This is a genomic window from Proteus hauseri ATCC 700826 (assembly GCF_001654965.1).
Classification (GTDB): domain Bacteria; phylum Pseudomonadota; class Gammaproteobacteria; order Enterobacterales; family Enterobacteriaceae; genus Proteus; species Proteus hauseri.
This window is the reverse complement of sequence record NZ_LXEV01000015.1, coordinates 1-54519: the sequence shown is the minus strand read 5'-3', so window position 1 is coordinate 54519 and position 54519 is coordinate 1. Positions and strand designations below refer to the sequence as shown.

The following is a 54519-nucleotide window of genomic DNA, read 5'->3' as shown; positions in this document are numbered from 1 at the left end:
TTTAATTTGCTCTATTATTTTTTCTAGCGGTTTTAATAGATCAGTTTCTTGTGAAAATAGCTCATCATTATTTATGATGTTGCTAACAAGCCACTCTGTACCTAATTTATAAAAAAGATATTCACCATTTTCTTTTATCTGATTATATCTAGATTTAGCAATAGTAAAAGATTCCTCAATATCATTATTATAAATATGTAATACTTTTTCTGATTTTTCTATCTTATCTCTAATAATGAAAATATTTTTGTATGAATAACTTTCATTGAGCTCAATAGAAATATTATCATTAATATAAATTTGTTTTTTTTCTTTAATATCATTAATTATTCCATTAATAATATTTTTATTATTTGCATTAAAAAGGTCATTAATACTATAAAATGAAAGATGCTCATTATTATGATAAAATCGATAGCTAATTATATTATTTTCATAATCAGTTTTAATTATAGAATCAATTCTATTGATCAATGCATCCTTGCTATAAAAAAACTCAGCCTCACCATTAAAATCAATAAATTTAAAAACACAATTAACATTATCTATTTGTAAAAAAAAACATTGATCATCTATATTAATATAATATATACCTGATTGATTATGCGAAGCCAATGAAGTAAGACGTTCCCCTTTAATTTGTATGGACTTTATATTTCTTAACCATGCTATTAAGAAATAAACGCTCTATATTTGAATTTATTTTTTTTCTAACAATATCTATATTTTTTGTAAATTCATTTTGATTATAAAGTGATAAGTTTTTCTCTATTTTAATTAAAAGCTCATTAGCAACATATTCATTCTTATCAATAAGTAATGAAATATAGTTTTCGGTAATCATTTGCTTTATTGATTCAAACGTACAAAATAACTCAGTACAATTCTCTTTTATATGTTGCTCTATCTTTAATGCGACGCTATTTATACTTTCTTTAAAATTTACTTTTTTGAATCCATTCATAATCATTCCCTTATATATAAAAACAATAATTTTTAATAAAAAAAGATTAAGATAAACATATAATTTAATTTTTATTTTTTTTAAAGCTTTATTTTTGTTTTTTTACAAATGAAAATAAAATTATATAAATTAATCTTTTATATAATAATCATGAATATTAAAATAATTAATTGCTTTATGTTTTTTCTAAAAAGATGAAATATAGCTTAAGGGATTAAACAACTAATAAATAAGATAATAATATTTACCTTGAATAACTTTTCAAATGTAAATAAAAACAACTTATCAAACAAATAAATTTTTCATTTTTTAAAAAATAGGATATTAAAATATATTATTTGTTTTTCAGATATTTAATATTTTTTGTATAAAAAAACTCAACTATATGTTGAGTTTTTTTATACAAAATAAATATATTAATTTTTATTTAGGTGCACGTTCTAATAAGAACTCACGTAATTGACCGAAATCAGCAGGTAAAAAATGCGATAATAATGGTTTGTCTGCGCGTTCTGCTAATTCTTTAGGCAACGGTAATTCACCGCCTAAGATACGTTCTACACTTTCTTTAAATTTAGCTGGATGCGCGGTTCCTAAGAACAGACCATATTCGCCATCTTGTAATTCATCACGTAATAAACGATATGCAACAGCGGCATGAGGCTCTGATATATAACCTTTTTGGGCTAATTCACGTACCGTTTCTTCAGTTGTAGCATCATTTACAGCACCATGGGCCAAATCAGCCAGATCCCAACCTTTACGGCGATATAGCTCTTCAATACGAGGCCAGTTATTAGGTTGGCTAACATCCATCGCATTTGAAAGTGTTGCAACTGTGCGATTAGGTTCCCATTTACCATTATCTAAATAGCGAGGAACAGTATCATTAATATTAGTTGCAGCAATAAAGCGTTTTACAGGTAACCCTAAAGATTTAGCAAGTAAACCAGCAGTTAGGTCACCAAAATTACCGCTAGGCACTGAAATCACTAATTGACCATGTTTTTCTGCAGGAATTTGAGCTACTGCTTCAAAGTAATAGCAAATCTGAGCAAGCAAGCGGCTGATATTAATTGAGTTCGCTGAATTCAAACACATAGTTTTCTTTAAAAATTCATCATCAAACGCTTGTTTTACTAGTGTTTGGCAAGCATCAAAGTCATCTTTTACTGCAACAGTGTGAATGTTTTCACCTAATGTACAAAATAGCTTTTCTTGTAATGGACTGATTTTTCCTTCTGGATAAAGAATAACCACTTGAACATTTTCAAGTTTATAGAAAGCATGAGCAACAGCGGCACCTGTATCACCCGATGTCGCAGTTAAAATAGTAACGGGCTGATTACCGGCAACCTCTGTTAGCATTTGAGCCATAAAACGTCCACCAAAGTCTTTAAAAGCAAGCGTCGGGCCGTGGAATAACTCTAAGCAACTAATATCGTCTTCAACTTGTGTTACGGGTGCAGGAAAAGCAAATGCAGTACTAACACGTTTTGCTAATACATCGGCAGGAATTTCGTCACCAATAAATGCCGATAAAATACGGCTACTGCGAGTTGCAAAATCAAGTGCGAGTAGCTCATTAATTTCAGCTTTAGAAAATGATGGCAAATCTTGTGGAAAAAACAGGCCTTGTTGCTTTCCTAAGCCTTGCTTCACCGCTTGTGCAAAACTAACTTGCTCTTGATTATCTTTTAAATTGTATAATTTCATGATTTACCCTATCTGTCTTGCGCCACGAGTATCTAAACGGCAAATGTGTACAAAGCCTTCATCGTTTTGTATATAGTGTTGTTTTAACCATTCTGCCATTTCTTGAGCAACTGGCAATGAATCACAGATGGTAAAAATTGTTGGCCCTGAACCTGAAATACCACAGGCTAGTGCTCCTTTCATTTGAGACGCTTCTCTCGCTTTTTCAAAACCAGGAAGTAGCTGAGTACGATAAGGTTCAGCAATCACATCTTTCATTAAATTTGCAGCTAAATCTGGCTGCTGTGTATGACAAGCATGGATAAAGCCAGATAAATAACGACCATGATTAATAATATCAGCCTTTGCATATCGCTTCGGTAAAATGGCTCTCGCTTGTGCTGTAGAAACTTTAATACCTGGGTATGCCATTACCCAATACCAATCATCAAAAGCAGGTACAGACTGACAAATAATACCGTTTTGTTCTAAGATCAGCTGCAACCCCCCCAAATAACAAGGTGCAACGTTATCATAGTGAACACTTCCTGAAATACGGCCTTCAAGCTCTCCCATCATCAGTAATAGTTGTCTTTCAGTAAACGGTTTTTTTGCAAACTCATTAAGCGCAACTAATGCCGCAACAACAGAACAAGCACTTGATCCTAATCCTGAGCCTATTGGCATGTTTTTTTCTAATGTCATGGCAACAGGAAGTTCATTTCCTAGCTTTTCACAAAATAGCTGCCAACATTGATACACAATATTTTGTTCAGGTTCTGGTGGTAATTTGCTGACAAAATGTCCTTTGCATTCAAGAATAAATTGAGGGGCGGCTTCAACTGTGACGCAATCGCCAAGTAGTTGCCCATCAATTGGAGAAACCGCTGCTCCTAATACATCAAATCCGACACTCACGTTACCTATTGATGCCGGTGCATAAACTTTAACCACGCTTAAACTCCCAGTTTCCATGACAATGTACGTAACACATCTGCAAATACCCCAGCAGCCGTAACATCATTACCAGCACCATATCCACGCAGTACTAACGGAATTGGCTGGTAGTAGCGAGTGTAAAAAGCCAAGGCATTTTCACCATTTTTCACTTTAAATAGTGGATCATTTGCATCAACCGCGGCTATTTTAACTTGGCATTTACCTTCGTTAATGACACCCACATAACGTAATACTTTGCCTTCTTTTTGTGCTAATTCAACTTTGGCATCAAATTCGACATCCGCCTTTGGTAAGCGACTTAAGAAGCTATTTACATCACCAGTGCTGTCAAAAGACGCGGGTAGAACAGGCTCTACATCGATGTCACTGAGTTCTAATTGATAACCTGCTTCACGAGCCAAAATAAGTAGTTTACGCGCAACATCCATTCCTGATAAATCATCACGAGGATCAGGTTCAGTAAAACCTTTTTCTTTCGCTGAAAGTGTTGCTTCTGACAAGCTTTTACCTTCATCTAACTGGCCAAAGATGTAAGATAATGAGCCTGAAAGAATACCATTAAACTGCACTAAATCATCGCCTGCATTAAGTAAGTTTTGTAAGTTTTCTATAACAGGTAAACCCGCGCCAACGTTGGTATCATATAAAAATTTACGGCGTGAAGACTCAGCGGCTTGTCTAATTTGGCGATAGTAGTCCATCGACAATGTATTCGCTTTTTTATTTGGTGTAACCACGTTAAAACCATTTTGTAAGAAATTTGCGTATTGCAACGCAATTTCTTCGTTTGATGTGCAATCAACGATCACAGGATTTAAGAAGTGGTACTCTTTTTCTAAACGAATAAGTTGGCTAAAGCTAAATGGCTCTTTAGCTTCTTTCAGTGCTTGTTGCCAATTATTTAAATCGATACCTTGCATATTTGTTAGCATAGCGCGTGAATTGGCTATACCACAAACACGTAAATCAATATGTTTGTTTTTCAACCATGATTGTTGACGATGAATTTGTTCTATCAATGCATTACCAACACCACCCGCACCAACAATAAAGACTTCAACGATTTGATTTGTATTAAATAGCATTTGGTGACATAAGCGGACAGCATTAGTTGCTGAATCATTAGCAATAACCGCTGAAATTGAACGCTCAGAAGAGCCCTGTGCAATTGCGACGATATTAATGTTGCCACGAGTCAAGGCGGAGAAGAAACGCGCTGAAATACCTTTGAGTGTGCGCATACCATCACCAACAACCGAAATAATAGCAACGTTGTTCATGATATCTAACGGATCTAACACACCATCTTTTAATTCAAGATAAAATTCATCTGATAATGCTTTTTGTGCACGTAGTAACTCTTTTTGTGGCACACAGAAGCTAATGCTGTATTCCGAAGAAGATTGCGTGATTAAAACAACAGAGATCCCAGCTCTCGACATAACAGAGAATACGCGAGCCGCCATTCCCACCATACCTTTCATACCAGGGCCAGATACGTTTACCATTGCCATGTTATTTAGGTTGGTAATTCCTTTTACAGGAGTGCTGTCATCTTTTTGACCATCACCAATTAAAGTACCTGGAGCCTCTGGATTACCTGTATTTTTAATCAAACAAGGAATTTGGAATTGAGCTATCGGCGCAATAGTACGAGGGTGAAGTACTTTAGCTCCAAAGTAAGAGAGCTCCATAGCTTCTTGGTATGACATACCTTTTAATAAGCGAGCATCAGGTACTAAGCGAGGATCACAAGTGTAAACACCATCGACATCAGTCCAAATTTCACAACATTCTGCACGTAAACACGCTGCTAATACTGCTGCTGAATAATCAGAGCCATTACGTCCTAATACAACCAGCTCATTTTTCTCATTACCTGCAGTAAAACCCGCCATTAATATAATGTTTTCTTTAGAAATATTGAGCTCAGAGATACGGCGAGTTGACTCAGGAATATCAACCGTTGATTCTAAATAGTGACCTTGAGCGAGTAAATTTTGCACAGGGTCAATAACAGTAACGTTATAGCCTCTTGCTTGTAATACTGACGCCATAATCGCAATAGAGAGTTTTTCACCACGGCAAATCATCGCAGCATTAATGCTATCAGGGCATTGACCTAATAAAGAAACGCCATGGAGAATATGTTTAATTTCAGCAAATTCGCGTTCAACCTTGATTTTCAGACCTTCATAATCAAAACCAGGTTGTTGTTCTTTTAAACCTTGCAGTAAATTGGCAAAGATTTGCTCTGCTTCTCGTACTTGAGTGAGAGGATCTTCTCCTTCTGCCGTTTTATCAATCATTGCCACCAAGTAGTTTGTTATCTTGGCTGGTGCTGATAATACAAGAGCGACTTGTCCCTGCTCTCTTTTTTTCTCAGCAATATCAGCAACATTCAGCACCCGCTCGGCATTGGCAACTGAAGTTCCCCCAAATTTTAACACTCGCATACAACTCTCCTGATTTTTCGCCAAAAAAAAACCCGCATTCTTCAATGCGGGCTCTTTCGTTTTTCGTTTTTTATATGCGCCAGCCCGCCCCGCAATATAAAATTCCGGTGGTGGTGGTAATAATTGTTTTCATAGTCACTGTAGCTTGGCTGTTAATACGCATAACTATCCTGTCTGTCTCAAATTTTGTTTGACCCTATACTGGTTAAAGCAAAGCGAGAGGAATGTCAAATTTTTTCTTATTTTAAAACTTAAATTTACCACTACATAAATAAAATATATTCGATGATTACCCCAATAGAAGTATAGATATTACTATCTACAAGGGATACAAACAGAAAATAAAGCTACTTATTAAGTGTTAATTGGCTGTTTGTACTTTTGTAAAGAATAAGGTATTTTATTCTACTTCATTTTTAATAGTAAAACTGGTAAAAAAATAAAACCTCACTATATTTAACATATATTTTTCTTTTACATTACATAAATCAAATTATATAGTTAACTATTGAAATCAAGGTTAAGCTGTTATCTTGATTTTGATATGTGTCAACAAAAGTTAGCTTTTTAGATGGTATTTAATGCAACTGGTGTTATATTGCTGTTAATAGACTATGGGCGTTTTCCATTCTGATTTTAGCGCTCATCTAGAGTTAAAAATGTAATGTTTGTAATAACGTGATGGTTATTTATCGAATTCTAATCTGGGTCTAAGTTTTTGCGTGTTAATAACAAAAATGAATAACCACACTATACACACAGAAGTTAAACGCAGATCTCCTTTTTCTATTTTTGGTAATTTTAGGTAGCAAATATGCAAACCCCGCACATTCTGATTGTTGAAGATGAAGTTGTTACTCGTAATACCCTGAAAAGCATATTCGAAGCTGAAGGGTATATTGTACACGAAGCCACTGATGGCAACGAAATGCACAATGTCTTATCTGATCATGATATTAATCTGGTCATCATGGACATCAACCTTCCGGGTAAAAACGGCCTATTGTTGGCTCGTGAATTACGCGAACAGGCAAGTGTTGCATTAATGTTCCTAACGGGTCGTGATAATGAAGTAGATAAAATCTTAGGCCTCGAAATTGGTGCCGACGACTACATTACTAAGCCATTTAATCCTCGTGAATTAACTATTCGTGCACGTAATCTGTTATCACGTACCATGAACTTAGTTAATGGCACTGAAGAGCGCCGTTTAGTTGAAAGCTACAAATTCAATGGTTGGGAGCTGGATATCAATAGCCGCTCACTGATAAGCCCTGCTGGTGAGCAATATAAATTACCACGTAGTGAATTTCGTGCCATGCTACACTTCTGTGAGAATCCAGGAAAAATCCAGACTCGTGCAGAATTACTGAAAAAAATGACAGGTCGCGAGCTAAAACCTCATGACCGTACTGTGGATGTTACTATCCGTCGTATCCGTAAGCATTTTGAATCGACACCTGATACACCTGAAATTATTGCCACCATTCATGGTGAAGGCTACCGTTTCTGTGGTGATTTAGACGAATGATCTAAGCGTTTTCAACTAACTTAGTGAATAAAAAAACCCGAATTTCTTATTCGGGTTTTTTATTTTATAAAAAGAATAAAACAAATAGTTAAAAAGTAAAAATTGATCTTAACAACTTTTTTAAAAATAAATGGATAAGTTATCTAAAAGATTTTTTTACCTGATTTTTCATTAGTTTTATTAACTAATTTATAAAAATCAATCTTTCCAAGGCATAATTGGTACTGCACTAATCGCATTTTTAGGCGAGCCATCTATCACTTTATCTGAATAAGTCAGATAAATAAGCGCATGACGCTCTTTATCGTAAAATCTTACCACTTGAAGCTTTTTAAACACTAAAGACGTTCTTTTCTGAAAAACAACATCACCGCGATTCTTTCCCTTTAATACATTAGCACTGAGTTCTATCGGGCCAACTTGTTGGCAAGAAATTGCCGCATCAGCTGTATCTTCAGCAAGACCTAAGCTGCCTGATATTCCCCCCGTTTTAGCTCGACTTAAATAGCAAGTTACATTTTTCACTTCAGGATCATCAAATGCTTCAACGACAATTTTATGATTAGCACCAAAAAATTTAAATACAGTATCTACATAGCCAATCTCTTCTGCTTTTACCATTAATGAAAATGGCAATAATATTGAGACTGCCAGTATCTTTTTGAAATTAAACATATTTACCTTGTTCCATTAAAAAGAAAAAGAGCTATGTTGACTAGAGTAAATCAATATTTAATCAACGGGTAGAAGAATTTGTGTACATAAGCTGAAGAAAAAGACTATATTTTATAATTATCTATCAATATAACTTGTTATAGCTGTTCAGCCTACTTACTATCTATAACTATAAACAAACGAATATAAATAAGGGAGATGTATGGATCAAACCAACATCATACGTGATTTGCTCGCTTGGATTGACAATAATTTAGACCAACCGTTATCACTCGATAATGTTGCTACTAAAGCAGGTTACTCCAAGTGGCACCTACAACGCATGTTTAAAGAAATTACAGGACAAGCGATTGGTTCTTATATTCGTTCAAGGCGCCTATCACGAGCGGCTGTTGCATTACGCTTAACTAGCCGTCCTATTTTAGATATTGCCTTACAGTATCGATTTGATTCCCAACAAACCTTTACTCGTGCCTTTAAAAAGCAATTTGAACGAACACCTGCACTTTATCGTCGTACAGACGAATGGTGTGCTGCCGGTATTTGTCCCCCAATAAAATTAGAGCAGCAAAATTTACCAAAATGGGAATTTGTTCAGTTACCAGAGAAAAAACTCATTGGTATTGAACAAACCTGTACTCATACCCTTGAAGAATGGGCTAATGCTTGCTCAGATATGCGTCAGATATTCTGGCGTTATTACATGACTAAAGTTAATGCTGTTCCTCATCAGGTTTATGGTTTACACCATACACAACACAGTGATGAGCATGAAGATGAACAACGTGTGCTTTACACCACGGCCGTTGAACCTGAATATGCTACTTTTATTAATGATGATGCCGCTATAGCCGGTGGCGACTACATTCGTTTTGACTTTGCAGGTGAAGCCAAACGCGATGCCATACAGGAGTTTCTATTCCTGATTTATGGTGTTTGCTTACCTAATCTGGGGCTTACTCGCCGTAAAGGCTATGACGTTGAAAAGTATTATCTTAAAAATGTTCGTTGCAGCAATGAGATGGTAACGGAATCGCAAGATCATATTGAGCGTTTTGAGTATTACATTCCTATCAAACGTGAAAATGTAGCGGCATAAAAAGAAAAAGCTCTCTTTTGGTTATTAAAGAGAGCTTTAATTTTTAGCGTTGAACTTCATCTAACGCAGTATCAGTAAGATGACTGACATCACCGGCGGTTTCAATTACCCAGCCATTAGCAAGCCAAGGGCTGTTTTGGTAATCAACACGTGATATTGAGCAATTACGCAATCTTAAACGGCGCTCAGCGTAGGCTGGTAGCCCTAACACCGTACTTAATAAGCAACCTAGAGCAATACCGTGGCTAACCAATAATGGTCGACTATTTTCGGGTAAATCAAGACAACGCGTTAAAGCAGCCTGCATTCGACTACCTAATTCTGTCATTGATTCTCCTTGGGGAATTCGTCCATCAGGTGTACCATCAATCAAACTCTTGCGCCAAGCCTCTTCTTGTGTATTTAATGTTGCGATCTCTCGCTGTTCAAGAACGCCCATATTGAGTTCACGCAAACGTGAGTCAGTCATCACTTCACAGCCACAGGCTTGTGCAATGATTTCTGCCGTTTGTCGAGTGCGGCCAAGATCACTAGAAATAATGTGGGTAATACCAGCTGACTTCACTTTTTCAGCAACTTGTTGTGCTTGACGCACACCATTTGCGGTTAGTGGGCTATCAGATTGCCCTTGAATACGTCTTGCCACGTTCCATTCAGTTTCACCGTGGCGAACAAGATAGACCTGTAACATACATTTTTTCCGTTATACTGCTCAAATTTTTCAAAGGATGATTAATTCATTATGTATCATGTCATTGCAGCCACTACGAATCCAGCAAAAATCAATGCGATTAGACTTGCCTTTGAGCAGGTATTTGGTAAAGATACCTTTGATATTGAAGATATTAATGTCGATAGCCGCGTTCCACAGCAACCTATTGGAAATACAGAAACGAGAACTGGCGCACGCCAGCGCGTGATGGCAGCTCGCCAAGTTCGCCCAGAAGCTGATTTTTGGGTCGGTGTCGAAGCTGGTATTGAAGACGATATGACCTTTGCTTGGATCGTCGTAGAACATGGTCAAATTCGTGGAGAATCGCGTTCAGCAAGTTTAATGCTACCTGAACAGATTTTAAAAGGTATTCGTGAAGGTAGAGAGCTCGGTGATGAAATGGCTTTCTTAACTAAAATTGACAATATTAAGCAACGCGGTGGTGCTATTGGTTACTTCACTGATGGCCTACTCAGTCGCACCTCTGTTTATCAACAAGCACTTGTGCTTGCATTAGTACCTGTAACTCACGATATCTATAAAGAGCTAAATCAAAGAGAAGATTAACAATTAATCGAATCATACTCTGTTAAAAAGACTCAAAAACAAAATGCCATTTAATATTGATTAAATGGCATTTTTATTATTTATTAGTCATCAGCTCTTTTTCAAGCCACAGCTTTACTTCATGAGGTGCTGTTTTTAAGCTATTAGAGCCTCGTGTGATAGTTGCTATTCCTACACCAAGCTCTTCTTTTAACTCTCGTTGGCTCAATTCTCCTCGCATTAACTCTTGTACTATGCGCACTCGTGTTGCTAATGCGCTACGCTCATCTGGCGTCATTAAAAGTTGTAAAACAGGATATTGCACACCCTGTTCAAATGCGTGTTGCAGTAATTCAACAAATCGTAACCAGTGCTCATTATCTTCTGGTGATAACGCAGGATCTTGCATCGTAGGAACCTCTTTTATCCACACTCTTTAACTAGTACAAACTATAACATAGTTTATAGCTTGGCAAAGAGGCTCCCTTCGATAAATCCCTTAATTGTGTATTAATAACGGCTATTTAATTCTGTATCTGTTAATACGGGTTGTTGTTCACCCGCGAAATAACTGTAGAAAACAGCGAAAGAGAGTACATTTTTCACATACCCACGCGTTTCAGCAAAAGGAATACTTTCCACAAATGCAATGGCATCCAATTGTCCATTAGCATCTGATAACCAACGATCAACACGCGCAGGTCCCGCATTATAAGCAGCACTTGCTAAAATACGATTTTGATTAAAACGTTGATAAACAGAATCAAGATAAGCCGTACCAATTTCGATATTTTTCACAGGGTGAGTTAATTGTGCACTACTCACATATCCTGTAATACCGGCTTGTTTAACGGTGTATTCCGCTGTTTTTGGCATTACTTGCATTAGTCCTGTTGCACCTGCTGAAGAGCGTGCTTGTGGATTCCAGGCGCTCTCTTGGCGGGCTATCGCCATTGCATAGTTGCGATCTATTGCTTTATCTTTGGTATATTGATCAAATTCGGTTTTCCAAGCTAATGGGAAGCGTTCTTCAAGATGATCCCACATTTTACCTGTAATCGTTGCCTGTACGGCTAAATCTGCCCATTTTTGTTCAAAAGCATAACGTGCCAACTGAGACTGCATTTGCGCAGGTTGCGATGCTACATAATTAGCCCATTCAGAACGTGCTAAATTATCCATCTGCCAGTACATTAATTCACGCACTCGTTGCACCTCTGCACGAGTAGGGATCTCGGTACTAACACTCGGAGCTTTATCAATCACCATAATATAAGGCAGGCCTAGTTTTTGCGCCGCTACCATTGGGTAAAAACCACGGCTTTGTGTAAGCTGCTGCAAAATAGTTTTCGCTTCACTGGTTTTACCTTGAGATTGTAAAACCATCGCTCTCCAATAACGCCATTCTTCTTTATTTTTACTCTCAGGTGAAAGCCTTTCCAACCATAACGCTAACTCAGCAGGTTGATTTTGGCTAAGTGCTAAACGCACACGACGTTCACGTAACGTATCAGAAGCAGTATCTTGAATCGTACTATCACGCCATTTAACCTGTTCAGGCGTTGCATAAGGCATATATTGCCATGCAATGGCATCTTTCATTAATTGCCGTTCACTCGCCGTCATTTTTTGTGCATGTGCAATAGAATCAAGCTGTGCTCTTGCCGCATCAGGATCTTTTCTTGCCCAGCGGGAAAATGCAGATTGCACAATAGAACGCGTAAAATCAGTTGGCGAAAGTGCCGTTGCATAACGCGAAACTAAACTAGGTTGATCTTGTAATTCTACCAATGCATCACTAATCGTTTGATAATCAGCAGGAAGACGTCTTGCCAGATACGCTGCTAATCCCGTATTTCCAGCTTTAATTGCAAGATTTATACGTTCTAATACTAATTCTGGTGTTAACTGCCCTGCTTTTTGCCATTCATCAAATAAAACATCGCAACTTGATGGCATCGATGTTCCATTTAACCAAGCCTCTTTAGCACCTAACCAAGCAGTTTGCACATCACCTGTAGCCCATTTAGCATAATAATAATTACACCTTGCAGCTTTAGGATTAGGAGGATTCGGGCTAAAAGTCAGTAAATTTTGCCACTCTTGGCGTTTAGCAAGTTCATTAACAAATAATGAAGGTAAAGCTTTAGCCGGTGGAAGTGTAGGATATTTAGCAACAAATTCCGTTACAACAGCGGGTGCGATAATATCTAGATTATCAGTAATTTGACGATATTCTAAATAAGGATAAAGAGGATAATCTTGCAACGTAGGCAGTAATTTTTCGACTTCATCGTTATTTTTTAAATCCCACGCTGCTTTAATTTCTTGATAGCGAGCACGTTGTTCACTTAATGAATCGGCTTGTCCCCATGCCGAAAAACACAATGAACTTATTGCTAACATTAAAGGCCACTTTTGCTTAACCACGTTATCTCTCCACCTCAAAATAGAACCGCCAATAATAAATACATTAGCTAATATGATAATCATTAACAATGTAAGTTCCCCCGTTTAAGATAAATTATCAATACTTTAAGAGGAAGCGCTAAAGTAAGATAAAATCCACTCTTTTCACTAAGGTTTTCTTTTATAAATCGGGTATACTGGCGACTTTCATCATTTTCGGGTCTTTGGCAAAATACTGACATTGACTCTGCTATTGTTCATTTAGGTGCCAAAAACTATCAACTTAAATACAATGCTTTGTGTTTAACCATGAAAAATGGCACTTTAGATAAAATCTCTTTTATAATCAAAGGGTAATTATAGTGGCTCAATACGTTTATAGTATGTTGCGTGTCGGGAAAGTTGTCCCACCTAAGCGACATATTCTTAAAAACATTTCACTCAGCTTCTTCCCGGGCGCGAAAATTGGTGTGCTTGGTCTTAATGGTGCGGGTAAATCAACACTACTGCGCATTATGGCGGGTATCGATACAGATATCGAAGGTGAAGCACGCCCACAGCCAGGTATTAAAATTGGTTACTTACCACAAGAACCAAAATTAAACCCTGAACACACAGTGCGTGAAGCCGTTGAAGAAGCAGTAAGCGAACTGAAAAACGCATTAAACCGCCTTGATGAAGTTTATGCAGCTTATGCTGATCCTGATGCTGATTTTGATAAATTAGCGAAAGAACAAGGCCAGTTAGAAGCGATTATTCAATCTCATGATGGTCACAACCTCGAGAACCAATTAGAGCGTGCCGCAGAAGCGCTACGTTTACCTGAATGGGATGCAAAAATCGAGAAACTGTCTGGTGGTGAACGTCGTCGTGTTGCTATCTGTCGTCTTCTATTAGAAAAACCAGATATGCTGTTATTAGACGAACCAACCAACCACTTAGATGCTGAATCTGTCGCTTGGTTAGAACGTTTCTTACATGACTATGAAGGTACCGTTGTAGCAATAACCCACGACCGTTACTTCCTTGATAACGTAGCGGGTTGGATTTTAGAGCTTGACCGTGGTGAAGGTATTCCATGGGAAGGTAACTACTCTTCATGGTTAGAGCAAAAAGATGCGCGTCTTGAACAAGAAGCAGCAACTGAAGCCGCTCGCCATAAATCAATTCAAAAAGAACTTGAGTGGATCCGTCAAAATCCTAAAGGTCGTCAAGCTAAAGGCAAGGCTCGTCTTGCTCGCTTTGAAGAACTTAACAGCGTGGATTACCAAAAACGTAATGAAACCAGCGAACTCTTTATTCCACCTGGACCACGTTTAGGCGATAAAGTATTAGAAATCAGCAATCTAACTAAATCTTACGGTGATCGTATTCTGATTGATGATTTGAGTTTTTCTATCCCTAAAGGGGCTATTGTTGGTATTATCGGCCCTAATGGTGCAGGTAAATCAACACTCTTTCGCATGATCTCGGGTCAAGAACAACCTGATTCAGGCACATTAACGCTTGGTGATACTGTTAAATTAGCTGCTGTTGAACAGTTCCGTGACAGCATGGATGACAGCAAAACAGTGTGGGAAGAAGTTTCTGGAGGCCAAGATATTATGCGTATTGGTAACTTTGAAATCCCAAGCCGTGCTTATGTCGGTCGCTTTAACTTTAAGGGTATTGATCAAGGTAAACGTGTTGGCGAGCTTTCTGGTGGTGAACGTGGTCGTTTACATCTTGCTAAACTGCTTCAAGTTGGTGGTAACATGTTACTGCTCGATGAACCAACCAACGACCTCGACGTAGAAACCTTACGAGCGTTAGAAAACGCCCTGTTAGAGTTCCCTGGTTGCGCAATGGTTATCTCGCATGACCGTTGGTTCCTTGACCGTATCGCTACACATATCATCGATTATCAAGATGAAGGCAAAGTGGAATTCTTCGAAGGTAACTTTACTGAATACGAAGAATACAAAAAACGTACATTAGGTAACGAAGCTATTCAGCCTCGTCGCATGAAGTACAAACGTATAACTAAATAAATACATAACTTAATGTATTTGTTTTAATAATCAAAAGCAGAGATAATTCTCTGCTTTTTTATTTCATTAGTTTGATATTTAATTAATATGTTTAAAATTGAAAAATTGAAATAACATTACTTTTAACCTTATAGTTATTACACAAATAAATTATTAGGTTATATGATTTTTAATGGCATAAATGAAGTTATAATATCTTTATTTAGAGATCACATTGATGATAAAAAAAACATATTCCGTTTTTATTGCCAAATCATTTATTAAAAAAAAGACAATCGATAATAAATAAAAAAATAAAAAATACAAAATACAAACAAAAATAATTTAGTTATTAATATCTTATTGTCACCAAAACATATCTCTAATGATATTTATCTATCTCAAAAAATAAAAATTAACACCAAAACCCGAGAGTCAGAGATATATAAATTAAAAGATAGTTTACTTACATTAAAAGAGATGTATATGTATATATCTGAAAGCAATGCTTTACATATTGATGAGATTGATGAGGATATTTTATTATAAAAGAATTCTATTTAAAAATAATGTTACTTATATTTTTTAATTTGGTAGTATTAATTCGTTGATGGGAATAAAAGAGCCGAAAATCTTTCCAACGACTCTGAAAAATTGCGATACCGACGAACACAAAATGAAAAATTAAAAAACCACCGTAACGGTGGTTTTTTAGTTTTATATATTTAAGCGTAATAATTGTCTATTTTTATTTATTTTAATTTTATTATTACGCTCTTATTAATTATCTATATAACTTATTATTTTCTTATCAACTTTGCTGCTTTAAATCAAAAGTCACTGGAGCCGTAAATGAAATAGTTCCATTGACTAAACGGTGACTTTCTGGCGCAGGAAATGGCGATGCTCGTTTTATGGTATTTAGCGCTTCTTTATCTAAAATACGATTGCCAGATGACGTTTGTATACTCACATCCAATAACTCTCCTTTTGCATTTAACAAAATAGAAAGTTGAGTAACCCCAGTCGCCTTAAAGCGTAAAGCGGCAGGTGGATAACGTCGATACATTTGAAGATGACTATGCACTAAACTTTCCCATCCCATATGTCCACTTGCTGATACCGACGATAAGCTATTAAATTGAGCGCTACTGGCAGAGCTAGAGCCTGAAATCGGTGCACTTGTTGTCTCTGATGGTGCTTGAGAAACCGGCAGATCATCTGGCACTTTCACCGCAACAGGTTTAGGCTTCACCACAGGTTTTACTTTTGGTTTTTCTGGGATACGCTCATAAGTACCCTGCTCAACAACAGGCATTTTAGGAACATCAAGCACTTCTTTTATTGGCTCTGGTTCTGTTTCTACAGGCTCAGGAACAGACATCATTTTTTCTGGCCCAATAGGTAGCTCTTTAACCTCAGCTTGTGCTAATTGGTACACGCCAAGATTCATCGTCATTGCTGGTGGTAAAATTCCATGCTGCTCATCTTTAGAGGTTATCCAACCAATTGTGGCAACCACCAGCGTTACATGAAACAAAATACTCGCGGTTAAACCACCAATAGAAAAAGACCCACGGCGTGGAAAAGTCGCCGACATACTACTCATAATTCTCGCCCCTGATTTTCTTTCTAATTAATTATAGGCATAATACAAACACAAATGATATTGCTTATTATTAATAAACACATAAAAAATTAGCTTGATAATTATCATTATTTGTTCGTATGAGAAGCAGTAAGAGCTTATTATTTCACTCTTTTTTAGACACCAGAGATTATGGCTAGCGATAAATCATTGGCACAAAAAATTAGTTGTGCCTATCAATCGACCTATGGACAACTTGTACGTTTTTTCCACAAACGTACGGGTAATTACCATGATGCAGATGATTTGTCTCAAGATGTGTTTACACTATGGCTAAACCGAAAAGAACAAACCCCAGTGCAAGAACAGCGGGCTTTTCTATTTAAAATTGCCAATCATGTCTTGATTGACCATTGGAGAAAAAATCAAAAACAGAAAAATATTTATCAGGATGAATATGAATTAGACGATGCGATTCAAGATTACACAACGGAACTTGATCCCGGATATGTACTCGAACATCAGCAACGTTTAACACTACTTAGCGAAGCCATTGCCTCTTTGCCACCTCGGCGTAAAGAAGCTTTTGTGCTTTATCGTTTTGATGGATTATCCCAAAGCGAAATCGCTGAGCAAATGGAGATTTCAATCAGTATGGTTGAAAAACATATTGCTGCTGCGCTATTACATTGCAAAAGATATGTCGATGCAGGACAGGAGAACCGCACGAATGATGAGTAAACCGGAATATACCATCCCGGAAAATAAATCTCACACAGATGAGGTATCAGACTCCCTTTCTTTAGGCTCTGATGATTATTTACTCAATGACTTAATTGATGAACAAGCCGCACTCTGGTTTACACGCCAACACAGTCAAAAACTAACGCCTCAGCAACGTCAAGAATTTAAACAGTGGATAGCAAATGATGCTCATCGACAAGCTTACCAAGCCATAGCTGAAGTTTGGCGTGGCTGTGAAGCCTTATCACGACCCGTAATTCCTTTAGTTGAAAAAAGAAAACACTCAATTTGGCGCCCTTTTATTCATACTACAGCGACTTTATGTTTACTCGTCATTTTGTATCTTCCCTATAGCCGTTTACCCGCATTATTGATGGATAACATGACGCTAGCCACCAGCAGCCAACCTAAAGAGATGACGCTTGCAGATGGCTCAAAGGTTTTTCTCGATAGAGAAACACAAGTTAGAGTGGCATATATTCAACAAGAACGCCGTTTATGGTTAGATAAAGGACAAGCTTATTTTAAAGTTAAATCAAACCCTTACCGTCCATTTTATGTTCATGCTGATAACCGTCAAATTAAAGTCGTTGGTACCGAATTTGAAGTAAGTCGATATCAAAACAATCAAATTAATGTCGCAGTACATGAAGGTATTGTCGAAGTAAAAACCGCTGAAAAAGCATCGCCAGCCTATTTATATGCAGGCTCTCAAGCAATAAGTAAATCAGCAGGAGATACGTTGGCTATCAGCACAGTTAATATTAATTCTGTTGGTAGTTGGCGTTTTGGACAACTTCATTTCTTCGAACAACCTCTCTATGAAGTCATCACCAAACTCAAGCCTTATCTTGATATTAACATTCAAATTTCCTCACCTGAAATTGCTAAAATGAAAGTCTCTGGCGTTGCTAATATTAACGACGCGAAAAGCTTTATTACCGCAATTCCTCTGATATTGCCGGTTAACGTTGTTTTTAGTGATAAAAATAATGCGTTAATTATCAATAAGTAAAAAGAAAAATGAAAAATATTCTTTTTTACAGGTGAGGATAATTCTCATTTCACCCTCTTCTCTAATAACAACAATTATTAAGTTAGTGAATGGGATTGGTAAAATGAGTATGAATAACAAAAAAAGGATCCTACAGAGATCTTTACTAGCATTGCTAATGAGTACCACCATCGTTGCGCCTTGCGCTTATGCATCTACCGTTTCTGTGGCTTTGCCAGAACAATCTTTGGCAGATTCACTCAGCACTATTGCCAAGCAAGGACAAGTGCAAATCTTATTTGATGCCAATGCAATTAAAAATCTACGTGCTCCAGCACTTTCGGGTCAGTTTGATACTCAAACGGCGCTACAAAAGGTTTTGATCGGCAGTGGTATGGAAATTATTCCACAAGGAAGTGGATTTGTTATTCGTCCTTTAGCAACGACTAACACGATTATTATTCCTGAAGTTCAGGTCACAGGAGTGGGTAGCACTTATCACCCTTCTACTGACGTAGTATCAGCGCCGCAATACATCTCAGCGGAAGAGATAAAACAACGAAATACGGGTGATGGTAACGTTACTGATTTACTAAAAAGTAACCCCGCAGTGCAGTTTTCAAATAACGACAGCACTTCAATGAATCAGGGTGAAATTAAACCTTCTCGTATTTCTATTCATGGTTCGAGTAGCTACCAAAACTCCTACAAACTTGATGGCGTCAGTTTTAACAATGATTTTGACCCAGCAAATTCAGGTCTAGGTGAAACCAATACTAAAATTTCTAGTGATGAACAAGGGATGTACCTTGATAGCCGCTTAATTGACAGCGTAACGGTTTACGATAACAACATTCCGGTTGAATTTGGTGGTTTTACAGGCGGTACTGTGGAAGTTCAGAGCCGTCGTTGGTCTGGTGAAACCCATGGTAATGCTTACTACCGCACCACTCGCTCAAGCTGGAATAACATTTTTACCGATCCAAAACTTAATTTTGATACTGCTAATAACGATTACAGCAACCCAGCTCGTTTTCAGAAAAAATACGATAAACAAAACTTTGGTGGCTGGTTTGAAACAGGTTTAACGGAAAACACTGGGCTGATTTTTTCTGCATCTCGTCGGGAATCAACAATCCCGATGATGGTGAGTGCTGAAGGTGGGATCATACATACTCCTGATGGCGAATTAGAACAAATTGAGCAAACACCACATTATCGTGATCAAACTCGTACCTCAGACAACTATTTTTTAAAATATTCTTGGAATATCTCAGAAAAACAATCCTTTGATTTATCAAGTAATATTGCCCGTTATAATAGTTATTTATTTTCAAGTTCTGTTTATAACTCAGGTTATGATAATGAACACAACGGATTAAGTTTTACTGCGCTTTATAAGCACAAACTTGATTTAGGAACATTAGAATTAACAGCAAGTTATCAAGACTTAGAAGATAGACGTACTAGCGATCAAAACTATTTTATCATTCTAAAAGACTACACCGATTGGCAACATCCAGAGCAAATTAGCAGTGGTGGTCAAGGCGACCTGAAGAGTACTCAAAAAACCTATAGCGCCAAAAGTGTAATGCGCTTTGATCCCGTTGAATGGGGCGCAGTGAGCCACCAGCCGACAACAGGATTTGAAATCAGCCGTACTAAAGGCGCATATATTCGTGATAAAGATTATTACAGCTATAGCTATTCTGGTTCTACATGGAACGATGAATGGATGGGTTCGTTAACACAAACAACTCGTTATCTTTCAGGCACCCATGATGCAACTTACACCAATTACTCTATTTATCTTGATGATAATATTCAATATAAGCGTTTAACCTTGCGTCCTGGTGTACGTTTAGATCGTGATGATTTTGTTCAAAAAAATAATATCTCACCACGACTCAGCGGAACTTATGATATTTGGGGAACAGGCAAAACATTAGCTATTGGTGGTGTTAACCGCTATTACGGCCGTTCAATGCTTACCTATGCACTTTATGGTGCACAAAATGCGGGCTTACAACATTGCTATATGGATTGCTCGGATAATGCTTGGTTTAATCGAACTGACTTTGATGGAGTGGATTCATTAAAAACACCTTATAACGATGAAATTACCTTAGGGTTACAGCAAGAAATTGCATCTACAACATGGCGCTTACAGTATGTTCATCGTGAAGGTCGTGACGAAGTTCGTAGTGATACCAAATATCCTGATGCAAACACCCCTGAAGCACTGAACATTCGTGAATTTAACAACCGAGGACGCAGTTCTCACGATACCGTGACTTTATCTGTTAAAAATACCCAACCTTGGGAATTAGCAGATGCATACCATATTTTTGATGCCTCATTAAGCTGGCAACAAAGTAAAACCAACACGCCAAAAGACTCAGGTTACGCTCAATTCGATCCTAATACACAAAACGTTAATTACAACAAAGTGTTGTATAACGGACAGCTAATTAACGCCAAAGACTTACCATCTGGCAATTTTAACTCACCATTTAAAGTAACGGCTGAACTTACCAGTGTTTGGGATGATTGGAATGTAACTTGGTATAACCGCTTACAATGGAATAGCTGGCGTACACAAGCAGAAAAAACCAATAACGGTGCCCCTGTTAACACCTCAGAAGGTTATGTTTATGCCTATAAAAAACAAAAATTTAGCAGTCGCTTTACTTGGGATACCAAAGCAAGCTGGAAACCTGAATTTGCTTACGGTGTAGGGATTTCAGTTGAAGTGAACAACGTACTAAACACCAAGAACGTTGCTGATCACTTAACCTATCAGAATATAGAGTACAAATCTTATGAACCAGGCCGCCAATTCTGGCTAATGGTGAATTACGACTATTAATAAATTGACGAAGTTAATGTGAGCAACCAAGTCGATAAACAATAAAAATATGACCAATAAGCAATGAAAACAATAAAACAATTTTTCTATTTAGTTTCACCTTTTTGGGGGCGGCGTGCCGCCCTTTCCTGCTGGTTTCTGTTGATTGTATCACTCACGTTAACCCTTTCATCTGTGTGGTTTAACGTCAAAATGAATGAATGGAATGGAAGCTTCTATAACGCATTACAGCAACTCGATGGACAAGCGTTATATAAACTTCTTCAGCAATTCGTGTTGATTATTGCCGGTTTAATTACTGTGGTCGTTATGGGCGATTATTTACGCCAAAAAATGATCATTCGCTGGCGTGAAGGGATGACAGAACAAGTCCTCAATCGTTGGTTATCTAAAAACAGTAAACACTATATGCTGAGATTAACCTCTCAAGAGCCTGATAACCCGGATCAACGTATTGCAGAAGATATTCGTTTACTCATTGAATCGACAATGCGTTTAACAGTAACTTTTTTACACTCGTTACTCACGCTTATCTCTTTTGCTACCATTTTATGGTCTTTATCAGGCGCCATTTCATTTTCATTAGGTGGCAGTGAATGGACAGTGCCCGGCTATATGTTCTGGGCTTGTCTCATTTACACCATTATTGGTATTACTGTTACGCAACTTATTGGTTCGCCACTACGTAAAATCAATATGGATAAACAACGTAAAGAGGCTGATTATCGTACAGCGCTTATCACTCGTAAACAGCATGGTGATGCAATTGCAGGTCAGCGTGGTGAAAGTAGTGATCGCAACGAACTTATGGGCCGCTTTTTAGGGGTTATTCGTAACTGGAATAGCCTTATTCGTTATGAGAGAAACTTGTCATTTTTTACTGTGGGCTATCAACAAGCAACAGCAATGGCACCGATTATTTTTGCCTTACCAAAATTCCTAGCTGGCGAATTAATGCTAGGTGGTTTAATGCAATTAAGACAAGCATTTGCCAGTATTGCAGGTGCATTAAGCTGGTTTATTTTCTCTTATAAAGAGATTGCTGCATGGCAAGCCACTGTTACTCGTTTATATAACTTTGTGGTGTTACTAGAACATGATCATGAGCCACAAGTAAGTGAGCTAAATGACACTAAAATGCGATTAAAAGCCAATCTTTCATTATTTATGCAAGATGAAAGCTTATTAATTAAAGATATCAATATCACTGTAAATGCAGGCGAGCTCGCAGTGATTGAAGGTTGCTCTGGTTTAGGTAAATCAACACTATTAAGAGCATTAAGCGGCCATTGGCCTTATTTTAAAGGTGATATAGCACGCTCAGCCAATATCAGTTGGATCCCACAACGAATGTATCTTCCCCATTCTCGTTTAGATAGCTTACTTGCTTATCCTTGTCAGCCGAATCAGTTTACTCAACAAGAGTATCAACACGCACTCCAATTGGTGGGATTAGATAAGATCAAAAATCAGCTATCTCTTGAAACAGATTGGACGACTCGATTATCTGGCGGTGAACAGCAACGCCTTATTTTTGCGCGTTTATTACTCAACAAACCTGATTTAATTTTATTAGATGAAACCACATCAGCACTTGATGAGCAAAATGCACTCATGATGCTGCAAAGGTTAAAACAACACTTACCTCATGCGGGTATTGCACTTGTTAGTCACCAACGATTCACCCATGCAATTGCAGATAATGTGATTTCACTGAAAGCACCAACAGCATCCACCTCTCAATCTGCTGGAGTTAGCGAATATGTCTCGTAATCTACTGATAATCTCTATCAGTCTTTCACTGTTAGGGTGCGCTGCTGGCGCGCCTTCTCAACAAAATAATAATGCGTTATCACTGCGCCCTGATGTTCGCCATTTTACCCTCGATAATGGGTTAGATGTCTATTTACTACAACGCGCACAAACTGGCGTAGAGATGCGTCTGTTAGTGAAAAGCGGTTCAGTACAAGAAGATGAAAAACAGCTTGGTTTTTCTCATTTTACTGAACATATGGCATTTAAAGGTACAACCCATTTTCCTGGCACTACTGGCTTTAAACAATTAGAAAGTTTAGGTATGAAACTAGGTAGCCATGTTAATGCCGCAACCAGTTTAAATGCGACAACCTATAAACTTTCGCTGCCCAATGCAAATCCCGTGCAAATTAAAACGGGATTAAAAATCTTATCCGATTGGGCTTTTGAAATGACGTTTGATCCCGCCGAGTTTGATAAAGAGCGTCCGGTTATTGTTGAAGAGTGGCGTTTACGCCAAGGTATCGGTTTTCGTATTAATCGCCAATTAGAAGAACTCCGTTATTACGGTAGCCGCTATCTTTCTCGTGATCCGATAGGTGATCTTAATATCGTAAAACAAGGTGATGTGAAAGATGCTAAACGCTATTACGATACATGGTATCAACCTGAAAGAATGGCGTTAGTGTTGGTGGGTAATTTTAACCAAGGTGATGCTATTGCTGATATTAAACAGCTATTTAACGCTAAGAACAGTGAAAATAAAGGTATTGACGATCCGTCATGGCACAACTTTATCGATCATAAAGATTTGTTAGTTAAAACTATCTTCGATAAAGAGCAAGGCTCACGTATTTTACAGTTTAGTTTGCAACGCACATTGCCTGCCCCATTAAACAGTCGCCAAGGCCAATATGAAGATTTAATGGATTCACTATGGTTATCTATTTTAAATCAACGTTTTTCAACCATCGTTGATAATGGTTTAATTGCATCCGTTAGTGCTAACACCCAAGGTGCAATGCTAGATCCACGCCGTTCACAACAACTAATGATTGCTCATCCAAAAGGTAGCGATTATCAAGGCGCGCTAGATATTTTATTTACTGAAGTTCAACGTTTAGCTTCTGTGCCTGTTTCTCAAGAAGAGTTAGATAACGCACGTAATGCGATGTTAAAACGTTTAAGTCAGCAAGCTGCGGGTGAAGAGCGCTATGAACATGATTATTTAGCCAATCAAATCACCACTGCTATTGAATTAGACATGCCTATTCAAACTAAAAAGCAGATGCTGAATTTAAGCTATCAATTAATCAATAAAGTTACCCCAGAAACGCTGGCAGATTACTTTGCTCAATATCTGAAACAAGCGTCTCCACGTGTTGCTGTTATTGGCCCAGACAATGATTCGGCTCTATTTAATGCCACACAAGCAACACAACGCTGGCAAGAAATTAGGCAATCAAATCCCGGTGCATTCAATTTAAAAACACAAGCCGTTACCTTAGATATCACCCCTGAATTAACAGGATCTATTGTTTCAATTCAATCATTACCGATAGAAAAAACTCAAGAGTGGACACTGAGTAACAACGTTAAAGTGATTGTAAAAAATGATAATTATCTCACAGATAATATTCAGGTTTCGCTACGAATTCCAGGAGGGACTTCACTAGAGACAAAACAGAGCTTAGGTATGGTGCAATGGGCGTTAAAATTACCAGAGGTCAGTGGGTATGGTAATTACAATGCCAGAGAGTTATCACTCTTTACTAAGCAGCATCAAATTAGTTTACGTCCTTATAGCGAACTGTTATTTCACGGTTTTCGTGGTGAAGCACCGATTGATGAATTAGAAACCTTGCTCACATTGATGCATCTAAAAATTACCGCGCCACAATTTAATGGGGAAAAATTAGAGCAACAAAAACAAGCGATGGCACTAGGTCTTTCTAAAACGCCTGTAGAGCGCACTTTCTTAGATAACATTAATAAAGAGAGTTACCAAAATGGTGAACGCTTAGTCGTCTCGCCTCAAGGCGCTTGGAATCAATTTACTGCCCAACAACTACAACAAACCAACCAAATGATTTTAGGACAACCTGCTGATATGACTTTGGTTATCAGTGGACCTGTAAATCTTAACCAAGTGAAGCCATTAATCGAACGCTGGATTGCAAGCCTTCCGCTACGTTCATCACAACGTCTTTTCTGGGCTGATCCTGCCATTAACCCGAAACTCACCTCATTTAGCAAAACCTACCCTATCGCAAGTAGCGATAAGAGTATGATCAGCATTCAATATGCCGCGCCTGCGCAATGGTCACAACAGCAAGTGTTAGCACTTAATTTGCTTGATACGGTTGTTAGTCAACGTCTACGTTTAAATCTGCGCGAACGTGCAGGTGGAATTTACTCCCTTAGCTTTTCTGAAATGTTAACCAAAGTGCCAACTAGCTACTATACCGGCCGTTTAAACTTTACTGCCTCACCAGAGCGTGCTGATGAACTTATCGCGCTTGCTCGCAAGGTCGTCAGTGAAATAAAACAATCAGGTATTACAGATAAAGAGTTACAAGAAGCGAAAAATATGTGGCTAACAGAAAACTCACAAGTTAATGACAGCGCGAGTTATTGGACTGATGCGCTGGCACAAGTGGCAACCGATGATCAGCAATATCAGCGTTTATTAACGGATCCTACGGTAATCAAAGCGCTAAGTGTAAACGACATTAACCAAGTTGCTCGCCAATGGTTAGGTGAAAATGAGAAAGTATTTAAATTGACACCCGCCAACCAAAAATAAAGATAACCGACTCTTTTTTAACAAGTTGTTTTAATCTCTATAAAAAACGCCCAGTCATTCTGTGAACTGGGCGTTTATTCATCTAATTTAACTAAGTTATAATAAACTAATTCAATTTTATTGATTATTAATAATATTAATCTTTTCGTACGGCGAAGCGACCACTACCTAAAAACATCACGGCAATGGCGGCAAATAAATAAAACCCTGCACTTTCAGGTGCCCATCCACCCGTTTTAGGATTTAAAGCAAATAAATCGCCAGAATGAACCATTAGTACCGCAACAAACATTGTGCCTGCTAATACAAAAGCTGAAAAACGTGTAAATAGACCAATTATCAACAAGATAGGAGCAACAACCTCGCCAATTACAGTACCGTAAGCAATAAAAGCAGGTAGATTAAAGCTCGCCAACATACCTTGAATACCAGCTAATCCACCGGGCTCCATTTTATGGATCCCATGCAGCAACATTAAAACACCAAGAGAAACACGTAATATAAACTTACCTAAGTCAGGATGGTTAACGAGCTGATTAAATTTATTAATCATAGATTCTCCAAAATCAAGGAATTGATGTGTGTTATAAATACGTAATAATAGGTATTAACCATTATATGATGAAAATTTATGAATAAGTGTGATTTTCATTATCATTCTTTGTTCTGATTAATCGGTTACTTAGATTATTATCTATTAGCAATCCACAATTCACCTTTTCCATGATTAAGATCACAACTTATTAACATAATGAACTCTTAATCGCAAAGTTCTCGTTATGCTATAGATATCTCATCTGACCAGTACAAGAAAGGTATCTGATGGCACACTATCCTCATCTGTTTGCACCCCTTGATTTGGGGTTTACTGTACTTAAAAATCGCGTACTTATGGGCTCTATGCACACAGGCTTAGAAGAAGATCCAAAAGATGCACCTAAACTTGCACAGTTTTATGCTCAACGCGCTGCCGCGGGTGTTGCCTTAATTGTTACTGGTGGCATATCACCAAATACCCAAGGGGTTTTATTACCTCACGCGGCGACACTGGTTTCAGAACAACAGCTCGCTACGCATAAAATAGTGACGGAAGCGGTGCATCGTCATGGGGGAAAAATTGCCCTGCAGATTTTGCATACTGGTCGCTATAGCTATCAACCAAAACTTGTTGCACCCAGTGCTATTCAATCCCCAATAACACCTTTTATGCCTCAAGCAATGAGCCATGAACAAATTGAACAAACTATTGATGATTACATTCGTTGTGCCCAATTAGCACAACAAGCGGGCTACGATGGCGTTGAAATCATGGGATCTGAAGGTTATTTAATTAATCAGTTTTTAGTTAGTCATACTAATCAACGAAGCGATCAATGGGGTGGCAATATAGAAAATCGTTGTCGTTTTGCACTGCGTATTCTTGAAGGTGTAAAACAAGCTGTAGATGAAAAATTTATTATTATTTACCGCCTTTCTATGTTGGATTTAATTAAAGAAGGCGCTGATGCAACTGAAGTACTTTATCTAGCAAAAGCAGTAGAAAAAGCAGGGGCAACCATAATTAATACGGGGATTGGTTGGCATGAAGCACGAATTCCAACTATCGCAACAATGGTACCAAGAGGGCAATTTGCTAATGTCACCAAGCAATTAATGGGAAAGCTCAATATTCCACTCATTACCTCCAATCGTATTAATACACCACAAGTAGCTGAAGCTATTTTAGCTGAAGGCTGTGCCGATATGGTATCTATGGCTCGCCCTTTCCTTGCAGATGCTGAATTTATATTAAAAGTACAGCAAGGAAGAGAAGATGAGATAAATACCTGTATTGCCTGCAATCAAGCCTGTCTTGACCAAATATTCTCAGGGAAAGTTGCCTCTTGTTTAGTCAATCCTTTTGCATGTCGAGAAACTGAGCTTTTAATTATTCCAACCACACAACCGAAAAAACTTGCCGTTGTTGGTGCAGGCCCCGCAGGACTTGCTTTTGCTATTACAGCAACACAACGGGGACACCATGTCACTCTGTTTGAAAAAGAAGAAAAAATTGGTGGACAGCTAAAAATAGCAAGCCAAATACCGGGTAAAGAGGAGTTTCAAGAAACCTTACGTTACTTCAAACGTCAACTTCAATTAACTGGTGTTATCGTTAAAAATAATACTGAAGCAACACTTAATCATCTTGAAAATTTTGATGAAATTATCTTAGCCAGTGGTGTTATTCCTCATCTCCCTGATATTGAGGGCAGAGATAAGCCGTTAGTAAAAACCTATCTTGATGTACTTAAATCTCATCAGTCAACGGGTGATAACGTCATTATTATTGGAAGCGGTGGTATAGGTTTTGATACTGGATTATATCTTAGCCAAAAAGGGCAATGTAGTAGCTTAAGTCCATGTGCCTTTAATAAAGAATGGGGAATTGATCCGACACTTTCTTATCGTGGAGGATTAACACCAGAAAAACCTTCACATGAAGCACGCAAAAATATAGTTATGACGCAGCGTAAAGAAGGAAAAATAGGCCTAAGTCTAGGAAAAACCACAGGCTGGATACACCGCTTAACACTACAGAAAAAAGGCGTGAAATTTATCACCCATTGCCAATATCGAAAAATAACCAATGAAGGCTTACTTGTTGAACATGAAGGGAAACAACAACTTATTCCTGCTGACACTATTATTTTATGTACTGGACAACGGGCTTATCACCCACTGCTTTCTGTTTTAGAAACAGCACAAAGAAAGGTACATCTGATTGGTGGCGCAAAAGATGCCAGCGCATTAGATGCAAGACGAGCAATTCGACAAGGTACTGAACTAGCTATTGCTATTTAATTAGCTAAGCTCGCTGCAAAAGAAACCCCACATTGCAAAACAATGTGGGGTTCTCGTTTTTTATTAATTATTATTTTTACTGCTTTCCTGTCTACCCTTTTTCTTTTTACTTCTACTTATTTTTACCCATCATTTTTTTCTGTTAATGGATTATCGACAATACGATTATCTTCAGCAATACATGCCGCAGCGGTAAAAAGGACGTCTGTTGATGAGTTAAGTGCTGTTTCCGCTGAATCTTGTAACACACCAATCATCACACCTACAGCAACAACTTGCATTGCAACATCGTTGCTGATACCAAACATGCTACATGCCAATGGAATTAACAGTAAAGAACCACCAGCAACTCCGGATGCACCACATGCACAAATTGCCGCGACTAAACTTAATAACAGCGCTGTAGGTAAATCAACTGGCATCCCCAGAGTATTAACTGCCGCTAATGTTAAAATAGTAATGGTGATTGCAGCACCACCCATATTAATGGTTGCACCAAGTGGAATCGAAACTGAATAAGTGTCTTCGTCTAAATTCATACGACGACACATCGCCATATTCACAGGAATATTTGCGGCTGAACTACGCGTAAAGAATGCAGTAACACCACTTTCACGTAAGCAAGCAAAAACCAATGGATAAGGATTGCTGCGGATTTTCCAAAATACGATTACTGGGTTAACAACTAATGCAACGAAGAACATACAACCAATCAATACAACCAGAACTTGAGCATATCCAGCTAAAACTTCAAAGCCTGTTGTTGCAATAGTTGATGAAACTAAACCAAAGATCCCAATAGGTGCTAAGCGAATAACCACTCGCACTAGGTTAGTCACCGCATCAGCTAAATCTTGAACAAGCACTTTAGTATTATCATTAGCATGGCGTAATGTGATACCTAAACCGATAGACCATGCCAAAATACCCATATAGTTACCGTTAATTAAAGCATCTACAGGGTTAGCTACCACATTAATTAATACGCCTTTTAGTACTTCAGCTATATTTTCAGGTGGTGTCAATTGTGATTCATTCACTACCAACGTTAAAACAGATGGAAACATAAAACTTGCTACTACCGCTGTTAATGCAGCAAAGAAGGTTGCCAAAAGATATAGTACTAGCACAGGACGTATATTTAATTTTTGCCCTTGACGATGATTGGCTATTGACGCCATAACCAGTACCCAAACAAGGATAGGGGCAACAGCTTTCAATGCGCTAATAAATAAGCTACCTAATAAACTCATCATCTTAGCAATATCAGGAGCTAACCAAGCGAGTAAGATCCCTGCAACTAAACCGACAAGTATTTGTTTGACGAGGCTCCCCTGAAAAAACAGGCTGAAGACTCTGGATTGTTGTTTATCCATAGTTATTCCATTACTTAAAATAATATTTAAAAAAGCAATATGTGTGTTTGCATTGCCAGTATAAGGAATTGAAGCGTGCTGAAAAGCTGATTATGCAAAATATACAGTATTAACCGTTATTGTTAACAATAAAATAACATATATGTGATCATAATAGGGTTTTGTTCTTTTTAACATACCATCCGCAAATGAAAGAAATTATTATTATCAGTAAGTTATCTAACATTCCATCAATTGGTATTTTTACTACTAATTATCTGATTTACTTAAAATACTATTTGAAGATATTTTTTATTAACATAATAACTAACATCAATAGGTATAAAAGAACAAAAAATAAGCCAGTGAACTGAGTTTAAAACTGAGAAAATTTTTTATTTTCATTCTCTGATTTAGCCAAATCTTCGTTATCCATTCATTTAAATAACGAAATGATTTACACCATTTCGTTATTTCATAATCTTAAGGTTAGCTATTTAAAATAATGTATCCTGAACTCAAAAAGAGAATGAGTGTCTATTTCTAAATATTCAATACCAATGAATAGGTTGTATAAAGAAATGATGAAAAAATTTTCTGTCTAGTTTTTACTGATTTTGTTAGAGTGTTTCTGTTTTAAACAATTAAAAATAGACCCTACGATGTGGAAAACGGGTAAAGGGTGTTACACCACCCCTTGGTTTTATATTTACCCCCAAATGACTCAGTTTTAGGAAGCCTTTTATATGGAAATCGTAAGAGAGCTGTTTTTGGCGCTTTGGCACCAAGATTACGAAACCCTCGCTAATCCGTCATTAATATGGATTATCTATATATTATTATTCACCATACTATTCCTAGAAAACGGAGTATTACCCGCTGCTTTCTTACCAGGAGATAGCTTATTAATTTTAGTGGGTGTGTTGATTGCTAAGGGAACAATGGATTTTCCATTAACCTTACTTATTCTTACCGCAGGAGCCAGTCTGGGTTGCTGGTTAGGTTATCTTCAAGGACGGTGGTTGGGAAATACCAGATTAGTACAAAGTTGGCTATCACATTTACCAGAACATTATCACCAACGTGCTCATGGACTTTTTCACCGCCACGGTTTAGCAGCATTATTAGTGGGTCGTTTTTTAGCCTTTGTAAGAACGCTATTACCTACTATCGCGGGTCTTGCTGGATTAAACAATACACGCTTTCAGATCTTTAATTGGTTAAGTGGTTTTTTATGGGTGGGTATATTAACAAGCCTTGGTTATCTATTAGGCAATAGCCCGCTATTTCGCCAATATGAGCATCATTTGATGAATATTCTTATGTTGTTGCCTGTTTTCTTATTAGTGATGGGCTTAATTGGCAGCATTTGGGTGGTAATTAAAAAGAAAGGAAAGCAGAGTAAACTTTAGAGAGTTTTACTTATTCTTTTACTAATTTACCCATTATTAATCACACAGTAGATAAAATATAAAAACATAACCAGCCTGTTTTATTTTATAGAACAGGCTGTTATTTTTGTTTTCATTGTACGTCTGCTTATATTATCTCTTCACAATCTACATAAATGATTTCTACCGTAACTTTCGCATTAAGATTTTTCTCTATTATATCGAAATAAGTCACTATTTTATTTTATAAATGTACAATAGTGGTCTATGGTTATAAATATACCATCACATTTCTATTAAGGAGTTGCATATGTCTCATCAACGTTCAAGTGAAGACCTGCGTAGTGAATTGAAATCTCTTGCTGATACTCTAGAAGAAGTACTGAACTCCTCAACTGATAAATCCAAAGAAGAGTTACAAAGCTTACGAGAAAAAGCAGAGTCTGCATTAAAAGGTTCTCGTGCAAAACTCAGTGATGCTGGGCGTGAGTTAGTCGATAACACCAAAGAAATGGCTGGTAAAGCTGATAACTATGTGCGTGAAAATCCATGGACAGGTATTGGTATCGGTGCTGCAGTGGGTGTTGTTCTTGGTGTTTTACTCGCTAAACGTTAATACACCATGAGTGAATCTCAACGACCACAGGGCCCCGCATCAGGGGTTCTGACTTCTATAAGCCGCATAGGCACTATCGTTATTGGAATGATAGAAACTCGCTTAAGCTTAATTGCGGTTGAATTAGAAGAAGAAAAAACCACACTAATCCAGCTTATTTTAATGGCTGGAATAACCCTTTTGCTTACTGCATTTGGCTTAATGAGCCTACTTATTCTTATCTTTTGGGTCATTGATCCAGAATATCGAATTTATGCTTTAGCAATTACAACTGCTGTACTGCTTATTGGTGCCTTAATTGGGGCGCTCATGACATTGAAAAAGTCACGTAATTCCACTTTATTAGGCGATACTCGTCAGCAACTTGAATTAGATAAGCGCCTTTTGGAGCAATATCATGATGAGCAAACCAAGTAAAAACAGCATATTAGCAAGACGCAAAAAGCTGTTGTTGAATAAAATTCAGCAGCAGCGCTCTGATTTAGGGCAAAGTACCCAAGTATGGCTGGACGTGACAGAACCTTATGATAAAGCATGGCGAATATTGATTTCTTTAAAACCAGCATTATTAATTGGTGCCAGTCTTGTTTCTCTTTATAGCATAAAACACTCAAGTAAAATCATACAGTTAGGAAGACGTACTCTTGGTGCAATTGGCCTAATTCGTACCATTCAAAAGTCCTTCAAAAAAACCTCAGATTGAACATCAATTTTTTTGTTTAAGAATGTTAATTCTTCTTAATATCCTAATTTATCAATTAACACTATTGTATACCTCACAACCTAGCTGTGGTTATTAAATCTAAAAATAGAAAAATAGCCGCCGAAAATACAATACAAATCGATATACATTGCGAATATATAGAGTTTAATTAGGAATAAACAACATGAAAAAATTTGAAGACATTGCCTTATTAATTGCCCGTATTTTAATGCCTATTTTATTTATTAGCGCAGGCTACGGAAAAATTGAAGCTTATGAAGGTACACAACAATATATGCAAGCAATGGGTGTTCCCGGCTTCTTATTACCGTTAACTATCTTACTAGAATTAGGCGGTGGTCTTGCAATCTTGTTCGGTTTTTTAACTCGTACTACAGCTATCTTTACCAGCGTATTTACTATTTTAACGGCTTTACTATTCCATAGTAATTTTGCTGAAGGTATGAATCAGTTAATGTTTATGAAAAACTTAACTATCGCAGGTGGATATTTGCTCTTCGTCGTAACCGGCCCAGGTAAATGGAGCTTAGATCGCGTTTTAAATAAAAACTGGTAATCTCACCAGCGGATAAAAAGAAAAAGATCCCTTAGGGGATCTTTTTTTATGCTTCACAAATAAAACATAAAGATTTTCTTATTGCTCATCACTATTTTTTGTCATTTGCAAAGAGTTTAGGAATTTCACGTAAACACCACGATTTAGCTTCACCCATACTGTCTCTTCGCCACGCCATAATAATGTTATTTTCATGATGATATTCAGGACCGACAACACGTAATCGTCCCGCTTTAATATCGTCTTCAATTAAATCATAAGGCATTGTGGCAACACCTAATCCCGCAATTAATGCTCGGCGTTTATCTTCAATAGAGCTGACAGTTAAACGTCGCTGTTTATCTAATAATAAAACCGTTAATACCGGACGTTCTCTTGCGGTATCTGCTATTGCAATTCCACGATATTTTAAGCGAGTTTCTTCTGCCAGTGGTTCCGGTTCATCATGAATAGGGTGATCAGGGCTTGCTACATAAACACTAACCGTGTTGTAAAGCGGACGAAAATTAATTTCTGACGAAGTGCGAAAATGCATATCAGGTGAGATGACAATATCACATTTACCACTTTCTAAACTTTCCCATGCCCCCGCTAATACTTCAGTGACTAATGAAAGTTGAGTATTTGATTTTTCAGCTAATTTTTCAACTAATGGGAACAGTCGAGAGGCCGGTGTTAATGCTTCACAAACAATAGTGATATGCGGTTCCCAACCTCTGGCTAAAGCTTCAGCATCAGAAGTCAGTTTATCTGCCGCCTCTAATAAGATCCGCCCTCTATCAAGCAACATTCTGCCTACATTGGTAAATTTTGTTCTATGCCCTGAGCGGTCAAAAAGAACAACATCTAAATCTTCTTCTAACTTTTGCATGGTATAACTGAGCGCTGAAGGAACGCGACTCAGTTCATCAGCAGCAGCTGCAAAACTCCCTCTACGATCAATGGCATCCATTACTCGTAAAGATTCCAACGTAATTGCTTTGTCTTTACTCATTGTACTTATCTCTATCAAATAATTTGATTATAGGCACCAGATTAACTTGCTAACAATGCGCAGTCCATATCTCTATGATGATATTATTGATTATTTAATAGAAATGTACCGCTATGATAAAATACAGAACAGCACAACAGTGTGGCAAAGCGGATTATGGCTGGCTACAAGCTCGCTACACATTCTCTTTTGGCCACTATTTTGATCCTCATTATTTAGACTACGGCACGCTGCGAGTGCTAAACCAAGAAGTACTTGCACCTAATTCTGAATTTAAAGCAAAAACCTATCCTCATGTTGATGTGGTTAATTTAATACTCAGAGGTGAAGCAACTTATCTTGATAATATGGGGCGCACAGTAACGGCAAAAGAAAATGAGTGCTTACTTATTTCACCTCATAACACCGAAACCTATATCGAAAAAAATAGTAGTTTAGATACGCCACTTACTCGAATTCAGCTTTGGTTAAATGCATGCCCTCAACAAGAGAGCTTAGCAACTCAAAAATTAGTATTAGATAAGCAGGCAAAATATCAACTATTAGCATCCCCTACTGGGGATAATAATAGTTTGATGTTAAGACAAAATATTTGGCTATATCACATCAACTTGCAATTTGGTGATGAAATTACACTGCCAATAAAAGGACAAAAAGGTTATTTACAATCAATAAAAGGTGGCGTTAATTTACATACCTCATCACAAGAGGAAGGGCAAATTCAGTGTGGTGATGCGGCTTTTATACAAGAAAGCGATACCATTACACTTTACTGCCAACAAGGATCTTTTCGTGGATTATTTATTGATATCATTTCATAACGGCTTAAAAAAAGAAAACCCTCAAAACACATTGTGCTTTGAGGGTTTTTAATGAGGTGAGTTGACCGTTAAGCCGGGTTCTGTCGTGGACAACCATTCATCTAGGCCAGAACTTGCGCGCTGGCTCCAGCAACCTACCCGGGTTCAATGCGGGCCGCACCATAAGAACCCCTATTTGGTCTTGCTCCGGGTGGAGTTTACCTTGCCACAAACTGTTACCAGCTGTGCGGTGCGCTCTTACCGCACCCTTTCACCCTTACCTGATCCTGTAAACAGGCCATCGGCGGTTTACTCTCTGCTGCACTTGTCGTAGGCTCGCGCCTCCCAGACGTTATCTGGCACCCTGCCCTGTGGAGCCCGGACTTTCCTCCCCTCTATCCGTCTCCCCCGAAGGGACAACGATAAAGCAGCGGTTGTCTAGTCAACTCAGGGGGCGGATTATAAGGACTTTCCTTGATAATGTATAGTACAAGAGACTAAAAAATCTTACTCCTCGTTTTGAGCTTCACCGTTTTGCTCAATAACATGTTTATAGAGTGCATTTTTCTTCACACCATAAATTTCAGCAGTAACAGCCGCCGCTTTCTTTAGTGGCAACTCTTTTTGTAAAATAGCTAAAGTACGCAGTACTTCTGGTGCAAATTGGTCGTTTTCGGTTTTTTGATAACCTTCAACAATCAGCACCATTTCACCTTTACGACGGTTTTCATCTTCCAGTACCCAGTTAAGTAACTCTCCTACTGGCATACCTTGAATAGTTTCCCATGTTTTTGTAAGCTCTCTCGCTAATACTACATAGCGATTTTCACCCCAAACGGTCACCATATCCGCTAAACTGTCTAACAACCTGTGGGTTGATTCGTAAAAAATAAGGGTACGAGGCTCTTCCATTAAATCGCGTAAGCAATCTTGGCGGCTTTTCGTTTTTGCTGGTAAAAAACCTTCGTAACAGAAGCGATCAGAAGGAAGGCCCGCAGCTGATAATGCGGTTACAGCAGCACAAGCTCCAGGTAATGGCACTACATTTATACCGTTTTTGCGGCACTGGTTGACTAAATGATAGCCAGGATCATTAATTAATGGTGTACCTGCATCAGAGACTAATGCGATACTTAGCCCTTGTTGCAATTTGCTAATTAATTGATCTGCTTTTTGCTGTTCATTATGATCATGTAACGCAAACAAACGTGCGTTAATGGCAAAGTGCTGTAATAAGAGCCCAGTATGACGGGTATCTTCTGCAGCAATTAAATCGACATGAGACAGCACATCAAGTGCCCGCTGGGTGATATCGCCCAGATTACCAATAGGTGTGGGTACTATGTACAGTGTGGATGTCGTTACCGCTGCTCGATTAGGTTGATTCATTGTTTATTCCGAATGACCGATTTAAAATTGAGCATAATTATAAAACATCACTGGGTACAGTATGCTTTCCTCAATTTTTGTGCGTTTTAAAACAGGTTTATCCTATACTGCGATACTTTCTGCCCTGATTATGTCAGGTTGTACCCTTACGGGGCAACAAGAACAACCTCTTGATCCTGTGAGAAAAGCAGAATTAGAGATGCGTCAGCTACAGAAAGTCATCGAGGATTCTCAAGGCCAGGCATCTTTAGATGTTATCCGCGCCTATATTGGATTAGAACCACTGATAACTGATCCTACACTTCATCAGCAAAATATCGATGATACTTGGTTAACACTGACAAAATTGACACCAGAGCAACGTCAAGCTGTGGTCATTAAAGCTGATGAAAATATTCTGCAAGGCTGGTTAGACTTACTCAATACTTATGAATATAACCGAGAAGATGCAGATAAACTTTCTAAAGCAGTTCGTGAATGGCAAACTCGTTACCCTCGCAATCCAGCGGCATTAACACTTCCTGCGGCATTGTTACGTCTTTCACAGCCTTCTGTTAGCACCAGTAGTCAAATTGCATTATTACTGCCATTAACAGGGCAAGCTAAAGTTTTTGGTGAAGCAATTCAACAAGGTTTTCTTGATGCTCAAAGCGGTTTACCACAGCCTCCAGCAATGCCAGAAACAAAAGCTGAACCTAAAGAAGATAGCCTTGCGTCAATCTTAGAAGAGTTAGGTATCAACAATGCTGAAACGCCATCAGCCGATACAGACTCAACCAAAGAACCAACAGAAAATAGCGAAACTAGCCAAAATAAAGAAACTGAAGCTATTGAAGCCAACTATACCGTTCAACTTGATCCTATTGCCCAAAATAGCCGCCAAGTCATTGTGTATGACACAAATAGCCAACCCATTGATGTACTTTTGAAAAAAGTGCAATAAGATGGGGCTAATTTAATTGTTGGCCCGCTATTAAAGCCTGAAGTGATGAAAACCATTGAGCTGCAAAGTGGTATTCCGGTTTTAGCATTAAATGAATTAGATACAGTACCTGCTGCGACCACAGTTTGTTTCTTCTCGCTTTCGCCAGAAGATGAAACACGTAATGCGGCACAGCATTTACGTCAACAACAAAAATCTAATCCATTAATTATTGTTCCTAGCAATAAATTTGGTCAGAGAATGGCGCAAACTTTTGCAGATGAATGGCAACGCACCGGTGGTGGTACAGTTTTACAACAAAGCTTTGGCTCGCTTGGAACACTGAAATCATCGATTAACCGTGGTGTTGGTATTCGCATGACAGGAACACCAGTGTTGCCAACAGAAAATGCACCATTACCATTAGACAGCCAATCTCTTCCATCAACAGATGGTGCTATTGATTCTGTCTATATTATTGCCACCAGCGATGAATTAACCTTGATTAAGCCAATGATTGATATGGCGATTAGTACGAAAAAACGCCCACCTATTTATGTGAGCTCGCGTAGTAATCAAGGGGGAACTGGCCCTGATTTTCGTATGGAAATGGATGGTATTCAGTTTAGTGATATCCCATTAATGACTGGTGCTAATTTGCCATTAATGCAAAAGGCATCCAGTAAATTTGCGAACGATTACTCATTAATGAGACTGTATGCAATGGGAATTGATGCATGGTCTTTAGCAAACAATTACAATGATCTGACCAAAGGAACATTACGTTTTAATGGTATTTCAGGTTCATTGCGTGTTGAAGATAACTGCACGATTTACCGACAACTACCTTGGATGCAATTTAAACAAGGGAAAATAGAGCCGGTAGAACAATAATTACGCTATGTACTATAGAACAAACCGCCTTTTCAGGCGGTTTGTTTATAAATAAATGAACGGTGCTTTAAACAAGGAATTCATGGATGATATTCCCTAAAAGTCCTTATTTTTTAGGGCTGTACTATGAAAAAAAAGCATTAAAATACCTAAAAAAACAGGGATTAAAATTAATTGCTACTAATGTCCGATATCCCTGTGGCGAAATTGATCTTATTATGCAAGAACATCAGACATGGGTATTTGTTGAAGTTAGGTTCCGACGCAATACATCGTTTGGTGATGCAATGAGTTCGATTACTTATCCTAAACGGCGTCGTTTATGGCGTGCAGCAAGCTGTTGGTTAGCCCAACACCAAGAAAGTATCGAGACAGCAGATTGTCGTTTTGACATTTGTGCATTTAATCATCAAAAGTTAGTATGGTTAAAAAACATGCTCGAACATACGGAATTTATTCGTTAAATTAGATTATATAGGTCATAACGTGCTTGATAGAATAAAAGTCTGCTTTACTGAAAGCATTCAAACTCAAATTGCAGCAGCAGAAGCCTTGCCCGATGCCATTTCCAGAGCAGCAATGATGATGGTCCAATCTTTGCTTAATGGACATAAAATATTAAGCTGTGGAAATGGTAGTTCAGCCGCGACAGCTCAACGCTTTGCAGCCAGTATGATCCATCGATTCGAAACCGAGCGCCCAAGCCTGCCGGCCTTATCTTTAAATACAGACAGCGTAGTAATGACGGCAATTATGGGTAATCGACAACATGATGAGATTTATGCCAAGCAAGTACGAGCATTAGGGCAAGCTGGTGATGTACTTCTTGCTATTTCCACTCATGGTAACAGCAGAAGCATTATTAAGGCTGTTGAAGCAGCAGTAACGCGAGACATGACGATAGTAGCATTAACGGGTTATGACGGTGGTGAACTTGCTGGATTACTGGGACCTCAGGATGTTGAAATTCGTATTCCATCTCAGCGCACAGTTAGAATACAAGAAGTCCAGATGTTAACCGTAAATTGTCTATGCGATTTAATTGATAATACATTATTCCCACATCAGGATGACTAAGGAGTTACTATGAAATTGCTGCCTATTACTGCAGTGCTTTGCTCTGCACTTTTACTGCAAGGTTGTATTGGTGCTGCCGTTGTCGGCACTGCTGCTGTTGCCGGAAAAACAGCAACTGACCCACGTACATTAGGGCAACAAGTTGATGACGGTACATTAGAAGCGCGAGTTTCTGGTGCACTAAATAAAAATGAACAAATCAAAAAAAGTGATGCTCGTATTGTTGCAACAGCCTATGAAGGTAATATCTTGTTGACAGGACAATCTCCCGATATGTCTATTGCTGACACAGCAAAACAAGTCGCAAGTAAAGTAGAAGGCGTAAACAACGTTTACAACGAAATTCGTCAAGGAACACCCGTTACTCTAGGTACTGCCTCTTCAGATACTTGGTTAACGACTAAAGTACGTTCACAAATTTTAGGCAGTGATTCAGTGAAATCATCGTCTGTAAAAGTGATCACTGAAAATGGAGAAGTGTTCTTATTTGGCATCTTAACGCGCCAAGAAGGTGCTGCGGTTGCAAAAATAGCCAGCGAAACCAAAGGCGTTGTAAAAGTCACAACGGCATTTACTTACTTAAATTAATCCGCTTGTGAGCTTGTCGTCTCTCATTCTATTCTGCCAGTGCTTATGATTATTCTCATGATCAGCACTGGCAGTTTATTTCTTAATTAATACAAATAAATCAACGAGTTAACATACCTTTATCGATAATAAAATCGATAATTGTTTCTAACCCTACTTTCTCTTTTAGATTAGTAAAAACATAAGGTTTCACAGGACGCATTCTTGCGGTATCTGCTTCCATTACTTCCAATGATGCGCCAACATAAGGTGCCAAATCGATCTTGTTGATCACTAGCAGATCAGAATGGGTAATTCCCGGCCCACCTTTACGAGGGATCTTCTCACCTTCAGCAACATCAATCACGTAAATGGTTAAATCCGCTAACTCAGGGCTAAAAGTCGCACTTAAATTGTCACCACCACTTTCAACGAAAACGATATCAAGATTTTTATGGCGCATCGCCAGTTCTTCAACTGCCGCCAAATTCATTGATGCATCTTCCCGAATTGCCGTATGAGGGCATCCCCCAGTTTCAACACCAATAATACGATCTGCATCTAACGCCTGAGCACGAGTTAAGATCTTCGCATCTTCTTGGGTATAGATATCATTAGTCACAACGGCGATTTGATAGGTATCGCGCATTGCTTTACAAAGTACTTCTAACAGTGCGGTTTTTCCTGATCCAACAGGACCACCAACACCAATACGCAGTGGTTGATTATATTCTTGCATTTGGGTTTCTCATGAACGAAAAAGTCTTGTGTATTGAGTTTCGTGACGACTACTTGCAATAATTTGCGCTGGTGTAAAACTACCGATATCTTCTTGCGGCCAATGAGCTGATTGCTCAACAATTTCTGGAATTCTCTCAGCCAAGGCGAATAACATTTTCTGCCCCGCACTTTGCCCTAGGGGGATCAATTTTACACCAGACATTACTGTATTTTCTAACCAGCCCCAAGCATAAGCACAACACAACTTTTCACTGCTGATATTCCACTCAATAGCGGCTAAAGCAAATGCCATTAGTTGTGTCTGTTTTACACAAGCCAGCAAAGTATCATCTAACTCAATACCTAATTGTGGTAATAAACGAGCAAAGGCAATGCCTCGCTGGCGTTCTTCTTGCCTTAGCTCCTTGGTTTCACGGCTAGCAACAATAAAATCGCACCAATATTTCACATCATCTCTATTGGCCACTAAAAGACTTTGCTGTAATCGCCGTAAAACAGGGAGTTCTAATGTTGCTAATGCACCTGTCATTTGCGCACTTAACCAATCAGACAGTGTTTCTGGTGAACTTACCCAGCCTTTTTCTATCGCCCACTCTAATCCTTGGGAATAAGTAAATGATCCCACAGGTAAAGAAGGACTTACTAATTGATATAAGCGCAGATCTGCAAGCATCAATATATTCCCTTAGTCATAATCATGTCATTAATGATGATGGTGATGATCATCATGATCATGGTGGTGATGGTGTCCACCAGACGATCCACCATAAGCTCCCGGTTCTGGTTGATATTTCTCTAATTCCACAACCACCGTTGCACCTAACCCACGCGCCATATCATCTAAAACATGATCATGAAAATAACGACACCAACCAGCCTCTATTTGCAAAGGTACATGGCGATTACCTAAGTGATAGCAAACTCTCGCAAGCAATAAAGGATCCTCACTATAAACCGTAGAAACCTGCTCTTTTGCAGCTTCTATCGTTACAATATCGCCATCTTCAGAAAGTAAAATATCGCCTTCTTTTAACACTGTGCCACGAGGCAAAAATAACCCAGCCTCTTGTCCGTCACTCAATGTCACTTTTAAGCGGCTTTTAGTACGTTCATCCATCGTTAAACAAAGTGTTAATGTCAGCTTTTCAGCTGTTATAAACTCAAGCGCTTTCTCTTGACTAATAACTTGGGTAAATCTTTTCATTGTAAATTCTCAATAAAACACTTATCAGAATAGAAAATAACGCTGTGCCATTGGTAACTCTGTTGCTGGCTCACACACGAGTGGCACACCATCGGCTTTCACAATATAAGTTTGGGGATCTAGTTCAATATGCGGTACATAACTATTATGGATCATCGAAGCTTTAGTCACTTTGCGACATCCTTCTACACGCCCAATTAAACTTTGTAAGCCCAGTTTTTCTGGCACCCCAGCATCGATACCAGCTTTTGACATAAAAATCATCGAGGTTTGATATTTGGCTTTACCTAAACACGCGTACATAGGGCGATAATGCACAGGTTGTGGTGTTGGAATAGCCGCATTAATATCACCCATTGGGGCATAAGCCACCATGCCACCTTTCATAATTAAAGCAGGTTTAACACCAAAAAATGCCGGATCCCACAATACGATATCAGCAAGTTTACCTTTTTCTATCGAGCCAACTTCATGAGCAATTCCATGTGCTAATGCTGGGTTAATTGTATATTTAGCAATATAACGTTTAATACGATTATTATCATTTTCAGCTGTATCGCCAGCTAAACTTCCACGCTGTAATTTCATTTTATGCGCACATTGCCAAGTACGCATCACCACTTCACCAACCCGCCCCATTGCTTGCGAATCCGAGGACATAACTGAAATTGCGCCCATATCATGCAAAATATCTTCTGCTGCTATAGTTTCACGACGAATACGTGATTCAGCAAAGGCAACATCTTCTGGAATTGATGGATCTAGATGATGGCAAACCATCAACATATCAAGATGCTCATCAACAGTGTTAATGGTATAAGGCATAGTTGGATTGGTTGATGCAGGTAAAATATTCGGCTCACCAACTGATTTAATAACGTCTGGCGCATGTCCACCACCCGCACCTTCAGTATGAAAAACATGAATAACACGCCCTGCTATCGCTTTTACCGTTTCTTCGTAAAAGCCGCCTTCATTTAAGGTGTCAGAGTGAATAGCAACTTGCACATCCATTTCATCAGCAACATTTAAGCAATTATGAATTGCCATTGGTGTTGCGCCCCAATCCTCATGAATTTTAAGCCCTATTGCACCCGCTTCGATTTGCTCACGAATAGCCTCTGGCTGACTAACACAACCTTTCCCAAATAGCCCTACGTTAATTGGCAATTCATCGACAGCTTCTAACATCCGATGCATATTCCAAATCCCAGGTGTTACTGTTGTTGCGTTAGTGCCTGCAACAGGACCTGTACCGCCACCAATAAAGGTCGTTACACCAGAGATCAAACCTTCTTCAGCTTGCTGAGGGCAAATAAAGTGGATGTGAGTATCCACACCCCCCGCAGTGATTATTTTTCCTTCGCCAGCAACGACTTCAGTGCCAGGGCCAATCACGATATCGACATTAGGCTGAACGTCCGGATTCCCTGCTTTACCAATTCCGGTAATACGGCCATCTTTAATACCGATATCCGCTTTCACAATGCCCCAATGATCAATAATTATCGCGTTGGTAATAAGCACATCAACGCATTCAGCGCTGACAACTTGGCTTTGCCCCATACCATCACGAATAACTTTACCACCGCCGAATTTAACTTCTTCACCATAAGTCGTGAAGTCTTGTTCAATTTCAAGAAATAGCTCTGTATCTGCTAATCGCAGACGGTCACCCGTTGTTGGGCCAAACATATCTGCATAAGCTTGTCGTGAGATAGTTTTCATTTGTTCTCACTCTCTAATTTACCCATTACTTTTCCATGAAAGCCGTAAATTTCACGTTTTCCATCAAACGCCACTAATTCAACAGTACGACATTGACCCGGTTCAAAACGAACCGCCATTCCCGCAGGAATGTTCAAACGAAAGCCAAGTGTTTCTTCACGTTCAAACTTAAGCGCTTCATTTACTTCATAAAAATGGTAATGAGAACCCACTTGTACGGGTCTATCACCATGATTAGCCACTTGGATTATTTTTGTTTCACGACCAGCATTAAGTTCAATATCGCCTAATGCTTGATTAACTCTAATTTCACCAGGGATCATGTTGTCACCTACACAATAGGGTCGTGAATAGAAACAAGTTTTGTACCATCAGGGAATGTGCATTCCACCTGAATGTCTTTGATCATCTCAGGAATGCCTTCCATAACTTGTTCTGCTGTTAATACAGCACGCCCTTCACTCATTAATTGAGCCACTGTTTTACCTTCTCTTGCACCTTCCATAATCGCGCAACTAATTAATGCGACAGACTCTGGATAGTTAAGTTTAAGTCCTTTCGCTAAACGTCTTTCAGCAACAAGGCCTGCTGTAAAAAGCAGTAATTTATCTTTCTCTCTTGGTGTTAATTCCATTTCTGCTCCTAAAAATTAACGATTATGTCGCCCATATACGAGGCGGCTCAGGACAATATCCCAACCAGTATTTGCGCACGGTTTGCCACACATGAGCAAAACAGGCCATCATCGGTTCAGTTTGGGTACCCAATAAACGCAAAACTAAAATGCCATCGACGTCAGTTAGACCATACTCAATGACGTTGTTTGCCGTTAAAATCTGCTCAACATTCTGTTGGATAAGGCTTTTTAGCGCTTCACAAGCGGGATAAATATAGAGCGAACCTAACATGGGATATTCGCGCATGGCAGCGGCTTGCTTTTGCAATCCCTCAACAAAAATAGACTCGGTTAATGTCAGTTTTTCATCGATATAAAAATTTAAGCGTCCTCTTACATTGCCGTTTTCAAACCATTCATTAAGTACTGGACGGCCAAAACATTGGATCTCCCAACCAATAAATTTAGCGCTAGATGCAATATAAATGTGGGTTTCTAAACGCACTTGGGCATCAGGAAAAAAGATATTTTCTTGAGGAAGCCATTCTAAAAAACCTTCGTTAGCAACATGCAATGTTTGGATTTGCTGTGCGACACCACCAGCACTACGATAAAATTTAGTCGCACCAGGGGTGGTGAGTAATGCATGAGCTTGAGGTTGCACATCAATATTAATTAATAACTTATCGCCACCGACTACACCACCAGGAGGATGAAGTAGATAAGTGTGTGCAATTCCTTGTTCGGGATAAAAAGGACGCTGAACCATTAAGGGGCCAATGTGGCGTTTATCTGTTAAGCGAGTTACTCCTCGTTTTACTTCATAACGTAAAACGATTTCAGCGAGCCACCCCTTCCCTGAAAAATCAGACATACCTACTCCTACCTATCAGGCAAAATAAATCAGTAATCAGGAAAAATATGCGAATATGTACAGCACTACCCATTAGATAATGTCATTCAAAATCAAAGAGAAAATGAGTTAATGAATGTGGGTAGGATATGAATAAAAACTAAAATGGCACTTCCTCTAGACAGGATAATGCCCTTCATCTGTGCCGCGCGATTGTACACCTTATTACAAAAAACGCGTTTTGAATAAATAGCAATTTATTTAGAAAATATAACAGCTTTAATAATAATAGTAACAAATGAGCGAATATCTATATTGTTATCTTTTATCAACAGGATTATATTCTGTGCCACGCCTATACATAAGTGCATCATTGCACTCATTGACCCTAAGAACAGCGCACAGTCAGCGGCTCTTAGTCTGGCTTATAGGGTAGATACAATACACAGTTAACTTTAAATATTATTCATTCTAGGTCATGTTTTTAAACATGCTTGCGGTATATTTGAGATTATGGAATATAAATACATTCGTTCCTCTAGACAGATTTCCTTAAAAACGTTTTATATCGAAAATCCGATGATAGCGATGATTTGTGGTGCAAAAGGCGAGATAAGCATCAATGGACAATCTATTGTAGTGACTACAAATTTAACGCTTATTATCCCTAAATATAGTCAAGTTTCTTGTGATGTAATGAGTCAATCTGAACATAATCCTATTGAATTACATACATTAGTATTATGTGAAGCAGAACTTCAGTCTGTGTTTTCACTGCTTAAACCGCTGATAAAATCAGGTGCACCAATTACCAGTCATCTCCCTGATTATCATTTATCAACGCCTGAAGTCGTAAAAACAAACTTTAATTTGCTCAAACAGTGTTTGCCCTTAAAACAAGGCACTCCAGCACAAGAAACAATGTTTATGCAGCAAAGTCTATTTTTTATTTTGATGGCGGTTTATCACTCTGGCATCGATATACTTAATGTCTTTCGTTTTAATTATGATGAACCTAAAAATCAGGCCATTACGCATTTAATTACGCAAGATCCACAAAGAAAATGGCATTTAGATGATGTAGCGAAAACACTGTTTACCACACCATCAACATTACGCCGTCATTTAAACAAAGAAGGTGTTTCATTCTGCCAATTATTATTGGATGTTAGAATGGGTATTGCACTCAATTACCTCACATTCTCTAACTACTCTGTTTTCCAAATTAGCCATCGCTGTGGTTTTGGTAGTAACGCTTATTTTTGTGATGCCTTCAAAAGAAAATATGCGATGACACCTTCACAGTTTAGAGCTCAATCTCGCCAATCCAATGATCCATCAGCATTAACTCAACTATCACTAAAAACGAGTGAGCATGTAGATAAAAATATTTCCTCAAGTATCAAATTATGACAAATTATTTCGCTTTAAAAAGGTGATCCCCCCCATCAAGCGCATTTGATTTAAGATCCACTGCTGGCGTTTTAGTACATAAGCTGAAGGTTTATTAATATGATAAATGTGCGGATTAGGTAAAACTGCGGCTAATAATGCGGCTTCATTTGCTGTTAGTTGTTTTGCTGGTTTTCTAAAATAGTGTTGTGCAGCTTGTTCGACACCAAAAATACCCTCACCAAATTCAACAATATTAAGGTATACCGTAAGGATGCGTTTTTTTGACCAAATAAGCTCAACAACAGGCGTCATACCTGCTTCTAAGCCCTTTCTTATCCAACTACGACCATCCCATAAAAACAAATTTTTTACTGTCTGTTGAGAAATTGTCGAGGCACCACGCAACGTTTTTGCTCCGTTACGGCTTTTTTTGAAAACTTTCTCTATTGCATCAAAATCAAAGCCCCAATGTTTTGGAAAATTTTGATCTTCAGATGCCATAACAGCTAAATACATGACTGGTGCTATCTCTTCTTCACTCACCCAAGTGGAATGAGACACATAAGAAAAATCAAAGTTACTCCATGCAGAAATTTGACGTTGAACCATCACAGCAGAAAAAGGTACAGGAAAAAAAGAAAACAGCACAACTATTAACAGCCATAAAGCAATTAAAATAATTAATAGTTTCTTAAGCTTTCTAATTAGTACCATCTGCTGTGATTATCTCGTCAGTTATGCTAATTCAAGGACTTTTCTTACTAGTTTATCAATACCTACTTGTGCTTGGGCAATAGATTCAGCTAGCATATAAGCAGGTGTTGTTACGACTCGTTGGGTTTCATCAACAACAATATCATCAACGGGACAATCGATATGGGTCCCTCCCATTTGAGTTATCATTTCAGCTGTTTTAGCATCATTTCCAATTGTTAATTTTATTGGAGAATTTAACATTTTCGGTAACATAACAGGGGCAATACACATTAATCCCAATGGTTTTTTTTGTTTATGCATATCCCTTACAAATCTTAAGAGATCTTGGTTAATTTCACAGTTAACTCCTTTAGTTGCGAAATTACATAAGTTTTTAGCTGCACCGAAGCCACCAGGAATAATAACCGCATTAAAGTTTTCAGCCTTAGCATCAGACAAAGGTGATATTTTTCCACGAGAAATACGAGAAGATTCTTCCATCATATTCCTTTTTTCTGATTTTTCTTCTCCTGTAATATGGTTAATTACAGTAGGTTGCAATTCATTAGGTGCGAAAAAATGAACTTCAGTGTTGTTTTGGCTTAAAGATAGTATAGTTAGTACTGATTCGTGAATTTCACTACCATCAGATACACCACAGCCACTTAAAATTACAGCAATTGATTTCATATCTTTGTCCTTTTGTAGTAGATTACTAGTTACCCATTTATAGGTGTAAACACCAATCGCCATCACATATTTAAATGTTTCTTGTAACAAAAAAACTTATCTTTGCTATTTTGTTGCTTGTATGATGTATGGAATAGTTTCATCCTATTCGCCTATGTAATAAGAATCAAAAAAGCGAGTAGAAAAGTTTCCCTGGTGTTGCCGCAGTATTCGCGCACCCCAACCTTCGGTTGGGGTTATTTTTTTCTAACGCCTGATAACCAGTTTCTTAAACTTTCCACATCCTTTCTCCAATCTCTTTCCAACTCATCTACCCACTCTTGAACATTATCCCACCACGCAGGTAATTCTGGTGATTGGATCTGTTTTGCTAGTTGCTGTAAATGTTTTAATCCGATAGAACCTGCCGCGCCTTTGATTTTATGTCCTTCCTCAGTGATTCCCTTCTGATCACGGGCTGTCAGATTAGATTCTAGTACAGACATATAACTCGGCATCATCTTTTCAAAAACATCTAAACCATCAGTGATTAGTTGAGGTCCGACAAGTTCGATGTATTGATTTAGCATATCAATATCTAATAACTCTTCATTTTTATTCAACAATTCCGACTGCTCATTAACTGATGTACAAACCGAGCCATCCCCCCAAAATTTATTAATAATGGTGGTTAATGCATCGACTGAGAGTGGTTTACTAAGCACATCATTCATTCCCGCGTCTAAATACTCTTTTTTGTCTTTCAAAACATTTGCGGTTAATGCAATTAGTGGAGGTAATTCATTGCTATCAAACTCTTGACGTAGTTTTCTCGAGATATCAAAACCCGTCATATCAGGTAACTGAATATCAAGCAGTACCAAATCATACTCATCAGGTTTAAACATTGATAAGGCTTCTTGCCCCGTCATAGCGACATCAACAGTATTACCTAACTTTTCTAATACTGAACACGCGACAATCACATTGAGCTCGATATCTTCCACAAGTAAAATATTTAATGCTGGTAATAACAACTCATCATCACTTTCAATATCGCGTTGTTCTTCAATCGCTGGCGCCTCAATAGTGAGTGTAAACGTTGAACCCTTGCCTAACTCACTCTCAACATGGATATCGCCGCCCATATGCTGTGCTAGGCGTTTAGATACCGCAAGACCGATGCCTGTTCCCGTTGCAGAACGTCCACCTTGGCTATCAGTAACTTGATAGTACATCGCAAAAATTTTTTCAAGCTCACCTTGAGGGATACCAATACCGCTATCTTTTACCTCAAAATAGAGTTTATTGGGTGCTTCTTGCCAAATATGAACTTGAATTTCACCCTTTTGAGTAAATTTCACTGCATTACCAATTAAATTCCACAATATTTGGCGCAACCGCGTGCCATCAGTCATGATTTTATGTGGCAAGGTTTCTTCTGCACTTAAAGTGAATTTCAATCCTTTAGGTTGCACTAATAAACCCGAAAGGTTTTCTAAATCACTAATAAATTCAGTGAAATCTATTGGCTGGTTATCGAGTTGAATTTTTCTACGTTCAATCTTATCCATTTCAATGACATCATTAAAAATATTCCCTAACGTGATGGCACTGACATGAATAGTTTTTAAATAGTTAAGTTGTTCCGCTGATAATTCAGTATCAAGTAAAATACGACTTAACCCCACAATCCCATTAAGCGGCGTACGCAGCTCATGGCTAATTGTTGAAATAAAGGTAGTCTTATCTCGGCTTGCATTTTCTAACGCGTCTTGATAGCGCTTACGCTCTGTAATGTCACGCCCAAAGCCCATAAGCCCATGACGTTTACCAATACGGTCATAAAAAGGAACTTTACGTAGTTCAAAACAGGCTTTACGCCCATCGGGGTATACCAACCACTGCTCATAAGTAAGAGAGACATTATGGCGAAAGACTTTTTCATCAGTTTCCATGACTTTGATTGCAATATCTTCGTCATAAACATCTAGTGGCGTTAAACCAATAAGCTGTTTTTCACTTTTACCAGTCAGCAACTCAGTTGCGCGGTTGCAACCTGAAAATTCGTTATCTTCATTGCGGTAATAAACCAAATCGGGTGATGCATCTAAAAAAGAACGTAAAAGTGAGGATTGCTGCTCTAACTCAATTTGAGTTAACTCACGGCGTTTCATCTCACTTTTTAGCTTTTCAAGTAATTCAAGGTGTGCTTTTTCGACTTTTTCACGCTCTTGGATCTCTAAATTTAATTGCTCGATATTCTCTTTAAGTTGAGAGTTAAGCTCTAAATCCCGCTGACGCATCACGCCCAATTTATCAACCATACGCGATAATCGACGGCGAGATTCTTCTAGCTGTTCAACCACCACAGAAAGAAAATAGACAGCCCAAGGAGTAATAATCAATCCAAAAAAGATTGAACGAACAAGGTCAATACTGGTGACGTCACCGGCTAATAAAAATGTTACCGCCATTTGTACAACCATGGCTAAAACAACTAATGCTGACGCCAACAATAATGAGAAGCGAATTAACCCAAGCCTCATCATTAAATCAACGTAATACTGGGCAAGCCCTTTGAGCAGTTTCATTGAAAACTCCAATATATTGAATCTTTGAAATGATACCCCAAAAATGAATTAATTCAGCGGTGAACATTCAGAAATATTGTTACGCAACACTATCCTTCATAATTTTGTCATTTTTTATTTATGTGTTTTGTGTAAGAAACCGAGGCGTTACACTCAGCGAGGAAATCACCAATCAACTTACATAAATAATAGACATACTTATAGTGAATAGACGCGATTGATAAAAAATTCAATTTGTCTTTTTTTATACAAATTGTATAAAATGATAAAATTCCAATATTAAAGCAATTTGCAGAATAAAAAACTATCATTAAGCATCACTAAAGGATGGATTAAAGCTAAACTCGTTAAATAAAGTGATATAGCTCACACCAGATAAATACTCAACTCAAATAACCAAATACGTGAATTTATATATTAATCAAATTGTTAATATAAAAAATAACGCTATCTCATTATCGCAGTCGAATATTCTTGAATATTGACGTTTTTTTTATTTATCGATAAGTTGAAATGACATTGCAGAGTAAAAAAACAAATCTCGCTAAGCAAAACACAACACCACCCAAATGAGCATCCATAAATCATCAATAAGTTATGAGCAAACGTTCCCTTTGCTCTCTATTTTGAGGTGCCCATAAAACTGAGTAGGAAGCAGACCATGCTCTATCAAAAAACACTAGAAAAAGACAACTGTGGTTTTGGGCTAATCGCACACATTGAAGGTGAAGCCAGCCATAAAATTGTAAGAAATGCGATTCATGGCTTAGCTCGAATGCAACATCGTGGGGCTATTCTATCTGATGGAAAAACAGGTGATGGTTGTGGTTTATTATTGCAAAAGCCAGATCGCTTTTTTCAATTAATCGCCAAAGAAAAAGAGTGGCATTTAGCCAAAAATTACGCAGTAGGTATGCTCTTTTTAAGCCAAGATCCTCATATTGCAGCACAATGTCGACATATTGTTGAAGAAGAATTGCAGCGAGAAACACTAGCTATTGTTGGTTGGCGTAAAGTTCCTATCAATACGGATATCTTAGGAAGTATTGCCCTTTCAACACTTCCTATGATTGAACAAATTTTTGTTAATGCCCCAGCAGGCTGGCGTGGAAGCGATGTAGAACGCAGATTATTTGTCACGCGCAAACGCATAGAAAAACGCATTACTGATAACGATTTTTATATTTGCAGCCTTTCTAACTTAGTAACGGTTTATAAAGGCCTTTGTATGGCGACTGATTTACCACGTTTTTTTACTGATCTTGCTGATTTGCGAATGGAATCTGCTATTTGTCTTTTTCACCAACGTTTTTCAACTAATACCACCCCTAAATGGCCACTAGCACAACCTTTTCGTTACCTCGCCCATAATGGTGAAATTAATACCATTACAGGGAATCGCCAATGGGCTAGAGCGCGATCTTACAAATTTCACACGCCATTAATTCCTGATTTACAAAGTGTCGCGCCTTTTGTTAATGAAAGCGGATCAGACTCAAGTTCATTAGATAATATGCTCGAGCTATTTCTAAATGGTGGTATGGATATTGTTCGTGCTATGCGTTTATTAGTACCACCTGCATGGCAAAACAACCCTCAAATGGATGAAGATTTACGTGCTTTTTTTGATTTTAACTCTATGCATATGGAACCGTGGGACGGCCCTGCTGGTATCGTTTTATCTGATGGACGTTACGCTGCCTGTACTCTTGATAGAAATGGTTTACGCCCCGCTCGTTACGTAATAACAACAGATAAACTAATCACTTGTGCTTCTGAAATTGGTATTTGGGATTATCAGCCAGATGAAGTTGTCGAAAAAGGCAGAGTGGGGCCTGGTGAATTAATGGTGATTGATACCTATAACGGTCGCATTTTGCATTCAAGCGAAACGGATGAAGATTTAAAACGACGACATCCATATAAATTATGGCTCGAGCGTAATGTAAAACGCTTAAAACCGTTTGAAAATTTGCATGAAAACAAAGCAGTAGGCGAACGAGCCTTTGATGATAATTTGCTGGCTACTTACCAAAAACAATTTGGCTATACTCGTGAAGAGCTTGAAAGTATTCTGCATGTTTTAGGTGAGAATGGACAAGAAGCAACAGGTTCTATGGGCGATGACACACCATTTGCCGTATTCTCTCAGCGCCCTCGTATTATTTATGACTATTTTCGTCAAAAATTTGCTCAAGTAACCAATCCGCCAATAGATCCCTTAAGAGAAGCGCATGTGATGTCTTTAGCGACCTGCATTGGTCGTGAAATGAATGTCTTTTGTGAGGCGGAAGGTCAAGCGCATCGTTTAAGTTTTCAATCTCCCATTTTGCTCTATTGCGATTTTCAACAGTTAATCAACCAAGACAGCAGCCACTATCAATCCATCACTATTGATATTACTTATTCACCTTCAGAGATTAATCTAGAAACAGCAATACATCTTCTATGTGAAAAAGTGCAACAAGAAGCCAAAAAAGGTGCCGTTTTACTGGTTTTATCCGATAGAAATATTAGCCAAGAGCGCCTACCTATTCCCGCGCCAATGGCGGTTGGGGCTGTTCAAAAAGCGCTTGTAGATAATAACTTACGTTGCGATACCAATATCATTGTTGAAACAGCAAGTGCCCGTGATCCCCATCATTTCGCAGTGTTGTTGGGTTTTGGTGCAACGGCAATTTATCCTTATCTTGCTTATGAATCATTAGCTCAGCGAATTGATAAACAAGCGCTTTCTGGTAGCTATGCTCAAGTGATGTCGAATTACCGCAACGGTATCAACAAAGGGCTGTATAAAATTATGTCCAAAATGGGCATTTCTACCGTTGCTTCTTATCGCTGCTCTCAGCTTTTTGAGGCCGTTGGATTACATGATACGGTAACTAAACTCTGTTTTTATGGCGTTGATAGCCGTATTAATGGCGCTGATTTTAACGATTTTGAACAAGATTTATTTAACCTCTCTAAACGAGCATGGTTACTTCATTATCCTATCGAGGCTGGCGGATTACTGAAATATGTCCATAAAGGGGAATATCACGCTTATAATCCTGATGTCATTCAAACCCTACAAAAAGCCGTACATAGTGGCGATTATCAAGATTATCAACGTTATGCTTCATTGGTTCAGCAACGCCCAATCACGACACTACGAGATATGTTAATACTCAATAGCAATACGACGCCGATTGCAATTGATGATGTTGAGCCTGAAACCGAATTATTTAAACGTTTTGATACCGCAGCAATGTCTATCGGAGCATTAAGTCGTGAAGCACATGAAGCACTCGCTGAAGCGATGAATACACTAGGTGGGTTTTCTAATTCAGGTGAAGGCGGTGAAGATCCCGCACGCTACGGAACCAATAAAGTGTCAAGGATCAAACAAATTGCATCGGGTCGCTTTGGTGTCACGCCATCATATTTAATGAGCGCCGATGTACTGCAAATCAAAGTAGCGCAAGGCGCAAAACCCGGAGAAGGGGGGCAACTCCCCGGTGATAAAGTCACTCCTTATATTGCACAGCTACGCTACGCTGTTCCTGGTGTAACGTTAATTTCACCACCTCCTCATCACGATATCTACTCAATAGAGGATTTAGCGCAATTAATTTTCGATTTAAAACAGATAAATCCAACTGCTCTAATTTCCGTCAAATTAGTCTCTGAACCCGGAGTAGGTACTATCGCCACTGGGGTTGCTAAAGCTTATGCCGATTTAATTACCATCGCGGGCTATGATGGTGGCACCGGTGCCAGCCCATTAACATCGGTAAAATACGCAGGAAGCCCTTGGGAATTAGGTCTAGTCGAAACACAACAAGCTTTAGTCGCAAATAATCTTCGCCATAAAATTCGATTACAAATTGATGGTGGATTAAAAACAGGTTTAGACATTATTAAAGCCGCAATTTTAGGTGCTGAAAGTTTTGGTTTTGGTACTGGCCCTATGGTTGCTTTAGGTTGTAAATATTTACGTATTTGCCATCTTAATAACTGTGCAACAGGCGTTGCTACTCAAGATGAAACCTTACGACTTAATCACTATCACGGATTACCAGAACGCGTAATTAACTACTTTCGCT

47 protein-coding genes and 1 other RNA gene are annotated in these 54519 nt (G+C 38.3%); 23 read left to right on the top strand and 25 right to left on the bottom strand.

Translation table 11 applies throughout. The features are described 5' to 3' along the window. From M997_RS04645 to thrA, 5 genes are all read right to left on the bottom strand, one after another. A partial coding sequence (locus M997_RS04645; protein WP_156510806.1) for a hypothetical protein occupies positions 1 to 615 on the bottom strand: 615 nt, incomplete at its 3' end. 19 nt (positions 616 to 634) lie between these two features. Next, a complete protein-coding gene (locus tag M997_RS04640) occupies positions 635 to 964 on the bottom strand; it encodes a hypothetical protein (RefSeq protein WP_064718940.1) in 330 nt (109 codons plus the stop codon). A 423-nt stretch (positions 965 to 1387) separates the two neighbouring features. Beyond that, complete coding sequence (gene thrC / locus M997_RS04635; protein WP_064718939.1) at positions 1388 to 2680, bottom strand: threonine synthase; 1293 nt, start codon at positions 2678 to 2680, stop codon at positions 1388 to 1390. A gap of 3 nt (positions 2681 to 2683) precedes the next feature. Further along, a complete protein-coding gene (gene thrB, locus M997_RS04630) occupies positions 2684 to 3634 on the bottom strand; it encodes a homoserine kinase (protein WP_477742890.1) in 951 nt (316 codons plus the stop codon). Further along, the gene (thrA, locus tag M997_RS04625) at positions 3616 to 6075 is read right to left on the bottom strand and encodes a bifunctional aspartate kinase/homoserine dehydrogenase I (protein WP_064718938.1); all 2460 of its coding nucleotides are present in this window, start codon (positions 6073 to 6075) and stop codon (positions 3616 to 3618) included. Before thrA ends, thrB begins: the two co-directional genes overlap by 19 nt. A gap of 814 nt (positions 6076 to 6889) precedes the next feature. Here thrA and arcA point away from each other — a divergent pair. Beyond that, entirely contained in the window at positions 6890 to 7606 is a 717-nt protein-coding gene (gene arcA / locus M997_RS04620; RefSeq protein ID WP_006535263.1) for a two-component system response regulator ArcA, read from the top strand. A gap of 198 nt (positions 7607 to 7804) precedes the next feature. On the opposite strand, the gene creA is transcribed toward arcA, so the two are convergent. Beyond that, positions 7805 to 8281, bottom strand: coding sequence for a protein CreA (gene creA / locus M997_RS04615; protein ID WP_064718937.1), 477 nt, complete (start codon positions 8279 to 8281; stop codon positions 7805 to 7807). Between the two features lie 202 nt (positions 8282 to 8483). Between creA and robA the strand changes: the two genes are divergently transcribed. Continuing rightward, complete coding sequence (gene robA, locus M997_RS04610) at positions 8484 to 9380, top strand: MDR efflux pump AcrAB transcriptional activator RobA (protein WP_064718936.1); 897 nt, start codon at positions 8484 to 8486, stop codon at positions 9378 to 9380. Positions 9381 to 9423: 43 nt separating this feature from the next. On the opposite strand, the gene gpmB is transcribed toward robA, so the two are convergent. Beyond that, complete coding sequence (gene gpmB, locus M997_RS04605) at positions 9424 to 10071, bottom strand: 2,3-diphosphoglycerate-dependent phosphoglycerate mutase GpmB (protein WP_064718935.1); 648 nt, start codon at positions 10069 to 10071, stop codon at positions 9424 to 9426. Positions 10072 to 10122: 51 nt separating this feature from the next. On the opposite strand from gpmB, the gene yjjX reads away from it, so the two are divergent. Further along, complete coding sequence (gene yjjX / locus M997_RS04600) at positions 10123 to 10659, top strand: inosine/xanthosine triphosphatase (protein WP_064718934.1); 537 nt, start codon at positions 10123 to 10125, stop codon at positions 10657 to 10659. Between the two features lie 76 nt (positions 10660 to 10735). Here the strand turns inward: yjjX and trpR are convergent, their stop codons facing one another. Continuing rightward, positions 10736 to 11047: a trp operon repressor gene (gene trpR / locus M997_RS04595; RefSeq protein ID WP_064718933.1), complete on the bottom strand. Its 312-nt coding sequence runs from the start codon at positions 11045 to 11047 to the stop codon at positions 10736 to 10738. A 101-nt stretch (positions 11048 to 11148) separates the two neighbouring features. Then, the gene (gene sltY / locus M997_RS04590) at positions 11149 to 13068 is read right to left on the bottom strand and encodes a murein transglycosylase (RefSeq protein ID WP_064718932.1); all 1920 of its coding nucleotides are present in this window, start codon (positions 13066 to 13068) and stop codon (positions 11149 to 11151) included. A gap of 341 nt (positions 13069 to 13409) precedes the next feature. Here sltY and ettA point away from each other — a divergent pair, with 341 nt between their 5' ends. After that, positions 13410 to 15077: an energy-dependent translational throttle protein EttA gene (gene ettA, locus M997_RS04585; RefSeq protein WP_064718931.1), complete on the top strand. Its 1668-nt coding sequence runs from the start codon at positions 13410 to 13412 to the stop codon at positions 15075 to 15077. Positions 15078 to 15867: 790 nt separating this feature from the next. On the opposite strand, the gene M997_RS04580 is transcribed toward ettA, so the two are convergent. After that, positions 15868 to 16665 (bottom strand): energy transducer TonB, encoded by a 798-nt coding sequence (locus M997_RS04580; RefSeq protein ID WP_064718930.1) that lies wholly within the window; start codon positions 16663 to 16665, stop codon positions 15868 to 15870. 171 nt (positions 16666 to 16836) lie between these two features. On the opposite strand from M997_RS04580, the gene M997_RS04575 reads away from it, so the two are divergent. The 5 genes from M997_RS04575 (at position 16837) to M997_RS04555 (ending at position 25812) form a co-directional block, all read left to right on the top strand. Further along, positions 16837 to 17385, top strand: coding sequence for an RNA polymerase sigma factor (locus M997_RS04575; protein WP_064718929.1), 549 nt, complete (start codon positions 16837 to 16839; stop codon positions 17383 to 17385). Next, positions 17375 to 18403 carry a FecR family protein gene (locus tag M997_RS04570; protein ID WP_064718928.1) on the top strand — a complete coding sequence of 343 codons (1029 nt, stop codon included), beginning with the start codon at positions 17375 to 17377 and terminating at the stop codon, positions 18401 to 18403. The genes M997_RS04575 and M997_RS04570 overlap by 11 nt, the downstream gene beginning before the upstream one ends. A gap of 103 nt (positions 18404 to 18506) precedes the next feature. Then, positions 18507 to 21251 (top strand): TonB-dependent receptor, encoded by a 2745-nt coding sequence (locus M997_RS04565; protein ID WP_064718927.1) that lies wholly within the window; start codon positions 18507 to 18509, stop codon positions 21249 to 21251. 63 nt (positions 21252 to 21314) lie between these two features. Continuing rightward, complete coding sequence (locus tag M997_RS04560; RefSeq protein WP_064718926.1) at positions 21315 to 23024, top strand: ABC transporter ATP-binding protein/permease; 1710 nt, start codon at positions 21315 to 21317, stop codon at positions 23022 to 23024. Then, positions 23014 to 25812, top strand: coding sequence for a M16 family metallopeptidase (locus M997_RS04555; protein WP_064718925.1), 2799 nt, complete (start codon positions 23014 to 23016; stop codon positions 25810 to 25812). Before M997_RS04560 ends, M997_RS04555 begins: the two co-directional genes overlap by 11 nt. Positions 25813 to 25948: 136 nt before the next feature. Here M997_RS04555 and M997_RS04550 read toward each other — a convergent pair whose 3' ends face one another. Then, on the bottom strand, positions 25949 to 26365 hold the full coding sequence (locus M997_RS04550) for a DoxX family protein (protein WP_064718924.1): 417 nt from the start codon (positions 26363 to 26365) through the stop codon (positions 25949 to 25951). A 269-nt stretch (positions 26366 to 26634) separates the two neighbouring features. On the opposite strand from M997_RS04550, the gene M997_RS04545 reads away from it, so the two are divergent. Next, positions 26635 to 28653 (top strand): NADPH-dependent 2,4-dienoyl-CoA reductase, encoded by a 2019-nt coding sequence (locus M997_RS04545; protein WP_064718923.1) that lies wholly within the window; start codon positions 26635 to 26637, stop codon positions 28651 to 28653. A gap of 122 nt (positions 28654 to 28775) precedes the next feature. Here the strand turns inward: M997_RS04545 and sstT are convergent, their stop codons facing one another. Then, positions 28776 to 30029, bottom strand: a complete 1254-nt coding sequence (sstT, locus tag M997_RS04540) for a serine/threonine transporter SstT (protein WP_064718922.1) — start codon at positions 30027 to 30029, stop codon at positions 28776 to 28778. 725 nt (positions 30030 to 30754) lie between these two features. On the opposite strand from sstT, the gene M997_RS04535 reads away from it, so the two are divergent. The 5 genes from M997_RS04535 to M997_RS04515 all read left to right on the top strand — a co-directional run bounded on the left by M997_RS04535 (position 30755) and on the right by M997_RS04515 (position 33295). Next, the gene (locus M997_RS04535; RefSeq protein WP_064718921.1) at positions 30755 to 31420 is read left to right on the top strand and encodes a DedA family protein; all 666 of its coding nucleotides are present in this window, start codon (positions 30755 to 30757) and stop codon (positions 31418 to 31420) included. A 289-nt stretch (positions 31421 to 31709) separates the two neighbouring features. Then, on the top strand, positions 31710 to 32015 hold the full coding sequence (locus M997_RS04530; RefSeq protein ID WP_064718920.1) for an ElaB/YgaM/YqjD family protein: 306 nt from the start codon (positions 31710 to 31712) through the stop codon (positions 32013 to 32015). Between the two features lie 6 nt (positions 32016 to 32021). After that, the gene (locus M997_RS04525; protein ID WP_064718919.1) at positions 32022 to 32432 is read left to right on the top strand and encodes a phage holin family protein; all 411 of its coding nucleotides are present in this window, start codon (positions 32022 to 32024) and stop codon (positions 32430 to 32432) included. Next, positions 32413 to 32718, top strand: coding sequence for a YqjK-like family protein (locus M997_RS04520; protein ID WP_239994679.1), 306 nt, complete (start codon positions 32413 to 32415; stop codon positions 32716 to 32718). Before M997_RS04525 ends, M997_RS04520 begins: the two co-directional genes overlap by 20 nt. Positions 32719 to 32902: 184 nt before the next feature. Further along, a complete protein-coding gene (locus M997_RS04515) occupies positions 32903 to 33295 on the top strand; it encodes a DoxX family protein (RefSeq protein WP_064718918.1) in 393 nt (130 codons plus the stop codon). Positions 33296 to 33386: 91 nt separating this feature from the next. Here M997_RS04515 and M997_RS04510 read toward each other — a convergent pair whose 3' ends face one another. After that, complete coding sequence (locus tag M997_RS04510; RefSeq protein WP_064718917.1) at positions 33387 to 34289, bottom strand: LysR family transcriptional regulator; 903 nt, start codon at positions 34287 to 34289, stop codon at positions 33387 to 33389. A 113-nt stretch (positions 34290 to 34402) separates the two neighbouring features. Between M997_RS04510 and M997_RS04505 the strand changes: the two genes are divergently transcribed. Next, positions 34403 to 35110 (top strand): pirin family protein, encoded by a 708-nt coding sequence (locus M997_RS04505; protein WP_064718916.1) that lies wholly within the window; start codon positions 34403 to 34405, stop codon positions 35108 to 35110. 53 nt (positions 35111 to 35163) lie between these two features. Here the strand turns inward: M997_RS04505 and rnpB are convergent. Beyond that, positions 35164 to 35539, bottom strand: an RNA gene (gene rnpB, locus M997_RS04500) — RNase P RNA component class A. A 57-nt stretch (positions 35540 to 35596) separates the two neighbouring features. Then, a complete protein-coding gene (gene rsmI, locus M997_RS04495; RefSeq protein WP_064718915.1) occupies positions 35597 to 36478 on the bottom strand; it encodes a 16S rRNA (cytidine(1402)-2'-O)-methyltransferase in 882 nt (293 codons plus the stop codon). 61 nt (positions 36479 to 36539) lie between these two features. Between rsmI and M997_RS17915 the strand changes: the two genes are divergently transcribed. From M997_RS17915 to dolP, 5 genes are all read left to right on the top strand, one after another. Continuing rightward, positions 36540 to 37421 carry a penicillin-binding protein activator gene (locus M997_RS17915; protein WP_239994680.1) on the top strand — a complete coding sequence of 294 codons (882 nt, stop codon included), beginning with the start codon at positions 36540 to 36542 and terminating at the stop codon, positions 37419 to 37421. Positions 37422 to 37436: 15 nt separating this feature from the next. Then, positions 37437 to 38294: a penicillin-binding protein activator gene (locus M997_RS17910; protein WP_275658111.1), complete on the top strand. Its 858-nt coding sequence runs from the start codon at positions 37437 to 37439 to the stop codon at positions 38292 to 38294. A gap of 86 nt (positions 38295 to 38380) precedes the next feature. Next, complete coding sequence (locus M997_RS04485) at positions 38381 to 38758, top strand: YraN family protein (RefSeq protein ID WP_064718914.1); 378 nt, start codon at positions 38381 to 38383, stop codon at positions 38756 to 38758. A gap of 22 nt (positions 38759 to 38780) precedes the next feature. Beyond that, positions 38781 to 39371: a DnaA initiator-associating protein DiaA gene (gene diaA, locus M997_RS04480; protein ID WP_064718913.1), complete on the top strand. Its 591-nt coding sequence runs from the start codon at positions 38781 to 38783 to the stop codon at positions 39369 to 39371. Positions 39372 to 39380: 9 nt separating this feature from the next. Then, on the top strand, positions 39381 to 39959 hold the full coding sequence (dolP, locus tag M997_RS04475) for a division/outer membrane stress-associated lipid-binding lipoprotein (RefSeq protein WP_064718912.1): 579 nt from the start codon (positions 39381 to 39383) through the stop codon (positions 39957 to 39959). A 100-nt stretch (positions 39960 to 40059) separates the two neighbouring features. Here dolP and ureG read toward each other — a convergent pair whose 3' ends face one another. The 7 genes from ureG to M997_RS04440 are packed head-to-tail and all read right to left on the bottom strand — an operon-like array spanning position 40060 to position 45101. Continuing rightward, a complete protein-coding gene (gene ureG, locus M997_RS04470) occupies positions 40060 to 40677 on the bottom strand; it encodes an urease accessory protein UreG (RefSeq protein WP_064718911.1) in 618 nt (205 codons plus the stop codon). A gap of 9 nt (positions 40678 to 40686) precedes the next feature. Next, positions 40687 to 41352: an urease accessory protein UreF gene (locus M997_RS04465; RefSeq protein WP_064718910.1), complete on the bottom strand. Its 666-nt coding sequence runs from the start codon at positions 41350 to 41352 to the stop codon at positions 40687 to 40689. Positions 41353 to 41382: 30 nt separating this feature from the next. Beyond that, a complete protein-coding gene (ureE, locus tag M997_RS04460) occupies positions 41383 to 41883 on the bottom strand; it encodes an urease accessory protein UreE (RefSeq protein WP_064718909.1) in 501 nt (166 codons plus the stop codon). A 24-nt stretch (positions 41884 to 41907) separates the two neighbouring features. Next, entirely contained in the window at positions 41908 to 43611 is a 1704-nt protein-coding gene (gene ureC, locus M997_RS04455) for an urease subunit alpha (RefSeq protein WP_064718908.1), read from the bottom strand. Next, positions 43608 to 43934, bottom strand: coding sequence for an urease subunit beta (locus M997_RS04450; RefSeq protein WP_064718907.1), 327 nt, complete (start codon positions 43932 to 43934; stop codon positions 43608 to 43610). Before M997_RS04450 ends, ureC begins: the two co-directional genes overlap by 4 nt. A gap of 8 nt (positions 43935 to 43942) precedes the next feature. After that, a complete protein-coding gene (locus M997_RS04445) occupies positions 43943 to 44245 on the bottom strand; it encodes an urease subunit gamma (RefSeq protein WP_064718906.1) in 303 nt (100 codons plus the stop codon). Positions 44246 to 44267: 22 nt separating this feature from the next. After that, on the bottom strand, positions 44268 to 45101 hold the full coding sequence (locus M997_RS04440; RefSeq protein WP_064718905.1) for an urease accessory protein UreD: 834 nt from the start codon (positions 45099 to 45101) through the stop codon (positions 44268 to 44270). Between the two features lie 492 nt (positions 45102 to 45593). Here M997_RS04440 and M997_RS04435 point away from each other — a divergent pair, with 492 nt between their 5' ends. Then, positions 45594 to 46493: a helix-turn-helix transcriptional regulator gene (locus tag M997_RS04435; protein WP_064718904.1), complete on the top strand. Its 900-nt coding sequence runs from the start codon at positions 45594 to 45596 to the stop codon at positions 46491 to 46493. On the opposite strand, the gene mtgA is transcribed toward M997_RS04435, so the two are convergent. The 3 genes from mtgA to arcB all read right to left on the bottom strand — a co-directional run bounded on the left by mtgA (position 46488) and on the right by arcB (position 50434). Further along, positions 46488 to 47189, bottom strand: a complete 702-nt coding sequence (mtgA, locus tag M997_RS04430; RefSeq protein ID WP_064718903.1) for a monofunctional biosynthetic peptidoglycan transglycosylase — start codon at positions 47187 to 47189, stop codon at positions 46488 to 46490. The genes M997_RS04435 and mtgA overlap by 6 nt on opposite strands. Before the next feature lie 21 nt (positions 47190 to 47210). Continuing rightward, the gene (gene elbB / locus M997_RS04425; protein WP_064718902.1) at positions 47211 to 47861 is read right to left on the bottom strand and encodes an isoprenoid biosynthesis glyoxalase ElbB; all 651 of its coding nucleotides are present in this window, start codon (positions 47859 to 47861) and stop codon (positions 47211 to 47213) included. 236 nt (positions 47862 to 48097) lie between these two features. Beyond that, positions 48098 to 50434, bottom strand: coding sequence for an aerobic respiration two-component sensor histidine kinase ArcB (gene arcB / locus M997_RS04420; protein WP_064718901.1), 2337 nt, complete (start codon positions 50432 to 50434; stop codon positions 48098 to 48100). A 661-nt stretch (positions 50435 to 51095) separates the two neighbouring features. Here arcB and gltB point away from each other — a divergent pair. Further along, the coding region (gene gltB / locus M997_RS04415; RefSeq protein WP_064718900.1) for a glutamate synthase large subunit at positions 51096 to 54519 on the top strand (3424 nt) is incomplete at its 3' end.

Bases quoted from the DNA above. Each gene is read 5' to 3' on its own strand.
- thrB (WP_477742890.1), bottom strand. From the start codon at position 3,634: ATGGAAACTGGGAGTTTAAGCGTGGTTAAAGTTTATGCACCGGCATCA.
- robA (WP_064718936.1), top strand. From the start codon at position 8,484: ATGGATCAAACCAACATCATACGTGATTTGCTCGCTTGGATTGACAAT.
- M997_RS04565 (WP_064718927.1), top strand. From the start codon at position 18,507: ATGAGTATGAATAACAAAAAAAGGATCCTACAGAGATCTTTACTAGCA.
- M997_RS04440 (WP_064718905.1), bottom strand. From the start codon at position 45,101: ATGTCTGATTTTTCAGGGAAGGGGTGGCTCGCTGAAATCGTTTTACGT.
- M997_RS04555 (WP_064718925.1), top strand. From the start codon at position 23,014: ATGTCTCGTAATCTACTGATAATCTCTATCAGTCTTTCACTGTTAGGG.
- M997_RS04580 (WP_064718930.1), bottom strand. From the start codon at position 16,665: ATGAGTAGTATGTCGGCGACTTTTCCACGCCGTGGGTCTTTTTCTATT.
- M997_RS04550 (WP_064718924.1), bottom strand. From the start codon at position 26,365: ATGATTAATAAATTTAATCAGCTCGTTAACCATCCTGACTTAGGTAAG.
- yjjX (WP_064718934.1), top strand. From the start codon at position 10,123: ATGTATCATGTCATTGCAGCCACTACGAATCCAGCAAAAATCAATGCG.
- M997_RS04535 (WP_064718921.1), top strand. From the start codon at position 30,755: ATGGAAATCGTAAGAGAGCTGTTTTTGGCGCTTTGGCACCAAGATTAC.
- M997_RS04575 (WP_064718929.1), top strand. From the start codon at position 16,837: ATGGCTAGCGATAAATCATTGGCACAAAAAATTAGTTGTGCCTATCAA.
- arcB (WP_064718901.1), bottom strand. From the start codon at position 50,434: ATGAAACTGCTCAAAGGGCTTGCCCAGTATTACGTTGATTTAATGATG.
- M997_RS04560 (WP_064718926.1), top strand. From the start codon at position 21,315: ATGAAAACAATAAAACAATTTTTCTATTTAGTTTCACCTTTTTGGGGG.
- M997_RS04520 (WP_239994679.1), top strand. From the start codon at position 32,413: ATGATGAGCAAACCAAGTAAAAACAGCATATTAGCAAGACGCAAAAAG.
- M997_RS04640 (WP_064718940.1), bottom strand. From the start codon at position 964: ATGAATGGATTCAAAAAAGTAAATTTTAAAGAAAGTATAAATAGCGTC.
- ureE (WP_064718909.1), bottom strand. From the start codon at position 41,883: ATGAAAAGATTTACCCAAGTTATTAGTCAAGAGAAAGCGCTTGAGTTT.
- M997_RS04545 (WP_064718923.1), top strand. From the start codon at position 26,635: ATGGCACACTATCCTCATCTGTTTGCACCCCTTGATTTGGGGTTTACT.
- creA (WP_064718937.1), bottom strand. From the start codon at position 8,281: ATGTTTAATTTCAAAAAGATACTGGCAGTCTCAATATTATTGCCATTT.
- ureG (WP_064718911.1), bottom strand. From the start codon at position 40,677: ATGCAAGAATATAATCAACCACTGCGTATTGGTGTTGGTGGTCCTGTT.
- sstT (WP_064718922.1), bottom strand. From the start codon at position 30,029: ATGGATAAACAACAATCCAGAGTCTTCAGCCTGTTTTTTCAGGGGAGC.
- M997_RS04450 (WP_064718907.1), bottom strand. From the start codon at position 43,934: ATGATCCCTGGTGAAATTAGAGTTAATCAAGCATTAGGCGATATTGAA.
- thrC (WP_064718939.1), bottom strand. From the start codon at position 2,680: ATGAAATTATACAATTTAAAAGATAATCAAGAGCAAGTTAGTTTTGCA.
- M997_RS04530 (WP_064718920.1), top strand. From the start codon at position 31,710: ATGTCTCATCAACGTTCAAGTGAAGACCTGCGTAGTGAATTGAAATCT.
- rsmI (WP_064718915.1), bottom strand. From the start codon at position 36,478: ATGAATCAACCTAATCGAGCAGCGGTAACGACATCCACACTGTACATA.
- ureC (WP_064718908.1), bottom strand. From the start codon at position 43,611: ATGAAAACTATCTCACGACAAGCTTATGCAGATATGTTTGGCCCAACA.
- dolP (WP_064718912.1), top strand. From the start codon at position 39,381: ATGAAATTGCTGCCTATTACTGCAGTGCTTTGCTCTGCACTTTTACTG.
- thrA (WP_064718938.1), bottom strand. From the start codon at position 6,075: ATGCGAGTGTTAAAATTTGGGGGAACTTCAGTTGCCAATGCCGAGCGG.
- M997_RS04485 (WP_064718914.1), top strand. From the start codon at position 38,381: ATGATATTCCCTAAAAGTCCTTATTTTTTAGGGCTGTACTATGAAAAA.
- M997_RS04445 (WP_064718906.1), bottom strand. From the start codon at position 44,245: ATGGAATTAACACCAAGAGAGAAAGATAAATTACTGCTTTTTACAGCA.
- trpR (WP_064718933.1), bottom strand. From the start codon at position 11,047: ATGCAAGATCCTGCGTTATCACCAGAAGATAATGAGCACTGGTTACGA.
- arcA (WP_006535263.1), top strand. From the start codon at position 6,890: ATGCAAACCCCGCACATTCTGATTGTTGAAGATGAAGTTGTTACTCGT.
- elbB (WP_064718902.1), bottom strand. From the start codon at position 47,861: ATGAAATCAATTGCTGTAATTTTAAGTGGCTGTGGTGTATCTGATGGT.
- gpmB (WP_064718935.1), bottom strand. From the start codon at position 10,071: ATGTTACAGGTCTATCTTGTTCGCCACGGTGAAACTGAATGGAACGTG.
- M997_RS17915 (WP_239994680.1), top strand. From the start codon at position 36,540: ATGCTTTCCTCAATTTTTGTGCGTTTTAAAACAGGTTTATCCTATACT.
- mtgA (WP_064718903.1), bottom strand. From the start codon at position 47,189: ATGGTACTAATTAGAAAGCTTAAGAAACTATTAATTATTTTAATTGCT.
- M997_RS04570 (WP_064718928.1), top strand. From the start codon at position 17,375: ATGATGAGTAAACCGGAATATACCATCCCGGAAAATAAATCTCACACA.
- M997_RS04510 (WP_064718917.1), bottom strand. From the start codon at position 34,289: ATGAGTAAAGACAAAGCAATTACGTTGGAATCTTTACGAGTAATGGAT.
- M997_RS04505 (WP_064718916.1), top strand. From the start codon at position 34,403: ATGATAAAATACAGAACAGCACAACAGTGTGGCAAAGCGGATTATGGC.
- M997_RS04465 (WP_064718910.1), bottom strand. From the start codon at position 41,352: ATGCTTGCAGATCTGCGCTTATATCAATTAGTAAGTCCTTCTTTACCT.
- M997_RS04515 (WP_064718918.1), top strand. From the start codon at position 32,903: ATGAAAAAATTTGAAGACATTGCCTTATTAATTGCCCGTATTTTAATG.
- M997_RS04435 (WP_064718904.1), top strand. From the start codon at position 45,594: ATGGAATATAAATACATTCGTTCCTCTAGACAGATTTCCTTAAAAACG.
- M997_RS04525 (WP_064718919.1), top strand. From the start codon at position 32,022: ATGAGTGAATCTCAACGACCACAGGGCCCCGCATCAGGGGTTCTGACT.